At 51.5% G+C, this 57,671-nt stretch carries 55 protein-coding genes (1 of these 55 running past the window's edge); 13 read left to right on the plus strand and 42 right to left on the minus strand.

Annotated features, from left to right (window positions below; genetic code table 11):
• Positions 1-112 precede the first annotated feature (112 nt).
• From L1I42_RS14925 to L1I42_RS14940, 4 genes are all read right to left on the minus strand, one after another.
• The gene (locus tag L1I42_RS14925; RefSeq protein ID WP_236115529.1) at positions 113-595 is read right to left on the minus strand and encodes a hypothetical protein; all 483 of its coding nucleotides are present in this window, start codon (positions 593-595) and stop codon (positions 113-115) included.
• A complete protein-coding gene (locus L1I42_RS14930; RefSeq protein WP_236115531.1) occupies positions 595-2,970 on the minus strand; it encodes a phage nozzle protein in 2,376 nt (791 codons plus the stop codon). Before L1I42_RS14930 ends, L1I42_RS14925 begins: the two co-directional genes overlap by 1 nt.
• 15 nt (positions 2,971-2,985) lie before the next feature.
• Positions 2,986-3,561 (minus strand): phage tail tubular protein A, encoded by a 576-nt coding sequence (locus L1I42_RS14935; protein ID WP_236115532.1) that lies wholly within the window; start codon positions 3,559-3,561, stop codon positions 2,986-2,988.
• A gap of 89 nt (positions 3,562-3,650) precedes the next feature.
• Entirely contained in the window at positions 3,651-4,613 is a 963-nt protein-coding gene (locus tag L1I42_RS14940) for a major capsid protein (protein WP_236115534.1), read from the minus strand.
• Positions 4,614-4,843: 230 nt separating this feature from the next.
• On the opposite strand from L1I42_RS14940, the gene L1I42_RS14945 reads away from it, so the two are divergent.
• Both L1I42_RS14945 and L1I42_RS14950 read left to right on the plus strand, forming a co-directional pair.
• Positions 4,844-5,170, plus strand: a complete 327-nt coding sequence (locus tag L1I42_RS14945; protein WP_236115536.1) for a hypothetical protein — start codon at positions 4,844-4,846, stop codon at positions 5,168-5,170.
• A 73-nt stretch (positions 5,171-5,243) separates the two neighbouring features.
• Positions 5,244-5,504, plus strand: a complete 261-nt coding sequence (locus tag L1I42_RS14950) for a hypothetical protein (RefSeq protein ID WP_236115537.1) — start codon at positions 5,244-5,246, stop codon at positions 5,502-5,504.
• A gap of 2 nt (positions 5,505-5,506) precedes the next feature.
• Here the strand turns inward: L1I42_RS14950 and L1I42_RS14955 are convergent, their stop codons facing one another.
• The 22 genes from L1I42_RS14955 to L1I42_RS15060 all read right to left on the minus strand — a co-directional run bounded on the left by L1I42_RS14955 (position 5,507) and on the right by L1I42_RS15060 (position 22,688).
• Complete coding sequence (locus tag L1I42_RS14955; protein WP_236115538.1) at positions 5,507-5,737, minus strand: HNH endonuclease; 231 nt, start codon at positions 5,735-5,737, stop codon at positions 5,507-5,509.
• A 7-nt stretch (positions 5,738-5,744) separates the two neighbouring features.
• Positions 5,745-6,647 (minus strand): capsid assembly protein, encoded by a 903-nt coding sequence (locus L1I42_RS14960; RefSeq protein WP_236115539.1) that lies wholly within the window; start codon positions 6,645-6,647, stop codon positions 5,745-5,747.
• Between the two features lie 90 nt (positions 6,648-6,737).
• Positions 6,738-8,390: a portal protein gene (locus tag L1I42_RS14965; protein ID WP_236115540.1), complete on the minus strand. Its 1,653-nt coding sequence runs from the start codon at positions 8,388-8,390 to the stop codon at positions 6,738-6,740.
• An 8-nt stretch (positions 8,391-8,398) separates the two neighbouring features.
• Positions 8,399-8,698 (minus strand): hypothetical protein, encoded by a 300-nt coding sequence (locus tag L1I42_RS14970; protein WP_236115541.1) that lies wholly within the window; start codon positions 8,696-8,698, stop codon positions 8,399-8,401.
• 273 nt (positions 8,699-8,971) lie between these two features.
• Positions 8,972-11,011 (minus strand): ribonucleoside-triphosphate reductase, adenosylcobalamin-dependent, encoded by a 2,040-nt coding sequence (gene nrdJ / locus L1I42_RS14975; protein WP_236115542.1) that lies wholly within the window; start codon positions 11,009-11,011, stop codon positions 8,972-8,974.
• Positions 11,011-11,319, minus strand: coding sequence for a hypothetical protein (locus L1I42_RS14980; RefSeq protein ID WP_236115543.1), 309 nt, complete (start codon positions 11,317-11,319; stop codon positions 11,011-11,013). The genes nrdJ and L1I42_RS14980 overlap by 1 nt, the downstream gene beginning before the upstream one ends.
• Complete coding sequence (gene thyX, locus L1I42_RS14985; RefSeq protein ID WP_236115544.1) at positions 11,316-12,014, minus strand: FAD-dependent thymidylate synthase; 699 nt, start codon at positions 12,012-12,014, stop codon at positions 11,316-11,318. Before thyX ends, L1I42_RS14980 begins: the two co-directional genes overlap by 4 nt.
• A 135-nt stretch (positions 12,015-12,149) precedes the next feature.
• Positions 12,150-12,338 (minus strand): hypothetical protein, encoded by a 189-nt coding sequence (locus L1I42_RS14990; RefSeq protein WP_236115545.1) that lies wholly within the window; start codon positions 12,336-12,338, stop codon positions 12,150-12,152.
• On the minus strand, positions 12,335-12,574 hold the full coding sequence (locus L1I42_RS14995; protein WP_236115546.1) for a DUF3310 domain-containing protein: 240 nt from the start codon (positions 12,572-12,574) through the stop codon (positions 12,335-12,337). The genes L1I42_RS14990 and L1I42_RS14995 overlap by 4 nt, the downstream gene beginning before the upstream one ends.
• Positions 12,564-13,031 (minus strand): nucleoside triphosphate pyrophosphohydrolase family protein, encoded by a 468-nt coding sequence (locus tag L1I42_RS15000; protein WP_236115547.1) that lies wholly within the window; start codon positions 13,029-13,031, stop codon positions 12,564-12,566. The genes L1I42_RS14995 and L1I42_RS15000 overlap by 11 nt, the downstream gene beginning before the upstream one ends.
• Entirely contained in the window at positions 13,007-13,819 is an 813-nt protein-coding gene (locus L1I42_RS15005; RefSeq protein ID WP_236115548.1) for a hypothetical protein, read from the minus strand. Before L1I42_RS15005 ends, L1I42_RS15000 begins: the two co-directional genes overlap by 25 nt.
• A gap of 234 nt (positions 13,820-14,053) precedes the next feature.
• Entirely contained in the window at positions 14,054-15,829 is a 1,776-nt protein-coding gene (locus L1I42_RS15010) for a DNA polymerase (RefSeq protein WP_255769619.1), read from the minus strand.
• The gene (locus L1I42_RS15015; RefSeq protein ID WP_236115550.1) at positions 15,820-16,140 is read right to left on the minus strand and encodes a helix-turn-helix domain-containing protein; all 321 of its coding nucleotides are present in this window, start codon (positions 16,138-16,140) and stop codon (positions 15,820-15,822) included. Before L1I42_RS15015 ends, L1I42_RS15010 begins: the two co-directional genes overlap by 10 nt.
• A gap of 31 nt (positions 16,141-16,171) precedes the next feature.
• On the minus strand, positions 16,172-17,854 hold the full coding sequence (locus tag L1I42_RS15020) for a DnaB-like helicase C-terminal domain-containing protein (protein WP_236115551.1): 1,683 nt from the start codon (positions 17,852-17,854) through the stop codon (positions 16,172-16,174).
• The gene (locus L1I42_RS15025) at positions 17,847-18,104 is read right to left on the minus strand and encodes a hypothetical protein (RefSeq protein WP_236115552.1); all 258 of its coding nucleotides are present in this window, start codon (positions 18,102-18,104) and stop codon (positions 17,847-17,849) included. The genes L1I42_RS15020 and L1I42_RS15025 overlap by 8 nt, the downstream gene beginning before the upstream one ends.
• 34 nt (positions 18,105-18,138) lie before the next feature.
• Positions 18,139-18,537: a PDDEXK family nuclease gene (locus L1I42_RS15030; protein WP_236115553.1), complete on the minus strand. Its 399-nt coding sequence runs from the start codon at positions 18,535-18,537 to the stop codon at positions 18,139-18,141.
• On the minus strand, positions 18,524-19,108 hold the full coding sequence (locus L1I42_RS15035; protein ID WP_236115554.1) for a hypothetical protein: 585 nt from the start codon (positions 19,106-19,108) through the stop codon (positions 18,524-18,526). The genes L1I42_RS15030 and L1I42_RS15035 overlap by 14 nt, the downstream gene beginning before the upstream one ends.
• A gap of 23 nt (positions 19,109-19,131) precedes the next feature.
• Positions 19,132-19,329 (minus strand): hypothetical protein, encoded by a 198-nt coding sequence (locus L1I42_RS15040; RefSeq protein WP_236115555.1) that lies wholly within the window; start codon positions 19,327-19,329, stop codon positions 19,132-19,134.
• A complete protein-coding gene (locus tag L1I42_RS15045) occupies positions 19,330-19,593 on the minus strand; it encodes a hypothetical protein (protein WP_236115556.1) in 264 nt (87 codons plus the stop codon). It abuts the gene before it with no gap.
• On the minus strand, positions 19,593-19,829 hold the full coding sequence (locus tag L1I42_RS15050) for a hypothetical protein (protein WP_236115557.1): 237 nt from the start codon (positions 19,827-19,829) through the stop codon (positions 19,593-19,595). Before L1I42_RS15050 ends, L1I42_RS15045 begins: the two co-directional genes overlap by 1 nt.
• A gap of 155 nt (positions 19,830-19,984) precedes the next feature.
• Positions 19,985-20,167, minus strand: coding sequence for a hypothetical protein (locus L1I42_RS15055; RefSeq protein WP_236115558.1), 183 nt, complete (start codon positions 20,165-20,167; stop codon positions 19,985-19,987).
• A 22-nt stretch (positions 20,168-20,189) separates the two neighbouring features.
• Positions 20,190-22,688 carry a DNA-directed RNA polymerase gene (locus L1I42_RS15060; RefSeq protein WP_236115559.1) on the minus strand — a complete coding sequence of 833 codons (2,499 nt, stop codon included), beginning with the start codon at positions 22,686-22,688 and terminating at the stop codon, positions 20,190-20,192.
• A 604-nt stretch (positions 22,689-23,292) separates the two neighbouring features.
• Between L1I42_RS15060 and L1I42_RS15065 the strand changes: the two genes are divergently transcribed.
• Both L1I42_RS15065 and glnA read left to right on the plus strand, forming a co-directional pair.
• The gene (locus L1I42_RS15065; RefSeq protein ID WP_133571100.1) at positions 23,293-23,631 is read left to right on the plus strand and encodes a P-II family nitrogen regulator; all 339 of its coding nucleotides are present in this window, start codon (positions 23,293-23,295) and stop codon (positions 23,629-23,631) included.
• Between the two features lie 65 nt (positions 23,632-23,696).
• Positions 23,697-25,106: a type I glutamate--ammonia ligase gene (glnA, locus tag L1I42_RS15070; protein ID WP_236115560.1), complete on the plus strand. Its 1,410-nt coding sequence runs from the start codon at positions 23,697-23,699 to the stop codon at positions 25,104-25,106.
• Between the two features lie 98 nt (positions 25,107-25,204).
• Here glnA and L1I42_RS15075 read toward each other — a convergent pair whose 3' ends face one another.
• Genes L1I42_RS15075 through L1I42_RS15085 form a run of 3 tightly spaced genes read right to left on the minus strand, consistent with a single transcriptional unit; the run spans position 25,205 to position 29,534 of the window.
• Complete coding sequence (locus L1I42_RS15075; protein ID WP_236115561.1) at positions 25,205-26,440, minus strand: efflux RND transporter periplasmic adaptor subunit; 1,236 nt, start codon at positions 26,438-26,440, stop codon at positions 25,205-25,207.
• A gap of 5 nt (positions 26,441-26,445) precedes the next feature.
• Positions 26,446-28,809 carry an ABC transporter permease gene (locus L1I42_RS15080; RefSeq protein WP_236115562.1) on the minus strand — a complete coding sequence of 788 codons (2,364 nt, stop codon included), beginning with the start codon at positions 28,807-28,809 and terminating at the stop codon, positions 26,446-26,448.
• Entirely contained in the window at positions 28,806-29,534 is a 729-nt protein-coding gene (locus tag L1I42_RS15085; RefSeq protein WP_439651512.1) for an ABC transporter ATP-binding protein, read from the minus strand. Before L1I42_RS15085 ends, L1I42_RS15080 begins: the two co-directional genes overlap by 4 nt.
• A 180-nt stretch (positions 29,535-29,714) precedes the next feature.
• Here L1I42_RS15085 and L1I42_RS15090 point away from each other — a divergent pair, with 180 nt between their 5' ends.
• On the plus strand, positions 29,715-30,914 hold the full coding sequence (locus L1I42_RS15090; protein ID WP_236115563.1) for a PQQ-dependent sugar dehydrogenase: 1,200 nt from the start codon (positions 29,715-29,717) through the stop codon (positions 30,912-30,914).
• Positions 30,915-31,257: 343 nt separating this feature from the next.
• Here the strand turns inward: L1I42_RS15090 and L1I42_RS15095 are convergent, their stop codons facing one another.
• On the minus strand, positions 31,258-32,160 hold the full coding sequence (locus L1I42_RS15095; protein WP_236115564.1) for a sulfotransferase domain-containing protein: 903 nt from the start codon (positions 32,158-32,160) through the stop codon (positions 31,258-31,260).
• A 94-nt stretch (positions 32,161-32,254) separates the two neighbouring features.
• The gene (locus L1I42_RS15100; protein WP_236115565.1) at positions 32,255-33,793 is read right to left on the minus strand and encodes an ATP-binding cassette domain-containing protein; all 1,539 of its coding nucleotides are present in this window, start codon (positions 33,791-33,793) and stop codon (positions 32,255-32,257) included.
• A gap of 770 nt (positions 33,794-34,563) precedes the next feature.
• On the opposite strand from L1I42_RS15100, the gene parE reads away from it, so the two are divergent.
• The 3 genes from parE (at position 34,564) to L1I42_RS15115 (ending at position 39,356) form a co-directional block, all read left to right on the plus strand.
• Positions 34,564-36,621 carry a DNA topoisomerase IV subunit B gene (parE, locus tag L1I42_RS15105; RefSeq protein ID WP_236115566.1) on the plus strand — a complete coding sequence of 686 codons (2,058 nt, stop codon included), beginning with the start codon at positions 34,564-34,566 and terminating at the stop codon, positions 36,619-36,621.
• A 164-nt stretch (positions 36,622-36,785) separates the two neighbouring features.
• Entirely contained in the window at positions 36,786-38,177 is a 1,392-nt protein-coding gene (locus tag L1I42_RS15110) for a DEAD/DEAH box helicase (protein ID WP_236115567.1), read from the plus strand.
• A gap of 117 nt (positions 38,178-38,294) precedes the next feature.
• Positions 38,295-39,356, plus strand: a complete 1,062-nt coding sequence (locus tag L1I42_RS15115) for a GGDEF domain-containing protein (protein ID WP_236115568.1) — start codon at positions 38,295-38,297, stop codon at positions 39,354-39,356.
• 15 nt (positions 39,357-39,371) lie between these two features.
• Here the strand turns inward: L1I42_RS15115 and L1I42_RS15120 are convergent, their stop codons facing one another.
• From L1I42_RS15120 to L1I42_RS15155, 8 genes are all read right to left on the minus strand, one after another.
• On the minus strand, positions 39,372-39,758 hold the full coding sequence (locus tag L1I42_RS15120) for a HesB/IscA family protein (RefSeq protein WP_236115569.1): 387 nt from the start codon (positions 39,756-39,758) through the stop codon (positions 39,372-39,374).
• A 1-nt stretch (position 39,759) separates the two neighbouring features.
• A complete protein-coding gene (locus L1I42_RS15125) occupies positions 39,760-40,155 on the minus strand; it encodes an SUF system Fe-S cluster assembly protein (RefSeq protein ID WP_236115570.1) in 396 nt (131 codons plus the stop codon).
• 9 nt (positions 40,156-40,164) lie between these two features.
• Entirely contained in the window at positions 40,165-41,382 is a 1,218-nt protein-coding gene (locus L1I42_RS15130; protein WP_236115571.1) for a cysteine desulfurase, read from the minus strand.
• A gap of 2 nt (positions 41,383-41,384) precedes the next feature.
• On the minus strand, positions 41,385-42,587 hold the full coding sequence (gene sufD, locus L1I42_RS15135; RefSeq protein ID WP_236115572.1) for a Fe-S cluster assembly protein SufD: 1,203 nt from the start codon (positions 42,585-42,587) through the stop codon (positions 41,385-41,387).
• A 21-nt stretch (positions 42,588-42,608) separates the two neighbouring features.
• Positions 42,609-43,364 carry a Fe-S cluster assembly ATPase SufC gene (gene sufC, locus L1I42_RS15140; RefSeq protein WP_236115669.1) on the minus strand — a complete coding sequence of 252 codons (756 nt, stop codon included), beginning with the start codon at positions 43,362-43,364 and terminating at the stop codon, positions 42,609-42,611.
• Between the two features lie 72 nt (positions 43,365-43,436).
• Positions 43,437-43,598, minus strand: a complete 162-nt coding sequence (locus L1I42_RS15145; protein ID WP_236115573.1) for a hypothetical protein — start codon at positions 43,596-43,598, stop codon at positions 43,437-43,439.
• Between the two features lie 10 nt (positions 43,599-43,608).
• Positions 43,609-45,078 (minus strand): Fe-S cluster assembly protein SufB, encoded by a 1,470-nt coding sequence (gene sufB, locus L1I42_RS15150; protein WP_236115574.1) that lies wholly within the window; start codon positions 45,076-45,078, stop codon positions 43,609-43,611.
• Positions 45,079-45,113: 35 nt separating this feature from the next.
• Entirely contained in the window at positions 45,114-46,268 is a 1,155-nt protein-coding gene (locus L1I42_RS15155) for a cysteine desulfurase family protein (protein ID WP_236115575.1), read from the minus strand.
• 250 nt (positions 46,269-46,518) lie between these two features.
• Here L1I42_RS15155 and L1I42_RS15160 point away from each other — a divergent pair, with 250 nt between their 5' ends.
• Together L1I42_RS15160 and tyrS are read left to right on the plus strand one after the other, a co-directional pair.
• Complete coding sequence (locus tag L1I42_RS15160) at positions 46,519-47,181, plus strand: alpha/beta hydrolase (RefSeq protein WP_236115576.1); 663 nt, start codon at positions 46,519-46,521, stop codon at positions 47,179-47,181.
• Between the two features lie 45 nt (positions 47,182-47,226).
• Positions 47,227-48,480, plus strand: a complete 1,254-nt coding sequence (tyrS, locus tag L1I42_RS15165; RefSeq protein WP_236115577.1) for a tyrosine--tRNA ligase — start codon at positions 47,227-47,229, stop codon at positions 48,478-48,480.
• A gap of 47 nt (positions 48,481-48,527) precedes the next feature.
• On the opposite strand, the gene L1I42_RS15170 is transcribed toward tyrS, so the two are convergent.
• On the minus strand, positions 48,528-51,995 hold the full coding sequence (locus L1I42_RS15170) for an AsmA-like C-terminal domain-containing protein (protein WP_236115578.1): 3,468 nt from the start codon (positions 51,993-51,995) through the stop codon (positions 48,528-48,530).
• Positions 51,996-52,132: 137 nt separating this feature from the next.
• Here L1I42_RS15170 and bcp point away from each other — a divergent pair, with 137 nt between their 5' ends.
• The 3 genes from bcp to L1I42_RS16405 all read left to right on the plus strand — a co-directional run bounded on the left by bcp (position 52,133) and on the right by L1I42_RS16405 (position 54,609).
• Positions 52,133-52,606 (plus strand): thioredoxin-dependent thiol peroxidase, encoded by a 474-nt coding sequence (gene bcp, locus L1I42_RS15175; protein WP_236115580.1) that lies wholly within the window; start codon positions 52,133-52,135, stop codon positions 52,604-52,606.
• Positions 52,599-53,408, plus strand: a complete 810-nt coding sequence (locus L1I42_RS15180; RefSeq protein ID WP_236115581.1) for a ferritin-like domain-containing protein — start codon at positions 52,599-52,601, stop codon at positions 53,406-53,408. Before bcp ends, L1I42_RS15180 begins: the two co-directional genes overlap by 8 nt.
• A 61-nt stretch (positions 53,409-53,469) precedes the next feature.
• Positions 53,470-54,609, plus strand: coding sequence for a peptidoglycan DD-metalloendopeptidase family protein (locus L1I42_RS16405; protein ID WP_236115582.1), 1,140 nt, complete (start codon positions 53,470-53,472; stop codon positions 54,607-54,609).
• A 34-nt stretch (positions 54,610-54,643) separates the two neighbouring features.
• Here L1I42_RS16405 and prfB read toward each other — a convergent pair.
• Together prfB and L1I42_RS15195 are read right to left on the minus strand one after the other, a co-directional pair.
• Positions 54,644-55,760, minus strand: a protein-coding gene (prfB, locus tag L1I42_RS15190; protein WP_236115584.1) for a peptide chain release factor 2 whose coding sequence is annotated in 2 segments (ribosomal slippage) — positions 54,644-55,690 and positions 55,692-55,760 — 1,116 coding nt in all. Because the reading frame shifts where the segments join, the coding sequence is not laid out codon by codon here.
• Positions 55,761-55,839: 79 nt separating this feature from the next.
• Positions 55,840-57,671, minus strand: the 3' portion of a protein-coding gene (locus L1I42_RS15195; protein WP_236115585.1) for a penicillin-binding protein 1A. The gene runs 586 nt beyond the window's last position; 1,832 of the gene's 2,418 nt are visible here — the last part of the coding sequence; its start codon lies off the right edge, out of view — the gene reads right to left on this strand; its stop codon occupies positions 55,840-55,842.

The raw sequence follows: 57,671 nt of genomic DNA on the forward strand, positions 1-57,671 counted from the left end.
TTGTGGGCCATAAATTCCTCCAATCAGTATTCCTAATTCTGTTGAAGGTCGTGTCCACTTTTTTAAGACAAGTCCAAGGCCAGCCGAAGCAAAACCAAGCATCATGGATAGATCACACATCGTAGTCTGTTCTCTTGATTACAAAGGGGATGAAACGCTCCCCTCTAGGTCCTGATGAAATAGGCGGCAGGAGTTCTGCACCGCACCATTTAAGCCAACGATGATGGAGAGTGTTTTCAGCGTATGTGAAGTTCCACATGTATTGAACTTCGGGGTTCAATTGGAACCATGTTTTGAGGAGTTCGCGGCTCATTGAAATGAACTCGCGGGAATAATCAGTGATGAAAGGAGTTCCAACGGCCCAGATCACCATTGAGGTATCTGAGCGTTTTGCAGAACCAAACATCAGCAAGGGGGATTTTTCGCCATAGGCCACAAAGACGTGATCAGAATGCCTGATGGTTAGCCCCAGGCTTTTCTTTATATCTACAGACCCTGTAGCAGCAACGATCTCCCTGATGTCTGCTGCACGAAGATTGTCAACAAACACAGGGAGATCATGAGATTTCACCCCACGGATATCAAAGGGTTTCATTAAGTTGTTCGTCTTCGTAATGGACGATACGAACCATCCCATTCGACTGAGGAGAACCGCACTCGCCATGGTGTTTTGGCCTTGATGTAGACCCCAACCTTCTCTCCCTGACCGTAGGCGGGAACTTTGAACTCGCCCGAGTTTAGAGAGAAACGGTTCAACAAATCATCACCAGAACCAAGAACGAAGCCTGTGAAACGTTTGTGGGTCACAGGACGAGACGGAAGTGCAGTATAGGAAGTGAATGGACCACTGTCGTTAAACAGCAGAGACAATCGCCTCAGTTGGAGCCGACCATCATGGATCGCAACGAGGTTTTGATCTCGCATATAGATTGGGTTGAGATACCAATAGAACTCATAGCGGAAGCCAACATAGAAGTTTTCGGTGGTCAGATTGACCCCTTTGAAAACAACCGTGTTGCCAGATCGCGAGACAGCGGTTTTGATCTGTCCTGCTTCCATTGAAACTGGATTGTCCAACGAGATAACCGCAATGAAGTCTTCAAGATCATCATCTGTGGCCACCTCAAACGGCAATGTCACCGTACTATCTTGACCATCGAACGAGACGGAAACCATGCTCTGGTCCATCTTGTAATCAAGCAGGATGGTGTCATCGTCGATCACTGCGTCGATACCTTCGACGAAATGGAAACGGTTTACCATCAGATCACCACTATAACTTAGCGTCACTACGAGTTCGTCTTGAATGAACTCAGCGTTGTAAACCTGTCCGTGGAACTTCCATTTCTGCCAAGCAGATTGTACCCGACCCTGTTGGTTCTCATAATAGTTGTAGACCCACATGGAAGACCGATCTCCAGAACTCATAACCATCACGGTTTTATTCGAAGGAGACTCGATGATCTTGTAGACGCCTGAATTGATGTATTCAGGGATCGCATCTGTAATTGGCAAAGCTACCTGACGACCAAACAAACGCTCAATCTGGTACTCCATAACTTGGGCATAGCGACCATTTGAGAAGTCATCCACAAACACAACGTTTGGTCCCAAAGATACAGGGTTCACTTTTGGGGCGTTGGAATATGAGTTCACCTTTCGGATTGAAACCGTATTAGGTGACAATAGACCTTCGTTGTCCCCCTCGATACGAAACTGATCACCGTCAGAGAAAGCCAGAAGTGCATTATCAAACCACATCAATGAGTTTAAGGTCGCACCCCGAGATTTAGGATCGGCAATGTCGATGGGATCATCATCCAAAAGCTGCGTACAGGTAGACCGATAGAAAGCCTCAAAGTTACCTACGCGAGAAGCGATGAAGTTCTCGTCAGACAGGATTACCATCCGTCCTTTAACAAGACCCATCCAATTAATTGTGTTGCCCACGAATGTTGGCGTTGGGTTACTGTCTTCGTCCCCTACTTCACGACCAATCCAAGTATGGTAACGCAATGTCCAAGTCCCATCACCATTATCCAATAGGATCACTGGCATGGTTTCTGCGTCTAAGGTCTCATACGATCCCCAGCCATAGGTCTCTTGCCAGCGGCCAGCGTGATACCAAACCCAATAATCATCCTGTGCATCACTCTTGGATTGCTCAACGAGAACCAAGCGTCCTGCACGGTCAAAGTTTGGTAGATCAGTGAACTCAGTAATCTTGTCGTTATACGAGCGAATTGCCTGATTGGCGTAGTCATCACTGGTGCTGATGAAATCAGTCTCGCTGGAGAACTCAACATACCCTACAGTGTCCGAAACGGTGTCTGAGGTATATCCTGCACCTACCAAGCCTGTTTTGAGGTTTGTGGCGATTTCTGAAGGTTTCAGGCTATCTGTCGCAACCGTGGCTTGCAGGGCGTTGTTCATATACACGCTATAGTTGGCCATGTACCCTGCCCGTTGCATCACCCAGTATGTACCATGCAAGTTCGGGTTATAGCGATCCTGACCGTCATCGTTTCGACCAGTTAAGCCACTCTCGGTATATCGGCTTACCGTGACTGTCTTGGATTTGTTATAAATGAAGGTGACGTCAGCCACTGTGACAAACCCAAGGTTTTCTGCTGCATTTTCGACGTTGATATATGCATCAGCACCACCTTCAACCGTGACCGGCTGGAGACCACCTGAAACTAGGTCCATGACATAGACCTGCCCACCATGGATTGTGATCTGGTATTGACCCTCGGGTTTGTTGATTGTGTGGATAGCGACAGTGTCGTTACCTGTGGGTGATGCTCCAATACGCCCCACGTAGTTTCCGCAAGGACGTGTAAAAAGACCCGTAGCAGCACTCGAACAGGTGTTTAGGAGTTCTTTGGCGGTGTTAATCGCACGGATTTCTGGAGGCTGTTGCGATACACCCCCGATCAAATTCGGGATAGCACCAGAAACAGAGGCCATTTATTTTCTCGGGTTTCAATTAGAGCCAGTCGGATAAACAACCGAGGCAACTGAGGGAGACTGAGCCAAAGACACAGGTTGATGGCGAAGTTGCTCCGCATGGAGTTCGGCATAAGCCCGTGTTTCGTCGTCTAAGTCTTCTTTATAGGTGAGTTGATCCCCCAGTTCGCGAACCGCAGTTACACGAGCTGCACGATGGGCAATATAGCTACGAGCGGAAGGTGGAAGATCATCAAATTCAAGGCCCAGTGTAAGTTTGAGTTCCACGGGTGTTTCGAACCGGAACCCCGATTGAAAGGGCGTCATATTATACAACTTACCCTGCCGCATCTGAACAGGCGTACCTTTTGAGGAACCTGTCGTGGTAACTGAAAGTGTACTCGCAGGGAGAGGAATTTCTTTGTTCACATTGGGAGCAAGCCGGAAATACTCAGTGTTGAAATACCAGCCACGCTTCTGGACCTCATGAGAAATCTCAGTGAGTGTCACCAATGCTTGTGAGGCATCCAGAGGAAGTTCGCCAGACAGAGTGTTCACAGGCGCTTCCTGCAAGTTCTTGAGAATGAGGTTTACAGCGTCAAGCTCACTCATGGGTAGGATGGCGACCATAAGATACCTTTGTAATTTCGAAAAAATAAGGAGACCCCAGTTAAGAGGTCTCCTCGGAGAATTGAGATGGCTTACGCGGAAGCGCGAACCAAGCGTAGACATTCAGGACGCAATACGCCGTGACCTACAGCCAACTTAGAAACAACCAAGGTACCTTGACGGTTCACTTGGTATTCTTTCTCAGTCGCGAGGTTCATCAGCTTCACGGTACCCAAAGCTTGCTTTTGCTGGAACAAGATCAACGCATTGGACGCATCAACAGTGTAGTCAGCCACGTTTGCGCCAGCACGTTTGCCAGCGATGGTGTCCACACCGAAGTTCATTGCCAAGTTTGCTGTTGGTACAATGGAGAAACCAGCAACTTTGTAGATACGACCATCGGCTTGGTTACCGTTGTCGTTACCAAAGTCGCGATCCAACAATGAACCGTCTTTGATCAAGTCCCAGTAGACCGAATAATCAACGAAAGCATAGCGTTCGTTCTTAGGCACCCGAGTTGCGTCGAAGTGCTTTGCAGCATCGTAGAATGACTGCACGATGTCACTCAGAGTTGGAGCAGCACCGATGTTGTCTACAGTTGCCGGACCCATTTCTGTAACCGCACCAGTCGTGCCGTTGATACAGGCCTTGGCAGCAATAGCGAACAAATGCTGGTCGTTGGCATCGGCGAGAGCCTTACCCACTTCGAAGGTGAAGTCTTTCCGCACCTCATAGTGGTTCATCGCTTCTTCGATATTCGAAATGAAGACAGATGAGGTCAGCAAATCATCGATTGCGATGACTTTCTCACCGTGTTCGATGTTCTGACCCAAGATGACGTGACCCGGAGTGTGGTACTCGGCCACTGCGCCGCCGATTGCAGGGAATTGCGCTGATTTACCGTGTTTAATGGTACGTTCGCGGTGACGACCTTTTTGCACAGTGTTTTCGTGGAAGATTTTTAGCGTTTCGCCAGAAAATGTTTTAAGGAAAAGATTGTCCGCATGAGACGGACCCGCTGGAACACCAGCGTTGGTTGCTGAAAATTGAGACATTAGGTTTCCGAAAAGAAAGCAAATGAGCGTCAGCAAGACGCTTCAAAGAGATTTCGGTCAGGAAACTTGGTGTTCTTCTGAGGTTATCCCCGAAGGGGCCTGAAAATACTTGCTCAAGTGTTCACATGTGTTGAAATCAAAAGGGAGTTCGCTAACCTCCTAAAGAGGAGCGTTAGTCACCTCGTCAGCTTTTTGGTCGGACCAATTGACGGGTCGAAAAAGAGGAATTAGTGTCCTCAAAAAGAACAATAAAAACCCCTCGAATGAATATGCAAAAATATAAGCTTTTACTTGGTCAAATTAGATGGGCAGCAGAGTTCACATTTGCACTTGCGTTTGCCGCAGGGTTATCCGCATTCATTGGTCTTGTATTGTATTTTGGCGTCATGAGCGCCGTTTCGGTAATCCTTGCTCTGGTTTCAACGCCCTTCATTGGATTCCAATGGTCAGAGGCCATAGATGCTCTCTATGAGGTAGCTCCCTTAGAAGTTCATATGCTTCTGGCTGGAGCAGCAGGAGGATTCATGTTAGCGCGAGGGGGTTCAGAAAAGGATTAACCCAGAGGTTTAATGCCTTAGTATGAAGACCCTCTGGGTTAGAATAATTCTTTAATTAAGACTGGAGTTATTGATGGACGAATGGATTGTTTGGCCTGTCGCTTTTCTAGCAGGAATGATGCTGGCTATGTTCATCGGCTTAGGCTTGCTGTTAACGGTTGCTGTGGGCGTCTTCGTTTACTCAGTCGTTTTAATCCCGTTTCAGGGCTTTGATTGGACGGGAAACTTCGAGGCCATGTACTACGCTGTACCACATAGTATCGTCTACATAGGTTTGGGAGTTGCTGGTGGACTGGCAAGCGCCCAATACTTTAACTCCCAGAGTAGAGGTTAAACTTACTTTTTCCGTTTGGGCTGTTTCTTCCGATTGGCCCTAATAGTAAGAATTTGCAAGTTTTTACCGCCTTGAGAGGTGTTGTGGTTCTTATGATCCACCTCTTTACCCCTCAACGCTGCTGCACCATATTTTTTGATCATCAAACGTCGATGACGCTTTCGCATGATGTTGGCTCTACGCCGATCTGGGCGGCGAGAGGCCGCATATTCTTTTTTGTAGTCTCTCGCCATGGATTTCCTACATAATATCTGAACGAGCGAGTTTCTCGGCTACCTTTTGCCGGAAAGTCTCGCTTTGGTCATACTGAGGGTTGCTGAGGTCTGCGATGTAATCATCGAGTGATTGATATGCGTTGCCTTTCACAGCCCCGCTGGCCTCGACAGTTTCCTCAGGCTCCTGAGTATCATCATTTGAAACCGCAGCTTGCCAATCAGCCTTCAACGCTTTGATCGCCATCAGGACAGTGTTTTTGTCCTTCGAGGTAACAGCTTTGTCGAAAGCTTGTTGTTCTTCATCAGACAAATTCTGAGAAGCCCACTCGATCATCTCGCCGTAAGCCTCTTGACCACCAGCAGCTTCGAAGCCGGACATGACAACATCACCAGTACGAGCCACCAAACCATCGATATAGGTGTCGACCATATCGCGCGGATAACCAGCCTTCTCGAGAGCCTCGTAGGTTTCATCCTTGAGACCGCCCTCGTCATACCATTCTTGCTGAATGACATTGAGATCGAGACCAGCTTTATCTGTGGCGTCTTTGACAGCCTTAACTTCTTCCTCTGAGACTTTGGTCTCTGTCTCGGAGTTATCGTCGCTATCATCTGTTTGTTCGTCGTCCGAACTTTCTTGCTTGCCTTCTGAGAGTTTACGCTGCAACTCCTCATAGGCCTTTGAGAGTTCTTCTGGGGTTTTGAATTTCGAAGGGAGCCAATCAGGACGGTCTTCGTTCGAGTCCTGACCAGCATCACCTTCTTCGGCTCCCCCTTGAGCGCCCTCATTAGGTTCAGAGGCAACACCCTCACCTTCATCGGTGACGATGCCCTCTTTTTTCAGGGCCTCATAAGATTCTTCTAGGGATGGACCGGGTTCATACTCCTCGCCGGAGATTACTACTGAATTTTCGTTTGAATTTGACATGTATATTCTTGCTCTTTCGGGGGAAAACGCAAAAACCCCCTACGAGATTTTCAGGCCTCATAGGGGGTAAGGTAAAGTTTCTAGGGAGAATTATTCGGGTGGTTGTCCGTTCGCTACCATACCCTCTACCATTGCTTTGGCAGCAGGAGGTGCAGCGCCTTTGACAGCCGATTGAAGCATTTCTTGCATTGCAGCTTGTTGTTGACTTTCCGCATTCTGTTCGTTCTCCGAACTTTTCTGTTGTGCGGATTTCAAGAGACCATCAGGATCAATTGAAAGTGAAACAAAGGCTCGTTTAATGAAGTCACTCACGTTGATCTCGCCCAAGGCCTGTTCACCCAACGGTACGATCACTTCACGCAACGCAGTCATGTACTTATTGAAATCATGGCCGCGACCAAGAGCTTCCACGCCCGTGACAACCTTCGGAGTTGTGACAGGCTTACCATCTGCCCCTTTGATCGAAGACAGTTTCGGGATCATCTTCTTGCGTTCCATGCGATCAATCACACGGACGACAAGAGGATATTGAAGCTCGATAGCCAGCAGCGAATAGATACCGCCAAGAACGTCATCAATATCCGAGATCATCGCTCGGATTTCTTCAGCAGTCACACGCTCACCATCACGTTGAACAGAGCGGTTCATCATGAAGGCGTGAGAAAGTCGTTGAATAAGGTCTTGGAGAACCGCTTGAGCTACTTGCATGTCTGCATGTTTGTTCAACTGCAGCATCGTCACGTCTTCTGCGCGACCACTGATGACCTCAAGGTCTCCAGCTTCGGCCACGTCATTTGCACGAGTAAGACCCGTTGGGTTTACCATTGGGTTCACTTTGGCAGCAGCCGCAGCGGCAGCACGAAGGGACTTTGAGAGACTGTCGGCAGCCGCAAGGTCACCGTAATATTCATCAATATATGATCGACCATAGTCTTCGCCGTGGATGATGTTCCACCGCAGAGGCATCACAGGGGACTTCTTGATGGGCCAACGACCCTTAGACCGCGGAAGTACGATGTTTTTGATGGTCTGATAAGACACAATGCTATCACCGTCTCTTTTGAAGACAGTGTAGACATCTACCTCGCTTTCCTTGGCTTGGTCCTGAGCTTCATCCGAAGGTAACTCAATAGGCGCCTCAATCAACGCCCGAACACTGGGCGACAAGGTTTCTTTCGCCACAGTTTCTTTAATGATCACTCTCAGAAGGTTGCCCTCAAAGTCACGCTGAACCACATATCGATCCAAGCGGTACATTTTGAGATTACCATCTTTGGGGAGGTATAGGAGGACGTTACCGCCAACAATTAGATGCTTCAAGGCCTCAGCGAGACCAGCACGAATACCGATGCTTTCGATTTCTTCTTGAACTGTCCGTTCAACCTGATTGAGTTGTTCTTCAACCCGCGCCCGTTGCTCTGGATCGTTCGCCAAATCTTCTACTGCTTCATCTGAGACAGAATAGCGGAAGACTGGAGCGTCCACTGGTAGGACAGTCATGAGCAACTTAGAGGTCAGAGTGTTGACCCCGTGCGCCCCAATAGATTGATAAGGCTTATGACGCACAGAAGCTGACGTGCTTCCCTCAGGTGGAAACAGTGATGGAATGGTCAGCTTTGCGTTTTCACGCGCTCGATCAAGGAAATCATTTCGTTGTTGTTCCAGCCGTTCATATTCGCTGGCAACATCTTCAATCTCAACGGGACTCGCACCGGATTTTTTCTTCCGGTTTCGTTTCGCCATTTGTTCCTTTAGTTAATCGTGAGACCGTTCGGGAAGACGTTGTTTCCATAGGTGTTATTCAAGTCGTTCTGATACTTCTTGCTACCTAGTGCTGCCGTGTTTGTCGGCATCTTCTTTTTCGTCTGTCCCGTAATGGTTGGCTTGTTCTTGTGAATCGTCAGCGCGTCTGCTGGGTTATCTTTTTTAGGTTCGTCGAAAACCGCTGGGTTAGAAGGCTTCTTTTTGTCAGGAGCTTCTTGATCCAAAGTCTCAGCAGGAGGAGCTGGTTTCGGAGCGGAATCGCTTTGGCCACCGCCAAGTACGCACATGGGTTATTCTCTTTGCTGTTGTTCGTGCAAAGACCGAAGATGGTCGATGACGAGTTGGGTACCTTGAAAACGATCCAAGGCTTTTTCCGAACTCAATGTTTTGGATTCCGTCAGCGGAAAGATGTTCTCAAGATACGTAATGAGAGCCTGAGTAATCTCAGGATAATCTTTTTGGGAATTTAGAATTTTCATGATGTGTATGTTCCCTCTGGAGGGTACCCTAATTCAAAACGCAAAAAAGGGACCTCGAAAGGCCCCTTCTCTGACGTTGTTTTAGCGAATAGGACAAGCACCTGTGGAGCAATCTGCATCAACGAGGTCTTCACCTTCGTCACTGTCCAGATCGACAGACTTCAAGTTCTTGACGTAAGCATAGAAGGTTTCTTGATCGACAACCTCCTGCGGTAGATACTGGTAACCGAGATCTTCGGCTGTCTTTGTGGGATCGTTGCGGAACAACCACGACACACCAACAAAGCTATCCCAGTTCTCATAAAGCCAATCAACAATCTCAGGGACCTCCGAGGGATCATATGAGACAGTGATTGAGCAGTTGTGATCTACATAATTGTCCATCAGACGTTTATACCGTTGAAGCTGCTCAACTGCGGTCTCTTGGTTCACATGGACAATCCGACCATCATCAAGTTCGACTTCGTCAAACTCTACGTCCTCATAACTCACGGGAATTGTCACGATGACACCGGAAGGGTCAGCCGGATTATCGAAGACCCGATAGTCTGCTTTCCGAAGTTTTTCGACAAGGGGATCAGATTTAGAGAAGTTCACATTGTTAAACACATACCGACCAAGAGGTTTATGGACCCCTTCCGTGGTATCCATGATCTTTGACAGTGTCCCCGAAGGTTTAACCGTGGTAACTGCCTTTGGCCGAGGGAGATTGAGTTCGTCAGCCATTGAGTAGCCACCAGCGCGAGCTTTCTCGCCCAAACGCTGATAATCATATTCGATCTTTTCCTCAGCATCCAAGAAATACAACTCTGGGTACTTAGCTTCCCACTTAACAATGCCTGTAATCCCTGCCCCCATAAGCCGCAAGAACTCATTCAATTCGTGCCAGCTATCTGACAGGACGCCATCTTTGAGGTTCACGCAGGTTTGGCGATAGTTCGCCCGAGCAACCAGATAGATATCATCTCCCAGTTCTTTAAGGTCCAATGGAGAGTATTTCCCAAGGTCAACTTCAATCAGGTTACAGAAGCTTTTGTTACCCAACAGAATTTCTGCGCAGGGGTTGAGACCTTTAAACCAAGGCGCACGGCGTAGAGCTTCTTCACCGTTACCGAACCCCGGCTCACTGCCCCCGGCATCAATCATACGTTGGAAGACACCATATAATTCCATCTTGGAAGGTTTCTTCCAGTACAGCAGGGTATTGTTGGATTGATATCGTTGCACATTGTCTGGAAAACAATCTTTCTTCGCCATGATGAACATTTCGGCCTCTGGGTCTTCCATGTCCATCAAACAAATTTCTGCAGACCGTCGAGAAGACAGAGTTGTTCCAAGGTGGTTCATAATGTCCAAGATATCGATCTTGGTGAGAAGTCGACCATGGCGCTTATTGAGGATCGCACAAATACTCTGCATGGCCTTCGCGAAGGTTTCATCACCAGATGAAATCCAGCCATATCCTCTAAGGCGAATACCTGCCGCTCGAATTTGAGAGAAATCCAAAACAATACGATCAACAGGTTCTTTGAGAGCAAGGAGCTTACCTACCGATTTTGCCCAAGCTTCGGCACTATCCCCTATTGTGAGGTGATAGATACGTTCACCGTCCCGATCAAACAGACTTTCTTGGTTTGTTTCGACACCTCGATCTCCAGCTTCCCATTGTTCGATAGTCCGCTTTGATCGAATGACCTCAATTTTTGTCCATTTAGTGAAGCCGTTCAGGATACCAACGATGGGTTTGAAACCAACCCCGCAGCCTTGCAGAAGCAACCAGAACATGTCGACGATATCGTACACGGTTTCTGCGAAAGAGAAGGAGCAATTAAACTGGGAAGCCTCACGAGTCTTAGCGATATCGGTACCGCCTAACCAAAGGGTACGTCCTGATGTGACCGCTTTTCGGTCCATCATTAGCTGCTTTAATTTGAGAAGTTCTTTAACCTCACCGTGGTCCAGCGCACTTCCCTTAGCGCGTTCCCACAGCCACTGCTGGTGACCAATGACACGCTCAACGGTTTGCTGCCAAGTTTCGAAAGTACCATCTTCAAGCGGACGGTTGTAAGTGCGGCGCGTCAAAAGATCAGCGCGGAAAGACGGTTGATGGTTTGTCTTCATTAGGCCTCGATTGGTTCGTAAATTGTCTTGGAGATAACTTTGGGAGCGACTTCGAAGCACTCGACTTCGGCATCCGCATACTCAAAGGGCTGTTCGTCTTGCATTTCAGTGGCACCCACGGAATATGAAGTGCGATAGAAAGAGCCTTGCCACTCAAAAACAAGGTCATAGATGTTGGACCAACGGCTGGTGTCTACAATTTCGTTGACGACCACCTTGAAGACCCCTTCGTCGAAAGTGACTGTTTCATTTTCAGAGGTCCAAGCGAGTTCTTTTAAGATATCTGTAGCGAAGTTCTTCTTGTTCATGCAGTTAATGCCTTCCAACTGACTGGGAAAAGAGGTTCAATGATCGCCCCGACTTCCTCAGCGAGGTATTGAATTTCTTTTTGAGCGTGAGGGTCTGTGCGTTGATTGAAGAAACGCGCATATGAAGCCAAGTTGCCTGTCCAGACCCAGTTCACTTCGACCCCTTGAGGAAGAATGAAACGGGCCTGTTCTGGACAGATGCCAGCGTCGATCATCATTTGATAATACGCAATGGCTTCCTTCCCTACTCTTTGGTAGAGGTCTAACCATTGCTTGCTGAAATAATGGGCTTCCCCACTTCCCTGCTTTACATTCCCCATCGGAGCTTCACGGAAACTGTCAGGAATGAATAGTTCTGGGGTCGTAGTGATATACCTTCTGCTTTCTTCGTTCTCAACCAGACCCGACTTATGTTTGAAGCATTGGGTCCGTATAGGAACAGGTGCAGAAACCCTCAATTTGATTGCTGTGTGAGCAAATGGCGTCCAATGATTGTGCCGAGCTAAATATTGGATCAGCTTGTGATCGCCCTGTTTGAGATTTACGGGGTTCCCATCGATGTTTTGATAGACAACATCGGGATAATCACTTGTAGAACCACTGGGGAGCCATTCACTGGTCTTTGAGAAGGAAACCCTCGCAGCGTTTACCACCGCGAGGTCATTTCCCATGTGATCTAGATATTCAACGTCCATATTTAGATGCTGGTGGAGATGAAAATCAGATAGAAAAGAAGGAATACTAAAAGGAATGTCATTTCAGATTTACCACTTGCCATAGAAGGTAGATAGAGGTCGCAAGGAGAACTGCGGCAATTAGGTAGGAGAGCATTAGACCCAACCGATGATCGCGCCGAGAAGCATTACTGGGATGCCAATAATGCGACCAACCAGTTCGAGGGTGTAAGCCTCGTTCATAAACAATAGAACGATTTCATAGATGTTCTTGAACCAGCCGATAACGCCCAAGGCAGCTACGATCAAGAAAACGATGTGCAAGATAATACCTACTGCAATCATAGAGTTGTTTCACCTTTCAGTTGATTGATGCGCATATCGAGGTAGCGTTTAGCCTTTTCGAGGTCAGTGATTTCACTCTCAACCTCGTCCATTCCGTCATAGAGTTTGCCCCCGGCACGGGTTGCATATTTGATGACATTGCCGCGCCAAAACTCCATGCCGTTGCGCATGATGAATGTGATTGGTTCAATGAGCCACTTTGTGTAATGGGAGGGTTTAAAAACCTTATCGCTCACCCACATATCCTTTCGTTACAATTGAGAGAATGTCAGGGGCCTTGTAGTTTGGGCCTTTGAGGATTTTCCCGTCTTCACGCCGGATCGGCTTACCGTCATCACCCAGCTTCGACATGTTTGACTTGTGCGTGGCTGCGAAAGCTTCTTGAAGCACTGGTTCGAAGTTTGGGTATTCATCAAGACTTTGCATGATGACCATTGCGCCGTAGATGGCATCAACGGGAGTAATATCCAGCATATCTACTTCTGCTTCGTCACATGCAATTGAGAGACCGGAAAGAACATAACCAAGATCACAGAGTTCCTTGATCAGATGGGCGAAAGCCTCCATGACTTCGTTGGCTTCTTCATTCACGAGCTTCTTCCAAAACTCTGGGTCCTTTGGCGGCTCGAATTTCTCAAAGAACTCGTCGAGAGCTTCTTTAGCGTCGATTACTGGGTGCTTGTTGGCGTCCATCGTTTAATTTCTCCGTTAACGTAGTCATTTGCGCGAAGAATTTTTGCCATCTGGGCATTCATCAGCGCATCTTGTTCTGTTTGACCTGCCTTTTCGAAGACAGAAGTTACGGTTTCCCAAGGTGTCTCAGCGTCCACCTCTTTCCACCGAATTTCCGTTTGTCCCTTTCGAGGACCACGGGTCAGTTCATGTTCATAAGAGGCATATTTCAGTTTATTCCGAAGCAATCGCTCGGCTGAGGTCATGCCAAACCCTTCCGCGCCCTTGTAACCATCGGTGACATCACCTGCGATTGTTTGAGCGTAGAAGAACAAATCACCTTCCTCCTCACTGATTTCGACAATTTCATCATCAAAAAGGTGCAGGGCTGGGATTTGCTTTAGGTCCTTGTCGAGGGACCAAATGATATCGCCGGGATTACTGGTAGCGAGTATCCCGAGGAGATCATCGGCTTCCAACAGAGGACGTTCGTCCGTGGGGAAGCTTTCCTCGATCCGCTTCTTCACGTCCCAGTATGCCAGAGGCTTTCGCATGGCTTTGCGATTGTCTTTATAAAGTTCTGGGAACCATTGTTTGCGGAAGGTTGTGTTTGGGTCTGAGAAGCAAAACAAGACATCGTCGGTATAGGCGAGGTCTGTCAGGTCCGCTAAGGTATTCTCAAAGACGTACCAAGCATCTTCTTCATCAGACATAAGAATGTGATAGCGGTCTTCAAAGCGCGTGTCTTTTTCGACAGCCACACATGAGCGGTAGACGATCATATCACCGTCTATCAGCAGTCTACTCATTCACTTCTCCGGTTGTGAATGCAGAGATCAAATCCTCGGGACAGTCTCTGAGAATGTGAGGCAAAGCACTCGGGCTTTTACCTTCTTCGAGCCAACGATCTAACGCGCTGGCTTCCCATGGCGACACAGGGTAGAAATAGAAGTCCTCACCTCCTGCCCATACGATGGCGTTAATGGAGTGCGAGGACTTGGAGCTACCAATGTAGCCATATTCAAGTTCAGTCTTCTGGAGCATTAATGTGTGTCCTTCCAGCTTGCGCCGATGGCAAACTCACCTGTAAGCGGGACGCGGACGCCCAGCTTTTCACCCGCCACAACAATGGCTTCAACACAGGTGTTACCTACGATTTCGGCGTATTCTTCATCGACTTCCATTTGGAGTTCGTCGTGTACCCAAGCGACTTGTGTCACTTTGCTGTCCAGATCGCGCTCCCGAAGTAGTCTCCAGAACTCAACGATCCATTTTTTACAAACAATCGCCCCTGCAGATTGCAGAAGGGTATTCAATGCAGCATGGGCTGAACGAACATGTAATTGACCACCATCGATGGCCTTGAGGGTGCCTGTTGATTGGGCCTTCTTTGAAACCCCGTCAATCAACTTACCTAGTTTAGGCAGGTTTTTGAGGAAGCGTTTCTTGATTTCGGACCCAGCTTTTCGTCCCTTGCCAATGATCTCACCAATCTTTTGATCCCCGGCCCCGTATAGGAGCGCGTAAATAAAAGTCTTGGCGGCATCTCGGGTAGGCAACCCAGCGGCCTCTTGGTTTACGGTGTGAATGTCACCCTCCAAGAGAACCTTGGTATAGTCGTCGTCCTTCATGTAGTGGGCCAGCATCCTCAACTCGAGACCGCTGACGTCACAACCAACCATGACGCGACCATGTGATGCCTCAAACAACTCACGGCACTCAGGACCATATTCTGATTTAGCACTAGGTACCTGGGCGATGTTTGGGCGACTGTGTGTGGCACGGCGAGTAACCGCCCCGACAGTATCAACAGAGTGAAATATCCGTCCCTGTTGAACAAGCTTCAACCAAGCGTTGTCTCCCTCGGCCAACTGTCCGATACGCTTTTGAAGCATCATGTATCGGGCAATCTTTTTGGCCTCTGGATAAGGCAGTTTATCGAGAATTTTCTCGTCTACCTTGGGCTGTCCTTTCGGGGTGAAGTCTTTAGGTTTCCAACCATAAATTGCTTTCAAGCGATCAGCGATATGATGCCGACTGTTTGGGTTGAAAACCTTGGTTTTATACTTTGTTACCGGAACCCCTTTGACGTAGCCTAAACGCTTGTTGTTTGCCTTTGGTGTGAAGACTTTGTCCACGACTTCCCAAGGTGGAAAGACCTCGCGAAGTTCGTCTTCCATCTTGGCACGATCTTGCGCAAGCTGGCGGTATAGGGCCTCTGCCTTGTCCACGTTGAAGCCAATACCGTTGCGCTCTTGCTGCGCGATGATGAACGCAAGGGCATGTTCAAGAGCAACCGCGTCAGGGTGATATCCTCGCTCCTCAATAAATTTGAAAAGCTTGACGTTGAGGTGGACGTCCTGTTCGCAGTAATACTGCATGTCTGGAGACCATTCCTCAAAGCCACCCTCATATTGGATTTTATGATCATCCAAGCGGTGTCCCCAAGCTTCAAGGCTGTGAGACCCTGCAAGCTTCGGGGGCATCTTGAGGTGCCCTTTGCGGATTTTATCCATGTCGGTGGTAGCCACGTTGGGCCAGATTAAGCGTGAAAGGATCAGCGTATCGCTGACTTTCCCTTCATCAAATTTGAACCAAGGATAGACCTTCTGAATGGCCGGAATATCAAACTTAATGATGTTGTGGCCAATAAGCTGGTCAGCCTTCTCCAAAACATCTCCGATAACCTCCAACACCTGTCCATTGTCGCTGGACGCAGACCAGAATTGACCTGTGTCTACGTCCTCTGCGACCAAGCTGAAAACGGTGTCTAGTTCATGAAGGAACCCGTTGGTTTCAATGTCGAATACTATACGCAATCTGCTGGTGGGTTCAGATAGTAGCGAGTGTATTCTTGACCAGTGGTTGGGTGCTTTTTGCTCTGAGGGTAGAGCTTGATACCCCGCTCACGGATATCAGACAATCGGCGGTGAAAACTCTGAACACCATAATCCAACATGGCTTCCCGCTGACTGATTGAGCCAGCAGTTTTGATATGGTTTAGGATTTTTTCGACTTGTGTCATTTTTCCAGATTTTCCTTTCCAGCCTCGAGCGCCTTCAAGCGCCTCAGCTTGTTGGGTAAGAAGTTTGTATTGAGGGATTTGTGAGGGGTCTTTGACTGCTGCCAAAGCTGCCTCCTCGGCTTTCTCAAAGATGTCGTCAGTAATCGCTTACTGTTGGGGCTTCACTCTGGTCGAAATCGTCGAGCGAGGCAGGATCGACACCTTTTTCAATGCGACCAGTTTCATCCGAAAACGTTATGAAATCGGCTGTTCCTGTTCGCCCTGTTTTTCGAGATTTGAGAACCGTGATGGTTGAAGTATTGCGTACAAGTCCATTCTCGGCCTGCTGATTGCGGGATAGTGCAAACACAGCATTACTAAGCTGTTTAATCCCACCAGAACCGCGCAGATCATCCAAGGAGGGAACCCCGCCTTCTTCAAAAGGTTTACCATTTCCGGTTGGTTTCCTAAGATGTGATATGAGTTCAATGTGAATATCCAACTCAATGGTGAGTGCCTTTAGCTTGTGCATGATGGAGTCGATGCGCTTTCGCTCGTCCTCCCCGGCTTCTTCCGAAACCAGAATGCTCAAATGGTCTAGCCAAATGAATTTGCAGCCTTGGGCAACGGCAAGGTAACGAATGATATCGTAAAGACTGTCATCTTCGAGAGACCCGAAAGCATCGTAAAGTTGGAACCTGAAATTACCTTCTGTATCCTTCGCAGCGAACAACTCTTTTGCCGCTTCGAGATACTCGGCTGTGTCCCTGAAATCTTCACCGTCTGCCTCAACCGTAAACCGACGACCAATATGGTAGGCGATCAAGTCATCACCAGTATCCTCGAGAGGTTCTTCGAGGTGGATCAGAGCTTGGTTGAAGTTTGTGGTTTTGAAGAAGTGATGCTGCAGGGCCTTGATGACGGTGGTCTTACCCATACCAGTGCCGGACGTCCAAACAACCAGTTCAGATAGTCTGGCACCACCTGCTGTCATCCAATTGAGGCGTTCCATAAACTCGGGATATGGGTAGGAAACCCGCTTCACCCGATTGGTTAGCCTTTCGATCACATCATTACCTGAGACGATACCGTCAGGACGATAAAGCTTGGCATCCCAAAGACACTTTTGGATCAAGTGCGATTTACCTGCTTTCAACAGGTCGTTTGGGTCTTTGTATCCTTCCGGTGTGAACGCAATGTAGCATTTCCCCGCAGGAAGCAAACGCTTCACTTTATCAACGGCTTCGCGTCCGGCTTCATCATTATCGAAGAATAAGATGATCTTGTCATATTTTTGAAGCCAGTCGAGACTTTCCTTGATGGCTTTCACCGCGCTTCCCGCACCGTCTGGTAGAGAAACGACTGGCCATTTTAGGTTTCTGGCCTGTGAAACTGTAAGAGCATCAATTTCGCCTTCCGTGATGACGATTTCTCTGCCTGATTTTGGCCATAACCATTGTCCGTAAAGACCCTTAAAGGCTTTCCGGTTTTTCCATGGAAATGTTTTATCAGGGAGTCTCAGTTTTTGAGCGACAACTTTGCGATTGTCGTCGAGGTATTGAGCGACATGAACCATGCGGCCATCTCGCGGCGTCCGACCATAACTCCAGAACTTCGCAGTTTCTTCCGTGATCCCGCGTTTACCAAACGCTGAATACGACACTGGGTATAGGTCAGTCGAATTGTTCGCGCTTTGCGCTTCGCTTATGTCAACCTCCTCTCCTTCTCTCACTTGTTCGCAACTGAAACAATAGGTGTGGCCATCGCTGTAAATTGATAAAGCATCCGACGACCCACAATCAGCGCAAGGTTGATGGGCGAGAACGAGTTCGCTATCCATTCACCTTTGACTTGGGAACCAGTGGGGCGAAATTAGACGCCAGATTTAGAGCTTCTTCCGCTTCCTCAGTGGAGCGCCGAGCTTCAACCTCAAGGGCCATCGCGGCCTGAGTTTTCTTTAAGGCTTCGCCCTGCTTTTCCTCTGCAAACTCCAATAGGTCCGAGTGGACCTTGCTGACTGCTTGCGTGATACTCGCGAGGTCTTTCTTGAACCCTAGAAGCTTTTTAACAATTTGTAGGATTACATTCATTTTTCGATATATCTCCGTTATCGTTGATAATTAGCTATTCTTCGAGCCATTCCTTGGGAATGATCCCTTTGTCAGAATACTTAAATCCATATTTCTCGCACCACTTGGCATACGTTGTGTTGGACGTTTTACTGATCCGTTGCCGCGCGTTTTGGAAAACAAAGCGAATATCAAGATCAGGGTGCTGCTCACGGATTAGACGGTGTTTCTGACGATCAGAAGTGAGGAACCGTCCCTTCCCTTCCAAATACATCTTCGAGCCATCTTTCTTTTTGATGACGTGGAAGTCTGGATTGTATTTGGCTTTCTTCGCTGGTTTGATGTAGTCGATTTTGTCTTCTTCAAACCAGAAATCACGACCCGACAGCCGAAGCTGCCGAGCCATTTCTCGTTCTAAACCAGAACGGTAGCGATGACCCTTAGTAGTCGTCATCGTCTCCGTATTGGTTATCGTCGTAATCGCCTGACTGGTCTTCACCGTAATCGTCATCGATTTCATCGAAGGCGTCCAAGTCACCTTTCTGCCATGTCTTCAAGTCCACGACCTGAACAATGAGAGGACGGAGAGATACGCCGCGCTTATTTGCAGCTTCCCATGCGTCAATCTCGGCCTGAACTTTAAGCTTGGAGCCACCACCAACTGCAACGTCAGTGGAGATTGGATTTTTCTGACCGTCGATAACCATTGGACGACGATCCCAAAGCTTACCAGTCTTGCGTGACATTTTGTTTTTCACGCGGACCTTAAACATAATCTCCCCGGTTTCCTCACCATCATCATCGATGACAGCTTCCCAGCAGGAGTTTTTGGATTTCGCCAATGGCTTGCCCGTATGTTCCTTTGCAACCTCTTGCAGTTTCTTCATGATGGGCTTTGCTTTTTCAGCAGGAACAACCACGTCTGCTTTATATTCACCGAACTCAACAAACTTGGTATCGGGCATATGTAGTGCTGGGTAACGTGCAACACCCATTGGGAGCATGATATGTGGTTTCTCGCTCAAATTATTCTCCATTTACGTTTATTCTACGCTATCGTAGACAAATAGGTACAGTCTTCCTCCGACAGGGGAAATTCCTCGAGGTCCAACTGAGTTGTGATTTGATCAATAAGGGAATTTACTGAAATCACTTTGGAGGGTCCCTCACCCTCTGCAGCCGCCAGATTAGCCTTTTTACGGCCAAGATAGCGACCATCCGCATCAAACAGATCAAAATGTGTCATTTATTCCTTAGAGGTAGACTTCGATTTTGATTTGGTCTGCTTAGTTGCGGGTGTCTTCGGCGCAGCTTGCCCTGTGCGCGGATCGACAGCTTGCGGTTCGGCAGTATTCGGATTTTTCAAGATGGATTTCCGAGCTTCGCGATCACTTGCCTCTTGCTTGGAGCGATCATAATCACCTTTACAATTCTGGCAGATGTCACGAGCTTCTGCGGCATAGAAACTGGAACCGCATTTTTTACATTTAAGTGTGCGTAAGTTTGACATTAAACCTCCTGTTGGTAGCGGAAGAAACGGACAGACGCCAAAGCAGTTGTCCGGTTGGGTTGGACGTCCAGCACAATCTCACCACCAATTGAGAGATCAAGATCATCAATCGACTTATCACTCAGACGCCCAACGACTTCGTATTGTTTGTCGTAGGCTCGACGTTTGAAGTGAACCGACTGATGAATGTAATCTGTATTGGCGCGGATTGTGTGCATACGTTTTGTGATGTGCATATTTTACTCTCTATTTAGTTACGTTATCGTAGGTAATTTCTTATTCAGTGATGATGATTACTGTGATCTCGACTGGAGGCTCTGGCTCCACTTCCTCGACCAAACCAAGGGCGATCAAAAGATCAATTTCATTTTGGATATTCAGCATTTTCACCTCATACAATTCTGAATGTGTTTCTGACTTCACGGGCTAATTCATCCATGAAGCGTTTCTTTTTTTGAACCATTACTGCACCCCGATAGGTGCGGCCTTTCTCTGTTTTCAGGTTTCTCCGAGAAGCTGCGAGTGCATCACAGGCTTCCCTCACCTGAATTGGAGAGGCTTGATTTTCCTTCATTTTATCTCCGTTACCGTAGGTATTATGAGAAGAAAAATTCGTTTTCTAAGATGCCCTGTAGGTCAAGCTGTCCTTTGGGCGGTATAGGAGGAATGTCCTTGTGAAATTCTGGTGAGATCAGCCTTTTGGCGTCCTCTAAGAACTCTTGAAGAACGTCATGCTCCGTATACATTTCGACAAACGTCTCACGAATAATGCGCGAGAACTTGTCAACATCGGACGGGTGAACTCCGAAGCTGTCATGGACAGCAGCAAAGTCCGTGATCCCCTCCTCTACGGCTCTTGCCACGGTCATTTGTAGGTGACATGCGTCCAACGAGTGTACGAAGGACGGGGCCACCGATGAAGCCATTTGTCTCGGGTCCAACTTATCAGTTTCATCCAACAGGCGCGGACGAATGACGCTTCCATCAAAGAAGGTCTTCAAGCGTCTAACCTTATGATTGAATTTGTACTGATGAACTGGAAGACCAGCAGGTGTACGCCACTCTATTCGACGACAATCTGGTTGGCTTTTTCCGACTAGACGGGCGATTGATGACAGCCAGCGCATAGCACCGTCTGCTGCCACAACCACTTTTGGAATGGCTTCCCAGACCTTATTGGCTCCGTATAACTGGAAGGTGAACAAGTCATCTTCCGGCCACGGTATAGGTTCCCCGGCTTTCAACCGATCTGTTACCGCATCCGAGACATAGGTGATACATGACTGCCGAGTTCCTGCATATGGTTTCACCATCACAGGACGCTTGGTGATCTTTCGGTCCACGCCAAATTTCAACCAAGCTTTCGCCAAAGCATCGTTATCTCCACCCAAGTCTTTCTCGATTAACTCAACGGCTGCCGAGGCAACTGCCCCATAAACATCTTGACGTTCGTCGTTAGGCGTCATGTTCACATGATACCCACCGACTTCGTCGCGAAGCATGGCGCTAAAGTGTTGAAGCCCAGAACAAGTCGCGTCGACGTCCACATGGAGACGACAAATGTATTCCTCAGGCTTCCCTTCGTGAGCCTCAGCCCACGCTAGACACCAAGCGAGGAATTGGGCAGGATTGTCACAGTTTCCCCATTCTGCAAACGTTCCGATTGGGTCTCGGGCCACAGATCGAGCGAGTTCGTAATGAGCGTGACCCCATCTTTCACGTTCGTGCAGAGGTAACTTGTCCTCTCCCCAACAGTTAGCACCGTGGATCGCCAACCATCGGACACCGTTTTCTCCGAGAACCTTGCCCTCCGCAAATTGAAGTAAGGCTTTGACATAATCAGGTCCCTGTGGGTTTAGACCGCTAGGTACCGGATATGCTCTCCCACGACTGTCCAGATCGTGCGGAAAATAGATTGCAGGATAGCTCGCCATCTTCCGCGCCAAACTGAAAGCCCGTTGGGCAACAACCCGCTTTCCTATCATGCGGCGGTTTTGTTCGTGAATTATGAACCGCTCCGATTTGGCCTTGATGAACTCCTCCTGTTCGTCTGGCGAACAATCTTCAAAGTTCGGTAGGTGAGATGGCCATTCAGGAAGCGGTATAGGATCAGCTTTTGGGAGCTTCCCGCACTCCAAATTCAGTCGATAAACTTGCTCCATTACGTCTAACACTGGAACATTCACAGCCCATCGCGTCTTCTGCAGCGCATTTACACCGTGGAGGACATGGTCAAGAACTCCATTCTCGGCTTCAAGCTTTAGCTGATTGAGATAACCCCTCTTAGCACCCTTCACGAACTTATAGGGTGAAATATGGTGACTAACGTAGCCGCCCGTTTCAAGGTTATCTGGCCCCCAATCAATCGGAGAGACAATCATGGGGAATGCGGAAGTGAACAGGTCAGCGTGGTTCTCTGTCATATCGTTGATGATTTTGACAAGAGCATCGGAAGGTGTCACAGCGTAGTGAGTTTTCTTTCCGCGCCTGACAGAGACAACCTGCAGGTCACCTGTCACTTCCTTAAATCGGTCGATCAGAGCAAAGCCAATTAGGGCCATCTCATTTTTGGTCCAGATAGACCAATCAAGATCAACCTTTGAGAACATCTTTCGCATGTACTCCTCGCGCTTATAACGAGGAAGTTCGCGCTGATTGAAGTCCTCATGGATACGTTTGGACAACTTCCCATATTCCTGATCGAAGTGACGCAAACGCAATTCAGTGTGAATAAGTCCGGCACCGTGAAGTGCAAGACGCATAATTGAGCAAGGCTGGTCTCCGAAGTTCGAGGGGACCAAGTTGATGATAGACTTCAACATCAAATATGAAATCATCATGGGGTCGATATCAGCGAGGAGCTGCGCGGCCCTCATACGTCGACCAACACCCCCTTGGTTAGCCTGATGTATCCAGTCTTCAATCGCCCTGCTGTAAGGGATCAAATAGTTTTTCAACAATTTAGTCCCTACGAATGTCTCCGCATAAGTGTCTCCATCGAGACCTTTTAGGTGGTCTTTAAGAAACCGCTGGGCCGACAAAGACCGAGCTTCTTCTTCAAGACGTAATTCCATTTCGTAGAGGTTTTCGTTCATCTACTCCTCTGGCTGTTTATTGATGTACTGGAGGGTACCTTAACTCCATTAACGTATGTCACCCTACAATCGTAGTCTCTACGTTAACGTAAGATTATTGGCACAATAAAAGGCCTTAGGAAGCCTAAGACCTTGAAAAATAAACTCCATTAGCGGAGTTAAAATATATCAGAACCTAAATCTGGCGTGTCTACCAATTTCACCACACCCGCTAAAAACTTCCCTCAGCGATGAAGTCGGCGCTGGGTCTAACCCAATTGCCCACAACAGTCAAAGCACTTTCGTGATTTTTTTGCCCAAAATATGGAAAAATTGACATTTTTATATCGCAAAGGCGCATGTGCGCCCGTCTCACGCCCAAAATCTTGCCAAACAGAGACCCAATTAGCTGGCAAAAAAGTAACACCTCCCTCGTCTCCGATATTGCTCAAAAAAGCAGCAGGATGCCTAATTAATAGGCAAAGCTCACATGCGACGACCGCCAATAAATTACGCATCAATCAGTAACCTGTTGTTTTTAAATATTTATTGACTGCGCACTAAAACTGGCACGCGCCATGCATATGTTGTGTCAAACGAACCAGCCTTATGGAGAATAGGTCTCGTGAAAAAAATCGAAGCTATTGTAAAGCCGTTTAAACTGGATGAGGTCAAAGAAGCCCTCCAGGATGCTGGCTTTCAGGGGATAACAGTTACTGAAGTGAAGGGGTTTGGCCGTCAGAAGGGCCATACCGAGCTTTATCGCGGCGCAGAATATGTCGTGGATTTTCTGCCCAAAGTGAAAATTGAAATCGTTGTGGCCGACCATATGGCGGAAGAGGCTGTGGAGGCCATCCGCAATGCCGCGCAAACCGGCCGCATTGGCGATGGCAAAATCTTTGTCTCCACCATCGATCAAGCCATTCGAATTCGTACCGGCGAAACCGGCGACGACGCCATTTAAATCCGGGTTTCGACCCAACAACCTGTCAAACAAGAACCCAGTCAAGGGAAATTAGGATAGATCAAATGACATCTGCTAACGACATTTTGAAAAAAATCAAAGACGAAGACGTACAATTTGTTGATTTGCGCTTCACAGACCCACGCGGCAAGCTGCAACACGTCACCATGGACGTCGCCGCAGTGGACGAAGACATGTTTGAAGATGGCGTGATGTTTGACGGCTCCTCCATCGGTGGCTGGAAAGCCATTAACGAGTCAGACATGGTGTTGATGCCCGACAATGAAACCGCCCATATGGACCCTTTCTTTGGTCAGGCCACCTTGGCGATCAATTGCGATATTCTTGAGCCTTCAACTTTCGAATCCTACAACCGTGACCCGCGCACAACCGCGAAAAAAGCCGAAGCCTATGTGAAGTCTTCTGGTATTGGTGACACAGTTGTTGTGGGCCCAGAACCTGAATTCTTCATCTTTGACGATGTGCGTTTTAAGGCTGATCCGTACAACACCGGATTCCAGCTCGACAACGTAGAGCTGCCAACCAACACAGATACGCGCTATGAGGCTGGCAATATGGGCCACCACATCGCTCAAAAAGCGGGCTACTTCCCTGTTCCGCCTTTGGATAGCGCTCAGGACATGCGTTCTGAAATGCTGACCGTGCTGAAAGAAATGGGCGTTTCCGTTGAAAAGCACCACCACGAAGTGGCGTCTGCCCAGCACGAACTTGGCATCAAGTTTGACACACTGACTCGCATCGCTGACCAGGTGCAAATCTACAAATACGGCGTGCACCAAGTTGCCCAAGCCTATGGCAAAACTGCAACCTTTATGCCCAAGCCTGTTTATGGCGATAACGGCACAGGCATGCACTGTCACCTGTCAATCTGGAAAGATGGCAAGCCTAACTTTGCTGGCGACGGTTATGCAGGCCTGTCCGAGCAGTGCTTGCACTTCATCGGCGGCATCATCAAGCACGCCAAAGCCACCAACGCCTTCACAAACCCATCAACCAACTCTTACAAGCGTTTGGTTCCAGGCTTTGAAGCGCCCGTTTTGCTGGCTTACTCAGCACGTAACCGCTCTGCATCTTGCCGTATTCCATTCGGCTCCTCACCAAAATCTAAGCGTGTGGAAGTGCGTTACCCCGATCCAATGGCCAACCCATATCTGGCGTTCTCCGCCCTGTTGATGGCTGGCCTTGATGGCATCAAAAACAAGATCAATCCTGGTGATCCAATGGATAAAGACTTGTATGAATTGCCAGCGGAAGAATTGAAAGAAATCCCAACTGTGGCGGCCTCTTTGCGCGAAGCGCTGGAAGCTCTGGACGCAGACCGCGACTTCCTGAAAGCCGGTGGCGTGTTCGATGACGACCAGATCGACGCCTACATTGCGCTGAAGATGGAAGAAGTGATCCGTTTCGAGCACACACCTCACCCAGTTGAGTTTGATATGTATTATTCCTCATAAGGAATTCCCACCTATCCCCTAGGTAGCAATACCTAAAACTTAGGGCGCCATTTCGGCGCCCTCTTTTTTTGCCTATTCAAATGATGTTAGATGCAAGATCAATTCACCACACGCGGCGTAACCTGCGTGCCATCCTCAATCGCGGCAGAGGGATAAAGAACCACTTCCGCACCTTCCGCCAAGCCACCGATCACTTGGGTCAACACGCCATCGCTCTCGCCAATTTCGATCTGAGTGAGACGTGCCACGCCCTCCTCAGCAACAAAAACCGACCATTGTCCGTTTTCGCGGAACAAGGCGCTGGCCGGCACAAGCAGAATGTCGTTCGCCTGCCAAACGATGATACCAACTTCCAGCCGATAGCCATGGCCGAGGGCCGCGCGTTCCTCTGGCGGACTCAGCAAGTCAATCTCAACCCGCACGCGCTGCTCCTCCACGCCAAGCGCTGAATATTTGGTCTCGCCAAACGGATGCACGCGACTCACCTCACCGCGCAAATCTTCCTCTCCGCCCCAATCACGCAAAATAACCGGATCGCCCTCGCGCACCTGCACAGCGTCGGATGAGATCAACTCGGCTACGACCTCAAGATCCGAGGCCACGTCACCAATCTCCATAATCGGTGCACCAACCGGCAAAGTGGTCTCACTTTCTTGCATAACGCGCAATATCCGCCCATCAATCGGCGAATAAAGTGGAATATCCTGGCTATGGTCCAGGCCGCCAATCTCCCCCGCCCCATCATCATATTGCCCGTTTAGATTGGCACGCGCATTGGCCAATTCCGCTTCACGCATGGCAATTGCCGCCTCTGCGGTTTCTCGGTTCGCACGGCTGGCCCGCAAAGCCCCCTCCGCCCGTTCCAGCGAGGCTTCGCTTTCCACACCGCGTTGGGAGAGCGAGCGGGTCCGGCGATAAGCCGCCTCTGCCAATTCTTCGCTGGCAATCGCTGCATTGAGAATTGCCTGTGCCACGCGCACCGCAGCCTGCGCCACATCCACGGTTGCCATGGCCTGTTCACGCGTCCGGCTGTCCAACATGGCTGGGGTGGTGGGGCGCATTTTCGCCACCACTGTCTTTCCTTGTGTCACCTCATCACCGGCATGCAGCTCAACCCGCAACAAGCGCCCTGCCACCGGCGTGGAGACAATATAGGTTTCGCGCACCCGCGTGCGTCCTTCCTCATCGATGGTCACCGCCAAGTCGCCGCGACTGACCTGTCCCAGATCAACCTCAGCCGGTTTGGGCATCATCGTCAGGGCAATCGTGGCTGCCACGGCGCCCACCGCTGCAACAATGAACAGATTTCGAGATATTTTTGCTCGTTTTGGCATAGGAATTACTCTCTAGTCTTAAGGGCCAGCGTGATGTCAGATCGGCCAAGGTCGCGCCATACCAGCCAGCCGGATGCCATGGCAGCGCCAACAACCACGGCGACCGCAATGCCATATGCTTTGGGGGCATAAACGACAGGTATTTGGTAAAGATCGGTGGAAAAGCCAGCAGCGATCAGATTGGTCAGCCCGCTGCCGAGAAAAACGCCCAAGGGCAGCGCCACCAGCGTCACCACACCGAGTTCGCCCAGCAGCACAAAGGCGGTCTCACCGCGGAAAAAACCCATCACCCGCAAGCTGGCCAGATCGCGGGCCCGCTCATCCTGCGCCACCCGCGCCACATTATAGATGATCCCGAAAGTGATGGCGAAAGCCATAAAGCCCATAACAAAGCGGGAAAAGCCAGCCCCCTGATTCATCACCTCTTCAAAGGCCTGAACGGCCTCACGGCGCAAGCTCACCCCCGCCACAATCGGCATATCCTTGAGCGCGGCATAGACTTGGGCTTCTGCCCCGTCCTTGATGGCAATATAGGCGCCGGACACACGTTGCGGCTCGGTCATAAGTCTATTCAGCGCCGCCAAGTCCATATAGGCCGGTGACCCGATCAAGCTTTCGGCGATGCCCGCAACCCGCGTGGTCACAGCCAACTGGCTGCCTTCTCGAATGTCCACCAGCACCGGATCACCAATTCCGACCTGCAATAGGTTGGCCAGCGGCTTGGACAAAACGATCCCTTTGTCCGGCAGTCGAATGGGTGCCACATTCGTATCGAGTGCCCGATACAATTCGGCATCTGGTGACAGGCCTGTCACCGCACCTGCATGGCTGCGACGACCATTGCGCAACACAACGGCCACATTGCGCACGGGCTCAGCTTGGGTCACTCCCGGCAGGCGCTCCAGCTCCAACAAGGTTTTAATCGGCGCGCTATGGGTGAAACTGACCGCGGCATCCGATCGGTCAATCACATTAAAGGTGCGGTCCAACACCGTATCGAACCCCTCATAAATGATCAGCATGGACAGGCTGAGTGCCATCCCGGCACCTATTCCGGCCACGGCCCCCAACATGCGCCAGGGCTGCCTAAACAACCGGCGCACCACCATGCGTGATGGCTGATCCAATAGGCGCATCATATTTGAGCCCACATTGCCCGCTTTGGAAAAATCCGGCGGCGCAGCCGGGCGCATAGCTTCCGCCGGCATCAGTTTAAATACCCGGCGCAATGCGAATGCGCCACCCAGCGTGGCAACGAACACGCTGGTCAATATGCCCGAGGTAAAGGACGACAATTCAAGCCGAAATAACAGGAAGGGTAGCTTATAATAGGTGGTATAAACCGGCACGGTAATCCGCCCCAGAACAACACCGAGCAAACAGCCAAACAGCGCCCCGGCCAAAGCGATGATTACCACCAATTGCACATAATGGCCACTCACCTCGCGATCAGTATAGCCGAAGGCCTTCATCAGCCCGATTTCCTCGCGCTCCGACTGGATGGTCCGGCTGGTGACGATGTAGAGCAGAAAGGCGGCCACCAGCATAAAGACAGGCGGCACATTGGTGGCCGAAATCTCCAGCCCGGCGATTTCTTCTGATAAAAAGCGATCGGACGGATGATCGTCCAAACCATAGGCACCGGGCGCGCCATATGGCGCCAACACCCGATCCACTTCCTCCAGCACCGCCTCTTCCACTGCGCCGCGCAGCAGCGTCAACAGCGCTTCATTAAACGCCCCTTCTAGGTCAAGTGCAGCGGCCAGCGCCGGACGCCCAATCCAGATCACGCCAAACCGCGCATCGTCGGGGATCATTTCGCCCGGCGCGGCATAATAGATGAATTCTGGCGATTGGGCCGTGCCCACCACATCAAATGTGCGCCGGGCACCGTTTAGCGTCACCTTAATCTGATCGCCGGGCACGATATTGTGCGCCGTGGCAAAACTGTCCAGCAACACAATTTCAGCAGATTTCCCCGCCTCTGGCTTACGGCCTGCGGTCAATCGAATCTCATTGAGATGCCGCATGCCATGCGTGGGCAGCGACAGGATTTGTGCCGAAACCGGAATATCCCGCGTGGGAATATCGATCAGCGCCATCCCCGAAATCCGCGATTGCACCGCGCCCACCCCCGGTATTTCACGCAATTGGTTCACCACATATTCGGGCGCCCGCGCCACGGGCGCAAAAATTTGGGCAAATTGATGCCGCTCATAATAGGCGTCGCGGGTCTGGCTGAGCGACGCCACAAACCCGGTCATCATTACCTGCAGCGCCACACCAATGCCAATCACCAGCATAATCGCCAGTGCCTGGCCTTTAATGCGCCACAGATCGCGGGCTAGTTTCGCGTGCAGCGGGCTCACCACTCAATCTCCTCGGCGGCCAGACGTTTCTCATTTATCACCACCTCGCGAATGGCCCCATCCGCAAAATGAATCACCCGGTCGGCCATAGCCGCTGTTGCCGCCGCATGGGTGATGATCAAAACCGTGGTGCCCAACCGTTCATTCACATCCTGCAACACGCGCAATACCGCGCGACCGGTGGTGCTATCCAACGCCCCGGTTGGTTCATCACAGAACAGAACATCCGGCTGTTTGGCCACCGCGCGGGCAATCGCCACCCGCTGCTGCTCCCCGCCGGAAAGCTGCGCTGGAAAATGGTCCAGCCGTTTGCCCAACCCCACCAGATGCAGCGCTTCATCCGCCTCCATCGGGCTTTCAGCAATTTCTGTCACCAGTTCCACATTTTCGCGTGCCGTCAGGCTGGGCATCAAATTATAAAACTGAAACACAAAGCCCACATGGTTGCGGCGATAGAGCGTCAGCTGCCGGTCATTCATTTCGGTCAAGCATTGATCACCAAACCAGGCTTCACCGCTGGTCGCCGTGTCCAAACCGCCCAGAATATTCAAAAAGGTGGATTTGCCACTGCCCGATGGTCCGAGCAGCACATCGATTTCCCCGCGCCCGATTTCAAGGTCAACCCCGCGCAAGGCATGCACGGCCGTGCGGCCCTCACCATATGTCTTGGTGAGTCCCCTCATCACAAAGGCTTTATCCAACGTGCGTTCCCCTAAATCTGCCATATATCAAGCATAGAGGCTTTTTGGCCGCGTGAATTGACCGATATCAATTCAGAAAACATCATGTTTTTTCAAAAACAAAACCGAGGATCACAATCCTGTCATCATCGCCAACCGGTTGAAACCATATTGTTCCCAACTTCGTTTCAAGCATATTCGATACTATTTAAAGGAGCTTGCCCGATGAAAAACGCTTATACTTTAGCCCTTCTCGCCAGCGTCATTTCGGCGCCAGCCTTTGCCCAAAACGATGCGGCCTATGGCGGGCCGAAGAATGTGCCCGAATTTCAACCGGCGTTTGAAAACCAAACCCGCGCGCCGCTCTTGCAAAGTGATGTGGCGCTCAATGTGGAAGATGTGGCCACCGGCCTCGATCATCCTTGGGGCATCGCCGTCCTGCCCGATGGCGGCTATTTGGTTACAGAGCGCACCGGCCAGCTCCGCCACATCACGGCTGAGGGCCAGCTGGTCAACACGCCCATTGAGGGTGTGCCGCAAGTGCATAATGTGCGCCAAGGGGGCTTGCTTGATGTGGCGCTGGCGGAAGATTTCAGCGAAAGCCGGGTGATTTTCCTCACCTATTCAAAGCCCATGCAGGGCAATACATCGGTCACCGCCGCGGCCCGCGCTGTCTTGTCGGAAGACATAAGCAGCCTTTCGGAGGTGCAAGACATCTTCGTGCAACAGCCGCCGTCCCCAACGCCCATGCATTATGGCAGCCGCATCATCCCGCATAATGGCTATACCTATATCACCACGGGTGAACACTCTTCCCGGCAAGAGCGCGAATATGCGCAGGATTTAGACAAAACCTACGGCAAAATCATCCGCGTTACCCCAACAGGTGAAACGCCTGATGATAATCCCTTTGTTGGCCAGCAAGGTGCCATCGACACCATCTACGCCCTCGGCGTGCGCAACGTGCAGGGCGCTGATATCCAGCCCGCAACGGGCGATATCTGGCTGCTGGGCCACGGTCCACGCGGCGGTGATGAACTGAACAAACTGCAAGCTGGTGCCAATTATGGCTGGCCAGTCGTTAGCTATGGCGAAACCTATGGCGGCCGCCCCATTGGCAGCGGCCACCCCCGCGCCGAAGGCTTTGAGGAACCGCGCTATTATTGGGACCCCGTGATCGCCCCCGGCGGCTTCGCCTTTAAAACCGGCGACGAACTGTCTCAATGGAACGGCAACATCATCGCCTCTTCCCTCAACCCCGGCGGTATCGTCCGCCTCACGCTTGAAGGCGACACCATCACCGGTGAAGAACGCCTCCTGCCCAACCTCGGCCGCGTCCGCGACATCGAAATTGACCAGGACGGCTCAATCCTCGCCCTCACCGACGCCAGCGGCAAAGTGGTGCGGATCACGGCAAAGGACTAAGATTGCAACTCTAGAAGAAAGCAAAGGCCGATCTCCCTCCCTCTTGTGGGGATGGATCAAGGGTGGCGCCGCGTCTACAAAGAAAGTGCCGGGGCAACTCCGAACTCCAACGCACTTTTGCCCACCTTCCCGGCCGGAAGCCGGGTTCAACAAAAGCAATCTGGAATGTTGCCCACAACGCTTTTTTACTCCAAGAGGTATTTAGGGCTCGTTTAAAATCACAAAAACCTTTGTATCGAAGGCGAGTTGTGCAGACCAATCGCGTTCGCCGCTTTTAAGATGCACAAACAAAAAGGGCCGAGGTTTTCCCCGGCCTTTATCAACTTATCACTGATGCAATCGTCTAGTGCGCCACATTCATATTGGCCGCTTCAAGTTGCCGTAGCGCTGCGGACGAGCGAAGCACCGTCTCGCGGTCCACTTCGGCAAAATTCAGGGCCTCATTGGTCAAATAACCAAACCGCACCATTTGCTGCGCATGCACCTCCAAAACAGCACGCGCTTCAGCTGGGCTCAGCCCTTCTTTCCAAGGTGCACTGGAGGGCTTTTTGCCGGCAAACCCGACCGCTTTCACCGCCTTATCAGATGCCGTGCGCAACTCGTCCGCGCTGAGACCCAACCGCATATGGTCAGCCAGCCGCTTAAATTGACCGTGCGGATCTGTCAGCAAATCTTCAAACCGCACCACCAGATCATGCGGTGAAGACGGCTCGGTCCAACTTTGGACATTTTCAGACCACGAGCCCCAAGGCTCCAATGCATTTTGTGCAGTTGTGGGCTGGCGATATTCGCTGGTGGCCAGCAGTTTAATCGCATCAATAGGTTTTTTCTTACCCGCATGGGCAAAAGCCATAACCAGATTAAGCGGGTTCCGGATCATATAGATCCCGCCGCCTGAAACCTTGGTGTTGATGGAAAGTACATCATGAAACTCCGCGCGCACCGCATGGGTTTTGATGAAAGGCAAACCCGGATATTTTTTCGACAGATAGTCGTGAATTTTCGGTCGTGCCGCCGCGATCTCCGGCTCGCTCAACTCAGACGGGTCTTTGCCGATCACTTCGCGATAGAACCACACGTCTGTGTCCCAAGGCACATCACGATTTATCAGTTCAAGACTTGCCGGATCGTTTGGGCGATAGCCCTTGATTTTTGCAGCTTGCTGCAAGAATGAACGCACCGCCAAGTCACCGCTATGGGGATAGGAGGCGATCCAGAATAGGGGCCGGGCCTTTTTTTCGCTCATAATCACTCACTCTTATTATCTGTTGCCGGGCGTTTTACGCGCCTTTGTCCCTCCGGACAACCCTGTCGGCATCGCGCACGCCTTTTTTGTGATCCTAACCGGCCATCTCGGCCAAATCTTTTTGCCGCAACCGGTCGAAAAATGGTTCAGGGCTTTCCACTTCGAACAACCGCTGCCGCGCATCGATTTCGAAAAAACGGGTACCAATCGCCCGCACAAAATGCCGGTCGTGGGAAATCACCAGCGCGCTTGGCTCCCGCTCCACCAACTCACGCTCCAATTGCTCACGACCATGAATATCCAAATGGTTCGTTGGTTCGTCTAACAAATAAAAATTCGGCTCGGTTAATCGCAGTGCCAGCAGCAACAAACGCGTGCGCTGGCCAAACGAAAGCTGCCCGATCGGCTGGCTTTGCTGCTCATATATATAGCCAATATTGGCGAGCAATCCTTTGGCCCGCTGGTCGCCCACATCAAAATGCTCTGTGATGAAGCTCAGCGGCGATTGCTTTGCCGGCAGCATGTCCAAATTCTGGTCCGCATAGGCCACCACATTGGACGGTGTGGTCCAAATTCCCCGCACCTCTTCCCCATCAAGCGCCCGCTTCACCGCATTGATCAGTTGGGTTTTCCCGCGGCCATTTTCCGCCAGAACTACAATCCGGTCGCCCTGATAATGAAACAGCTTTTCAATCGAAAACAATTTACGCTCGTCAGGCGTGCGAACCTCAAAACTCTCAAAGCTCATCGCCACCTTGGCATGTGACCCGCGATTGGCCAGCGTCACATCCCCGTGTCGATCCTTATGCAGATCGGCAATATTGTCCTCAATCTTCGCCGCACGCGCCTTGAGTTGCTTGGCTTTGGTCTGCAGCAGATCAGACCCGCTATTGGTGCCCACATTGAACAGCTTGGCCGCATTGGTGCGCAGACGGTTGATCTCTTTCATATCCCGCTCCGCCTTGTCCCGTGCGGCCAGATCCATTTCTTCAAGCGCAATCCGCGCGTGAGAATATGCCACATCAAATTGCTGGCATTCGCCTGGACGCAAAAACAAGGTCTTGTTGGTCACGCTGTCCAAAAACGCCCGGTCATGGCTGGTGAGCACAGTCACCACCTTGCCCTGCTTGTTTTTCAGCACCCGCTCAACCAAATAGATTTTTTCCAAATCCAGATGGTTGGTCGGCTCATCCAGAACCAGAATATCCGGCTCCGCCGCAAACAGCCGTGCCAGCATCACCAGCCGCCGCCAGCCCCCGGAAAGCGCTGCCAACAGCATCTCGCCATATTCATAAGGCACGCCCATATCATTCAGCGCCACATCGGCCCGCCAGGCTTCAAAATCGCGCTCCTCCGGCGCAATTGCACCCAAAACATAGTCGCGGCCCATCATGTTGAGACAGTCTTCGGGCAATTCTTGCGGCATATAGCCGATTTTAGCGCCACGCGAAGTGATGATCTGTCCGCTGTGTGGGTCAGTCTCCCCCACAATCTGGCGCAGCAGCGTGGTTTTCCCCTGCCCGTTCCCCGCCACAAGGCCCAAACAATCGCCCTTATTGAGGGTTAAATCTAAGTTTTGAAAAAGCGTTTCGCGCGCAACCGCACTGATGGATTGAAACTGGAGTACCGTCATTGTCTTTGTCACTCATATCGTCTTGGCCAATCGGCCATATCAATTCTGCGCCACTGGCGTGGCACCTTAAAGCGAGTCACAAAGTTGTTTCGACCATTGCGCCCGCCCTACCTCAAATTTTGAAGCAGGGCCCAACCCGGTCCGAATGTTAAACGATAATGGCGTGCCAAGCAGACGTCCTCCAAAAAGCATAAAAGCTGTATGGAGCCTAATTTGAAGCCACCAGTTTGGCAAGATCAGACAAAAAAGAAAACAAGCGCCAACGCGACAGATACAAAATGGCGTGGCATTTGGATATGGGCAAGTCGGTACGCAAAACTATTAAATCCGACTTGCACCATCCAATTGGATATTGTCGCGGCAAAAGTTCCGGATACGCTGGTTTTTGCTTTGACAATCATACGGGTACTCCAAACTCATCGACCGTATGCCTAAGAATTAGCAGCACCTTGTTAAAAAAGTGCTGACGCGACAGAAAGATTTCGTCAATTATTTCCGGGATTTAGCGACAACAAAGTTAAGTAATCCTTTATTTCCACACCCCGAGCTAATAGCTTCAATCACTTATCAGTTTCATTCTGAAACGCAGCGTCTTTTAAACCGACAAATTCGTCCAAAAGTTTTTCAATAATAATTTTGATCGCCATTTGTTTGAAAACGGTCGATAAGTACACGCAAACCCGTGATTTTCCGGGCGAAGCGATTGACCACCCCCTATGTCCCACAAATATGGTAAGCAAGGCATAAGAGATGATTCGAGGCGGTAGAGCATGAACAATAGCGACGATCTGTTTTCAGCATTTGGCGGCGACGAGGCGGTAGATAAGCCAGAAATCGCCAGAAAAACTGAAAGCACATCTGCGCCCAAAAACAGCGCGCCCCTGCCCAGCGCGTCAAAGGATGACAAATCCTACGGCGCAAGCGACATTGAGGTGCTTGAAGGGCTGGAACCGGTCCGCCGGCGCCCGGGCATGTATATTGGCGGCACAGACATTAATGCGCTGCACCATTTGTTTGCCGAAATCATTGATAACTCTATGGACGAAGCCATTGCGGGCCATGCGTCCCGCATTGAGGTGCATCTGGATACAGAAGGCTATCTGGCCATCACCGATAATGGTCGCGGCATTCCTGTGGAGGAACACCCGAAATTCCCCGGCCGCTCCACCTTAGAAATCATCATGACCACCCTGCACGCAGGCGGTAAATTTGATTCCAAGGCCTATGAGACATCCGGCGGTTTGCATGGTGTGGGCGTTTCCGTGGTGAATGCCTTGTCTGATGATCTGATCGTGGAAGTCGCGCGCGACAAGACATTATATGAGCAAAAATTCTCCCGCGGCCTTGCCGTCACCGGCATTGAAAGCAAGGGCGAAGTGCGCAATCGGCGCGGCACCACCATCAAATTCCACCCCGACCCGCAGATCTTTGGCGAGAAAGCCAAGTTTTCGCCCAAGCGCATCTTCGATATGTCGCAGGCCAAAGCCTATTTGTTCGCGGGCGTGGAAATTCGTTGGTCCTGCGATCCGGAACTGGTCGAAGGCACCGATGTTCCGAGCAAAAAAACGCTCCACTTCCCCAACGGGCTGAAAGATTATGTGGAACACCGGGTCGAAGGCCGCACCCGCATTGTCGACGAGACTTTTGCAGGTCGTGCAGGCCAGCCCGGTAAGCATGGGGCCGTTGAATGGGCCATCGCTTTCACCATCGGCGACAATTTTGTCTCGTCTTATTGTAACACCGTGCCCACCCAAGATGGTGGCACCCACGAAGCAGGATTGCGCGCGGCACTGTTGCGCGGCATGAAAGCCTATGCCGAATTGACCGGCAATAAGCGCGCCTCGATCCTCACAGCAGAGGATGTGCTGTCAAACTGCTGCGCTGTTCTGTCAGCCTTTATCCGCGAGCCAGAATTTGTTGGCCAGACCAAAGACAAACTCTCCACCACGGAAGCCACCAAGATTGTAGAAAATGCGGTCCGGGATTCGTTCGACCATTGGCTGGCCGCCTCGCCCAACCAGTCGAGCAAGCTGCTGGATTGGAGCATTGAGCGCGCAGAAGAGCGTTTGCGCCGCCGCAAAGAAAAAGAGATCGACCGCAAAAGCGCCACCCGCCGTTTGCGCTTGCCCGGCAAATTGGCCGATTGCTCGCAGGGCGCAGCTCAGGGTGCCGAAATCTTTATCGTTGAGGGCGACTCTGCGGGGGGCAGCGCCAAACAAGCGCGAAATCGCGCCAGTCAAGCTGTGTTGCCTTTGCGGGGTAAAATCCTCAACGTTGCCGGTGCGACGCGCGACAAGGTCACCGCGAACCAGCAGATTGCCGATATTGTGCAGGCGCTTGGCTGTGGCACACGCGAAAAATATCGCGGCGACGATTTGCGCTACGACAAAATCATCATCATGACTGACGCGGACGTGGACGGCGCCCACATCGCCGCCTTGTTGATGACCTTCTTCTTTCAGGAAATGCCCGATTTGATCCGCGAAGGCCATCTTTATCTGGCCGTGCCGCCGCTTTATCGCATCACCCAAGGCGCCAAAACACTCTATGCCAAAGATGATGCCCACAAGGATAAATTGATGGCCGACGAGTTTACCGGTCGCGGTAAAGTTGAGGTAACCCGCTTTAAAGGTCTGGGGGAAATGCCCTACCAGCACCTGAAAGAAACCACCATGAAACCGGGCTCTCGCACGCTTTTGCGCATTGATATTGCAGGTGAATTTGACGACACCAAAGGCAGCATTGACCGGCTTATGGGCAACAAACCAGAATTGCGCTTCCAGTTTATTCAGGAAAATGCAGCCTTTGTTGATGACATCGACATCTAGTCCCTTGTCTGCGCAACGCATAAATTGATCACGAGTTGATCTGGCTTCCGTTAAGAAAGATTCCCAATAACCCATTGACTTAGCGGTTATTGTCGTTATGGTCACGTGCGCGGGGCCACTAAACAAATCATGACCATCACAACTGTCAAAGTGGACGTAATTACTTGAGCGAGCAATTTTCAAAACTTGGTTTGAGCCAATCCGTAATCAATGCTGTGGCCGATGCAGGCTATAGTGACCCAACGGATATTCAACAAAAAGCAATTCCGCATATCCTTGAAAAAAGAGATATTGTTGGCATTGCGCAAACCGGCACTGGCAAAACGGCATCTTTTGTGCTGCCCATGTTGACCTTGCTGGAAAAGGGCCGTGCCCGTGCCCGCATGCCGCGTACCTTGATCTTGGAACCAACGCGCGAACTAGCCGCCCAAGTGCATGAAAATTTCGAAAAATATGGCAAAAACCACAAGCTGACTGTCGCCCTTCTGATTGGTGGCGTGTCCTTTGAAGAGCAAAATAAAAAGCTTGATCGTGGCGCTGACGTTTTGATCGCGACACCAGGGCGTTTGCTTGACCATTTTGAGCGTGGGCGCCTGTTGATGACCGGCGTCGATATCTTCGTGATCGACGAAGCCGACCGCATGCTGGATATGGGCTTTGTGCCTGATATTGAGCGGGTCAGCGCGCTGTTGCCAAAACGTCGTCAAACGCTGCTATTCTCGGCAACCATGCCCGATGAGATCGCAAAACTGACAAACAAATTCTTGACCAATCCGGAACGTGTGGAAGTCGCTCGGCAGAATTCAACGGCCGAGACCATCACACAAAAGGCCGTCAAGGTGGGCACTAAACCCTTTGAAAAACGCGCAGCGCTGCGGGCCGAAATCCATGCTGCTGCGGATTTGAACAACGCCATCGTCTTCTGCAATCGCAAGCGCGATATCGCTACCCTAACCCGCTCGCTCGAACGTCATGGCTTTAATGCGGGCGCACTTCATGGCGATATGGACCAGAAAAGCCGCATGGCAACGCTGGACGGGTTTAAAAAAGGCGAGATCAAAATTTTGGTGGCCAGCGATGTGGCTGCCCGTGGCCTGGATATTCCCGAAGTCAGCCACGTTTACAACTTCGACGTTCCCACCCATGCCGAAGACTATGTTCATAGAATCGGGCGCACCGGGCGTGCGGGACGGTCAGGCGTGGCGGTGAGCCTTGTCACCAAGGCCGACGAAAAATACTTAACGGCCATTGAAAAATTGATCGAAAAGACAATTCCCATCGAAGAAGCAGACAAAACTGCCTCCGCTGAGGCGAAGTCGAATAAGCCGAAGAGCGAAAAACCTGTCGAAGACAAGCCGAAACGTGGACGTGGGAAAAAACAGCAAGTGCCTGATAACGCCGAAAAAAATCAGACAAGTCACTCGACAGAATCACAAAAATCATCAAAGAATAACCGCAAAAAACGTTCAGGAAATGAGAATCAGGATCGCGTACCTTTTGGTCAATCAGATCAGGTCCCGGCCTTTTTGTTACGTCCTGTACGGCGCGCCAGCTAAGGTTGTTTTTTAACGCAATCTTTATAGGTCGCGCAGTAAAAACGTGATGTGGGTAAATAAGCTTTGAGGCAATTGCATAAACTTGCAATTACCGAAAAGTCTGGTTCGGAAGTTGATATGCTTGTATCTGAACATGATTATCAGCGTACTTTGGAGTACTCTTTTGCGGCCTTGGGCATGCTCAAGCGCGCGAAAATTCCGCCTTACCCTCACTTTTACGAACTCTGTTACACATACGCATCCGGCATTAACGAGCAGCTGAACGAGCGGCTCAACATGCTATTGGGAGAGGACAACACCCTCTCCATGGAAAACGTGTTGCAGGTCTATCGCGAGTTCTTTGACAACCCGTCGGACCTCGAATCGCGTTTGACCAGTGTTTCTCAGGAAATGTCATCCAAAATTGACGCGGTTAATCGCGCCATGGACGATGCCATCGATACGGCCGAAGGCTATTCTGGCTCCTTGGGCTTGGCCGAGAAGAAACTGCTGGGCGATGTGGACCAAGATGCTTTGCGGATTTTGGCCAAACAACTTCTGACCGAAACCCACAAGATGCAGGAAGCCAACACCAATCTCGAAGAAAAGTTGAAAGCTTCAAAGCAAGACATTTCCAGCTTGAAACGGGATTTGGACACGGCTCGCCGTGAAACGATGTTGGATCCGCTGACCAAAATCGCCAACCGCAAAAGTTTCGATCAACGCCTTAAACAGGTGCTCGAACTCAGCAAACGTTCTGGCACCAGCTTCTGCCTGTTGATGATGGATATCGACCATTTTAAAGCCTTCAACGACAATTATGGCCACCAAACTGGTGACCAGGTATTGCGGCTTGTGGCAATGACCTTGAAGTCAAACCTAAAGGGACGCGACCACGCGTCACGTTATGGTGGCGAAGAGTTTGCGGCGATTTTGCCAGATACCGACATTCGCGGCGCGCGCATCATTGCGGAGAAAATCCGCAAAGCGGTGCACGCCAAAGAATTGCTGAAACGCTCCACCAATGAAAAATTGGGACGGATCACAGTGTCCATAGGCGCTGCAGTGTACCGGCACGAAGAATCTATACCTGAATTGATTGAGCGGGCCGATGCGTGTCTGTATACCGCAAAACGTTGCGGTCGCAATCGGGTGGTCTGCGAAACTGATGAAGAGTTCCGCAAACCAAAGGTCGCCTAATTTTTCTAGAACATTCTATTTGGCCAAGGCGCGTGCTTCGGCGAGCTGCTTCAAGTCAGCAGGTTCTAGCATAACACTTTCGCCACAGCCACAAGACCCGGTCTGGTTTGGGTTGTTGAAGGTGAACTCTGAGCCCAAAAGCTCTTCTTTGAAATCCATCTCCGTGCCCAGCAGAAACATGGTGGCTTTCGGGTCGACATAAACGTCCACCCCATGCTCGCTCACATGATCGTCGCCAGGCGTCACTTCCTTCACATAATCCAGCGTGTAAGCCATGCCGGCACAGCCCGCATTTTTCACGCCCACGCGCACACCGATCACGTCATCATCGCCAGATTGCGCGATAATGCTCTTCACCTCGTCGGCGGCTCGTTCGGTTATGCTCATGATTTTCAAAGCCATTTTACCACCAATTCAGGGCGACCATCGCCTCTTCTGACATGCGGCTTTGATCCCATGGTGGATCAAACACCATATTCACTTTCACATCCTGGACCCCTTCCACAGAGGCCACAGCATTTTCAACCCATACTGGCATTTCGCCCGCAACAGGACATCCTGGGGCGGTCAACGTCATATCAATCGTAATGTTCCGATTGTCATCCAGATCAACCTTGTAGATGAGGCCAAGCTCATAGATGTCGACCGGGATTTCCGGGTCATAAACAGTCTTCAGCGCGCCCACAATATCGTCGGTCAGGCGTTCAATCTCTTCGGCAGAGAGGTTCGAGCTCTCAGCAGAAATCGTCGCCGCATTGGGGCTATGCTGTTCTGCCTGTGCCGTTTCTGTTTCGCTCATATTGCTCTCCTAACCAAAGAATGTTTGCGCCTTGCCGATGGCATTCACCAGCGCATCTACATCATCTTTCCCATTGTATAGGGCGAATGAGGCACGACATGTAGAGGTCACGCCAAATCTTTTTAACAAGGGCTGCGCACAATGGCTGCCCGCGCGCACTGCCACGCCATAGCGATCCAAAATGGTCGACAGGTCATGAGCGTGCACATTCTCAATCGCAAAGGAAAAAATTGCCCCTTTGCCCGGCGCATCGCCGATCAGCCGCAACGCATTGATTTTTAAAAGCTCTTGCCGCGCATAGTCGCCGATTTCATCTTCATGCGCCTTGATCTTATCGCGGCCTATACTCTCAATATAGTCGATTGCGGCGCCTAATCCAATGGCTTGTACAATGGGCGGGGTTCCCGCTTCAAATCGATGTGGCGGATCAGCATAAGTGACGCTGTCTTCAAACACATCGGCGATCATCTCGCCACCACCGTTAAAAGGCCGTGTATCCAGCAAGCGATCATACTTGCCATAAAGAATACCTATGCCTGTTGGCCCATAAAGCTTGTGCCCGGTCGCAACGTAAAAATCGACATCCAGATCCTGCACATCAACCGGCAAATGAACTGCGCCCTGCGAGCCATCCACCATCACCGGAATGTCCCGCGCATGGGCAATTTCCGCCACCTGTTTGATGGGCACAATTGTGCCCATCACATTGGACATTTGGGTCAGCGCCACCATTTTTGTGCGGTCGGTGATAGCCGCTTCAAAGGCGTCCAGATCGAAGCTGCCGTCTTCGTTCACGTCCAGCCATTTGATCACCGCGCCTTGCCGTTCGCGCAAAAAGTGCCACGGCACAATGTTGGAGTGATGCTCCATTTTGGTGATGATGATCTCGTCACCCTCACCAATCTTGGGGCCCAAAAAGCTCTGAGCCACCAGATTGATCGCCTCGGTGGCCGAACGGGTGAACACAATTTCATCCGTCCGTTCGGCATTGAGGAATTTCTGCACCTTGCCCCGCGCCGCCTCAAAGGCTTCTGTCGCGCGGTTAGACAGCGTGTGCAGCCCGCGGTGCACATTGGCATATTCGTGGGCATAGGCGTGCTGTATGCGCTCAAGCACCTGCGTGGGCTTTTGCGCCGACGCGCCGCTGTCGAGATAAACAAGCTTATGCCCGTTCACCTCTTCCGAAAGGATCGGAAAGTCACCACGAATTTTGCCAAGATCAAGCATATCTACTCCGCTGCCGCCAACCAGGCATCCACACGGTCGCCCAGTTTGTCACGCACTTGCTCATTTTCCATTTCGTCGAACAATTCTGCCAGAAATGCGCGGATCAACATCGATTCGGCCTCTGCTCGTTTGATGCCGCGGCTCATCAGATAGAACAAGGCGTCCTCATCCAGCTCGCCACAGGTGGCCCCGTGAGCACACAGCACGTCATCCGCAAAAATCTCCAGTTCCGGCTTCACCAAAACTTCTGCCCGTTCTGAGAGCAACAAGCCCTGGCTCATCATTTGCGCATCGGTCTTTTGTGCATCCGGCGCCACAATGATTTTACCTTGGAAAATCGCCTTGGCGCGATCCCGCACAATCGATTTAAAGGTTTCCGTGCTGGTGGTATTGGGCACGCCATGGTTCACATTCAGCGTGAAATCGCCGTGCTGCTGATCCATCAGCAAGGTCAGCCCGGCAAAGTCCGCATGGGCACCCTCGCCCTTAAAGTCTGCCTTGATGTCAGTCCGACCAAGCTTGAAATTGGCGTGGCTGGCCAATGTGCGCAGATTGGCATTTTCATGCAGATCATATGTGTTTTGCACGAATTGGCGTGCACCTTCAGCATTCTGATCCAACTGCACATGCAACATTTCGGCATCTGCCGCCACGTCCAACGCGAAATTGGCGAAACGCAATCCGCGCGCGTTTGCCCCCTCAAAGGTCTCAACAATCGTCGCGTGCACACCTTCAGCCGTTGTCACGCGCACCTTGTCGGCCACCACACTGTCGGGCCCGTCATGCACATGGGCAATATGGATTGGCTTATCCAAAGATGTGTTGATGGTGATTTCGATCTGGTTTTGCGCCAACCCGTCCATCAGATTGATGATTTGATCGTTGCCCACCGATTTCGCAGCAGCGTCGGCGGATTTGATCTCCACACCACCAATCTCATCTGCATGCACCAGCTTGCCATTCACGATCACAATCCGGCCATAGCCCTCAAATTGAACGTCTGGCAAACGATCATTGGCCTGAGCCAAATCAGACGGAACGTCGCGCAGCAAGGTGCGCAAGTCCGTATAGTGATATTCTTCGATCCGACGATGCGGCAAACCATGGGCGCTCAGGGCGTTGCTGGCGTCGTTCGCGCCCGCTGCCTTTAGCAAATCCGCCAGCTGGTTTTCGGCATCTGTCAGTTTCACAACTTGTTGTTCCATGAAAATCGCTCCAGCGTTGGATTAAGCAGCCGTACCGTCAAATTCGGCATAGCCTTTTTTCTCAAGCTCAAGCGCCAATTCGCGATCGCCGCTTTCCACCACACGGCCATCGGAGAACACATGTACACGATCGGGCACAATATAGTTCAACAGGCGCTGATAGTGAGTAATCACCAGCATTGAGCGATTGGCATCACGCAAATGGTTGACGCCATCAGAAACGATCTTGAGCGCATCAATATCCAAGCCGGAATCCGTTTCGTCCAAAACGCAAAGCGAAGGCTGCATCAATGCCATTTGCAGGATTTCTGCGCGCTTTTTCTCACCGCCGGAAAAGCCCACATTCAGGGGCCGCTTCAACATGTCCTGTTTGATTTCCAGCTGGTTAGCAGCGTCCTTCACCAGCTTCATGAACTCAGGCACCTTCAACTCTTCTTCGCCGCGTGTCTTGCGCTGCGCATTCAAGGCCGCTTTCAAAAATGTCATCGTTGCAACACCCGGAATTTCAATCGGATATTGGAACGCCAAAAACAAGCCAGCCGCCGCACGTTCGTCAGCTTCCATCTCCAGCAAGTCTTTGCCCATAAACAAGATTTCGCCTTCGGTGACTTCATAGCCCTCTTTGCCGGCCAACACATAGGAAAGCGTCGATTTGCCGGAGCCGTTCCGGCCCATAATCGCGTGCACTTCGCCTGCTGGTAGGGTCAAATCCACACCTTTGAGGATTTTCTTGTCTTCTTCTTCCACTTTCACGTGAAGATTTTTGATTTCCAAAATCGGCGTTGTCATTTCAGTTCCTTAGTTCTCGCCCCGCAAGTTGGGCGTTTGTTCTGTTCAAAACAGGCGGGATCACCACATATAGGTAATCACCAGCCAAACACTTAGAGCGGCAAATACACCGGCAATGCCGCCAATAATCTTGTATCCTTTGGGCTCTTCCGCCTTCACGCGACCGGCCACCACAAAGCCCATGCCAAGTCCCGCAATAATGGCCACAATGATCGCGCTCATCTGCTCGTTCCTAACCCACGCTGCCTTCAAGGCTGATGCCGATCAGCTTTTGGCTTTCCGCCATAAACTCCATCGGTAGATGCTGCAGCACGTCGCGTACAAAGCCGTTCACGATCAGCGCCACCGCTTCTTCTTCATTCAGGCCGCGTTGCTGGCAATAAAACATCTGGTCGTCCGAAATTTTTGAAGTCGTCGCCTCATGTTCAAATACGGCACTTGAGTTGCGACTTTCAATGTATGGCACCGTATGCGCCCCGCATTTATCGCCAATCAGCAAGCTGTCACACTGGGTAAAGTTTCGCGCACCGGTCGCCTTCGCATGGGCCGAAACCTGACCGCGATAGGTGTTTTGCGAATAACCGGCAGAGATCCCCTTGGAAATGATCCGGGACGAGGTGTTCTTGCCCAAGTGAATCATCTTGGTGCCGCTATCCACCTGCTGGTGGCCATTTGAAATCGCAATCGAATAGAATTCGCCAACCGAGTTATCACCCCGCAAAATGCAGCTTGGATATTTCCAGGTGATTGCAGAGCCTGTTTCCACTTGCGTCCAAGAAATTTTGGAATTCTTCCCGCGACAATCGCCCCGCTTGGTCACAAAGTTATAAATGCCGCCCTTGCCATCTTTATCGCCCGGATACCAGTTCTGAACGGTCGAATATTTGATCTCCGCATCATCCAGAGCCACCAGTTCAACCACAGCGGCGTGCAGCTGGTTTTCATCGCGCATTGGCGCCGTGCAGCCTTCAAGATAGCTCACATAAGAGCCCTCTTCCGCAATAATCAATGTGCGTTCAAACTGACCGGTCTTTTCCTCATTGATACGGAAATAGGTGGACAATTCCATCGGGCAGCGCACACCTTTGGGGATATATACAAAGGACCCGTCAGAGAACACGGCCGCATTCAAGGTCGCGTAGAAATTGTCAGAGGTGGGCACAACGGAGCCAAGATATTTCTTCACCAGCTCAGGGTGTTCTTTGACTGCTTCTGAGATCGAGCAGAAGATCACACCGGCTTTGGCCAACTCTTTTTTAAACGTGGTCACAACCGACACACTGTCAAAAACCGCGTCCACGGCAACCCGTGCGCCTTCGACGCCGGCCAACACAGCCTGTTCAGAAAGCGGAATGCCGAGCTTTTCATAGGTCGCCAGCAATTCAGGATCCACCTCATCAAGGCTTTTCGGCCCCGGCGTGGATTTTGGCGCGGCATAGTAATAGAGGTCTTGGAAATCGATCTCCGGATAATCGACCCGTGCCCATGTCGGCAGCTCCATTTGCTGCCAACGGCGGAATGCTTCCAGACGCCACTCGAGCATCCATTCTGGCTCGTCCTTTTTGGCCGAAATAAAGCGCACAATATCTTCGTTCAGGCCCTTTGGGGCCATATCCATCTCGATATCGGTCTTAAAGCCATATTTATATTTATCAACGTCAATTTCCTTGACCTGATCAATGGTTTCTTTCACCGCAGCCATTTCAAGACCTCTCTTTCATCATCCCATCAAGCGATTCAGGCACTGGCCTGATCTTCGCCTCTAAACTTTTCGACAATCTGCTTCGTCGCAGACAAAAACTGTTCAATATCGGCCATCGTACTGTTCCATCCCACGCTGAGACGTAACGCGCAATCAGCCAGTTCCGGATCAACCTGCATTGCCGCCAAAACATGTGAACGCGACACTTTGCCCGAAGAGCAGGCAGACCCGGCGGAAAGCGCAATATGCGCCAGATCATACTGGATCATCGATATATTGTTCTTGATGCCCGGCAATGCAAATGCGCTGGCAAAGCCAGAGCGCGGGGCATCAGCCCCAAAAAATTCAACCTGCGGATAAAGCTTTTTCAGCCCTGCTTCCGCTGCCGCCACCAAATCTTTGGGCATGTTGGCAAAATCTTCTACCGCTTGCGCCGCCGCCACGCCAAATCCGGAAAGTAAAGCTGCCGACTCAGTGCCGCCACGACGCCCCTGTTCCTGACCGCCACCGGGGATCAGGCGCACATCATCTACTCGGGGCTTCAATATCAGCGCGCCAACCCCTGCCGGGCCACCGATTTTGTGCGCCGAAACGCTATAGAAGTCCGCCCGTGACGGATCAAAATAAAACTCAACCTTGCCAGCGCCTTGCGCGCCATCCACCAACAAATAGTGCTCGCTCTCGAACATCAGATTGCCGATTTCATCAATCGGCTGCACCACGCTGGTCTCATTATTTACCTGCTGCACCGCCACCAGCACGCGCTCATCGGCCTCGGCTGCTGCCTCCAATTGACGCTCAAGCGCGACCAGGTCCAACAAGCCTTTGGATTGCAAGGGAATAAGGTCAAACGGCACGCCCGCGGTTTCTACGGCGCGGATCACGGCCATATGCTCGCCCGCGCCCACCAGAATCCGATTGATCTTGCCGCTGCGCGCCAGGCCCCAGATCGCATGGGTCAGACTTTCGGTCGCCGACCCGGTAAAGACCACCCGGCCCCGCGCCGTGCCGCACAAAAGCGCCACGTGATCACGGGCCTCTTCAATGATCGCGCGTAATTTCCGGCCATTCTCATGCACAGAGGATGGATTGCCCGGAATCGCCAGCGTGTCATTCATAGCCGCCAGCGCGTCCGGCAATAAAGGTGCCGATGCGCTATGGTCCAGATATGTCACCGCGTGCTGCGTCATTGAAAAATTCACTCTTTTTCAGGGCCATAGGCCGATTCATCCAATCAGTTCTTGAATTTTGCGCACGACCATAGGTAAAAGAAGCGCACAATATTGACTGTTGGGCGAAAACTAGTTTTGAATAATTCTAAACTGGTTTTTCGCACTCACGTTTTAGGTAGCGTGCCGACATTCGTCAACCCTTTTCGCCGAACAATCCCTGCATTCGGCAAAAGCATTTGGTTTTGAGTGGGGAAAGAAGGTTTCGTGTATGCCTGAAGTATTCTTTAATGGTCCCGCCGGTCGTCTTGAAGGACGTTACCAACAAGCCAAAGACCCCAATGCGCCCATCGCGGTGGTGCTGCATCCGCACCCGGAATTTGGCGGCACCATGAACAACCAAATTGTTTATAATCTATTCTACATGTTTGCCCAACGCGGCTTTTCCGTCCTGCGCTTCAATTCTCGTGGCGTTGGCCGCTCGCAAGGCACGTTTGACCATGGCGTGGGCGAACTGTCAGACGCAGCCGCTGCGCTCGACTGGCTGCAGACGTTGAACAAAGAAAGCCCCGGCGTCTGGATTGCCGGCTTTTCCTTCGGCGCCTGGATCGGCATGCAGCTTTTGATGCGCCGCCCGGAAGTGGAAGGCTTTATCTCTGTGGCACCGCCGGAAAATCTTTATGATTTCTCTTTCCTCGCCCCCTGCCCGTCATCTGGCCTGATCATTCATGGCGAAAAAGACCGCGTTGCGCCGCCCGAGGCTGTTCAAAAGCTTGTAGACAAGCTGCAGCAGCAAAAGGGCATCACGATTGAACAAAAAATCGTGGAAGGTGCCAATCACTTCTTCGAGGATCGCATTGAACCACTCATTGATGATTGCTCGGAATATCTTGACCGTCGGCGCGAAGAAATTGCGCAAGGCGGTGGCCGTTAGCCTTTGTGCTCTCGGCAAACAATAAGAAAAATAAAGGAAAAGCTTATGACCTACAAATCCGACTTTTTGCGCACGCTAGAAGAGCGCGGTTTTTTGTATCAGCTTTCTGATGCAGAAGGCCTCGACAAAAAACTGTGTGAAGGGCCGGTCACAGGTTATATTGGCTTTGACGCCACAGCAAAAAGTCTGCACGTGGGCAACCTTGTGCAGATCATGCTGCTCTATTGGCTGCAGAAAACCGGCAACAAGCCGCTCGTTTTGATGGGCGGCGGCACCTCCATGGTGGGCGACCCGTCCGGCAAGGACGAGATGCGCCAAATGATGACGCCCGAAATCATTGAGGATAATAAAGCCAATATTCGTGAGATCTTCAATGGCTTGCTGCACTTTGGCGATGGCGATACCGACGCGCAAATGCTGGACAATGCCGAATGGCTGATGAAACTCAATTATGTTGAGTTTCTGCGCGAGGTCGGCAGCAAAATCTCCATCAACCAGATGCTCACCCGCGAAAGCGTCAAGCAACGTTTGGATCGCGAACAATCGCTGAGCTTCCTTGAGTTCAACTATATGATTTTGCAAGGCTATGACTTTGCCGAGCTCAATAAGCGCTATGGCTGCACCCTGCAAATGGGCGGCTCCGACCAATGGGGCAACATTATTTCTGGGGTTGATCTGGCCCGCCGCCTGAATGGCGCCGAGTGTTTCGCCGTCACCACGCCGCTGATCACCAAATCCGACGGCTCCAAAATGGGCAAGTCGGTCGATGGAGCCATCTGGCTGCGCAAGGAAATGCTCCCGGTTTATGATTACTGGCAGTTCTGGCGCAACACAGGCGACGCCGACGTCACCAAGTTCGCAAAATTGTTCACCACCCTGCCGGTAGAAGAGATCGACCGCTGGGCCGGGCTGGACGGCACGGAAATGAACGAGGCGAAAAAGCAATTGGCCACGGCTGCAACTGCCATGATCCATGGTCAAGAGGCCGCAGAAGAAGCCGCAGAAACCGCCCGCCGCACCTTTGAAGAAGGCGCAATCGACTTGACTTTGCCGACCGTCGAAGTCACCAAGGCTGACCTTAATGAAGGCCTGGGCATTCTCAATGCCTTCGTGACCGCAGGTCTGGCTGGCTCAAATGGCGAAGCTCGCCGCCTGATCAAATCTGGTGCCTTGAAAGTGAATGACGAAAAGGTGGATGATGAACGCGCTACACTCGGCGAAGGTCAGCTTTTGCCCGAAGGGGTCATCAAGCTTTCCGCGGGCAAAAAACGGCATATCCTGCTGAAACCGGCTGAGTAGCTGACATCGAACAAACACAATAAAGCCCGGCATCGCGCCGGGCTTTTTTATTGGTTTTCCACCTGCTCTAACGCCCGCCGCGCTTCCGGATCGCCTTGTGCCCGGAATTCAAAAATCTGGCGGAACACACCGGGCGCCAGAATCGAGGCCGGATTGATGGAGAACTGCGGATCATCCAGCGGTCCACGCACCGCGAAGGTCACCCCGATCAAACCTTCGCCATCTCGGCCACCCAAGATGCGCCCGAGAAGTGGCAGCTTTTGGAAGATATTGTTGAGGCCGAACAAGGGAATATAGGTGCCAACCAAATCATATTGGCGCTCAGCAGTATAGATATTGCCCCGCAAGGTGCCGCCAATCGTGCCGCCGTCTAAAGCCCCCTTGGTCACGGTAATAACACCACCACCCCCAGTGAACTCAATCTGCGCCTCACGGAAACGCAATTGATTTTGCCGCTCGATCAGTTTGCGGCTGTCTCGGTGATTGCCCAACACGAGCGCCACCTTTTCTTCATCAGCAATAGCAAAATCTGCCAATGTAAAGCCGCCCGACACCCTTTGCGTCTTGTCATTGATGTTCAACACTAGGCTGCCGACGCCATTCAACAAGCGCGGATAAATACCGATAAAACGCAGCAGAGTGCCCAAATCATTTGAGGCTGCAACCATCGAACGCCCCGATTGCACGGGGTTAGTGGTGATGGAAACCGATTTGTCATTGCCAAACGAGCTTTGCAAATTCACCGTGCGGAAGTCCGCGCCGCGGAACACAAAGCGCCCCCTCGTGTTGTAGGCTGTCGTTTTATAAAAGCCCAGCGCACGATCAAGTGCGATATCAATGTCAATTACCTGATCTTCGGCGTTCGACGTCGCTGCAGAGGTCCCTTGATCTAGCCCTAAAAAGCGCCGCAACATGGGCTTCAGATCAAGCTGTTCACCCGTCAACTTCACCTTAAACCCACCCTCGATCGGCGACAAGTTCACCTGTGCCTTGTCACCCGGATTAAGGCGAAATGTCGACATCTCGGCGTCAGTCAGCCCGTCCTTGAAATTATAATTGAGCGCCCCGGCGATGCGCACATTGCCAAACCGCAGATCAATTTGCGGCACATCGACATTTTCCTCGCCAATACGCAACGCTGCATTCAGCTGCCCGTTCACGCCCTTTTTCTTGGATACGCCCAACTCAGAAAATTTCAGCGCCGCTTCTGTCAGATCCACCGCCACCTGCACGTCTTCACCTACGGGGCGACCAACCACACGGATCGGCCCGGTGACGAACTGCGACAAGTCAAAGCCAAGTTTCTTTCGGTCCGCTGCCGTCAGTGTTGCTGAAGCTGTAATTACCGGCTCTGAATCATCTTCTGCTTCAATGCGCAGGTCGGCCAACACATCATCCACCCGCATGCGGCCAGTGGCCTGATAGCCCGCTTGAGAGGCCGTGAATTGCAGATCGCCTTCTTTAATCTCATGGCCCTCAATGGGCACCGCGCTGGCAAAGTCGTCCACGCTGCCATTCAGCGTATAGTCCAGCCCCTCTGGTTTCCCATCACCAAATTGAGAAATGGTGGCGATCACATTCACGTCCGCCGCACCTTGCAAATCCTCGGGCTGATATTCCAGGTCAAAATCTTCCAGCAAATTCAGCGGCTCGCGTGAAGCAATGGCAATCAGTGTGCTCACATCGCCCTTTAAATCGCCGGAGATTTCAAACACTTGGTCTTTGGGGAATGTGTTCCGGTTCAAATATGCCGCATTGGTGATTTCCACCTGCCCTGCTGCATCGCTCACCATTCCTTTGTCAAAGCCCATTTCAATGAAATGGTCCTTCACCTTAATGGTGGTGGTGCCGCCAATATCGATCACAGGAAAGCCAGGCAGCGGCAGCAGCGAAACACTCTGGGCCGTGCCTAAAATGGTCAGTCCATCTTTGGGAATAGGTTTATCTTCCCCCTGCTCGCCGATCGTGCCGACAGGGAAGTCAAATCGCATTTTGGCCGTATTGAGACGACCATCGGTGACATTTTCAACAAACCATTCCCGCGCTTCGCGAGCCAGAAAATAAGGCCAAAGCCGCTTCAAACTATCCGCATCCATACCGCGGGCAACCATGGCGAGATCAAGCCCGATCCCCGCCTGTAGCACATCCACGCGTCCATCCGCCTGCAAACTATATTCGCCCGTATCAATCGTTACCTTATCGATGCCAATCGCGCCATAAACGGGGGCTGACCAGCCATTAAACACGATATTGGGAATCGTTTTGTCCGGCGCCTCCATGTCGTTGGGGTGCAGATAAACATTGGCCAATTGCATGCCAATGCCTACGGTGGGGCCGTAAAGCTCGTCCAACCCCAGAGCAAACTCACCCGATATATCTGCCCGGCTCTGGCCGATCTCAATTTGTGTGGGCGAAAGGAAATATCGGCCCGCACGGGGCTTCCATTCTATTTCCGCCACCTCTGACCGTACCGGGAAATAATCACCTTCAATCGCCGCGCGTGTGCCGGTAACATCAACATTAAACTGCCCCAGATAGACGCCTTTTGCGTCAAAATTGACGTCAAAATCCAGCTTTGACCCACCCTTGAGCGCAAAAACACCATCCTGATCATCCATGAAGGGCATGAGCAAAGCGAGGTCGAGATTTTCAAATCCACCGGTAATACGCCGTTCCTGCCCTTCGCCCAGGGTCCAGAAAAAATTGCCTGATGTGCGGCGGCCCGCTGCTGTGAACCGGGCAAACATGGATACACCATTGTCGTAAGCCAACAGTTCTAACTCCACATCCTCCAGCGAGCGATAGAGCTGGTAGATACGGTCCAACACATCAATCCGCCCTCCCGAAACGGTCAGTTTGCGGTAGGCCCCATCAGCCGTGTTTTCCGCAAAAAGGGCCAGCAAACCTTCCAATCCATTCACGGCCTCAATGGCCCAGGCATTGTCCGATTTGATCTTGAGTGCTTCCTCACCGGTGCGCAACTGAACACCTTCATCGCCGACGGTGATGTCCAATTCGGATTGCGATCCCACCTGCAACCGCACGGTGGGTGTGTCGCCGCCACTGTCTTCGTCAAATTCAAGATTGGCCAGATTGACGCCATTAAAATCTTGCACGAGTTCCACATGCGGTTGCCGCACATCCACCTCGATCGCCGGTCGTCCGGCTATCCACGCCGGCAAAAACCACCGCAAATCAAGCTCTTCCGCCACAAACTGCGCGCCGGACTGCTCGTGCCAAACCTTGAGTTGGCTCAAATTGAGGGCCGGAATCCAGCCCTCGCGCAGCGTCAGACCGGCCCGCTCAAAATCAGCTGCATACCCTTCGGGCAATTGCTCTTCGATTTTTTGCGCCACCAAGCCGTGCACGCCGGGGAAAGACACCACATTCAACGCCAGCACAATGACCAACACCGCCATCAAGCCGATAAATGCGCCGGAAAAATGCACCCGCTTCCGCTTGTGTAATGGACGCGGATCCCTGGGTCGTTTGGCGCTTAATTTCTTTTCTGTCATCAATGGCTTTTATGCTGCGGGTTGAATTATAACGGCTTCAATGGCAATGGATTGCCTCAGCTGTTTTTGCTCTTAAGTGTCAAAATGGGCTGATCTGTGACCAAATTGTAACTTTGTCCTTTCAAAGGAATTGTCTAATGGCTGACCTTCAAATTGGCGATACCGCCCCCAATTTCACAAATGTCACCGAATCGCAAGATTTTACCCTGTCTGACCATAAGGGTAAAAACATAGTGCTGTTTTTCTACCCAAAAGACGATACGCCGGGCTGCACCGTGGAAAACATTGATTTCACAGCGCTCCTGCCTGAATTTGAAAAGCACAATACCCTGCTTGTCGGTTGCTCAGCCGACCCGGTCACCAAGCATGCAAAATTCCGCGACAAACATGACCTCAAGGTGATCCTTTTGTCCGATGAAGAGCACCAAACCATGGAATCCTATGGCGCCTGGGGCGAGAAAAAAATGTATGGCAAAACCTCTATGGGCATCAAGCGCACCACTTTTTTGATCGATGAAGAAGGCAAGATCGCACACATCTGGCGCAATGTGCGGGCCAAAGGCCACGCGCAAAAAGTACTGGACAAGGTGATTGAGCTGAAAAATGGCTAAACAGCTTTTTGAATGCGCCATTGACGTGGTGAACGAGCCGGACCTGGTCAAGAAAACTGATCTAGCCATGGACACCGCCCGCAAATGGCTCAAACGGCAAATGGGCAAGGGGCGCTATGACGAGCAATCCTTGCCCGAGAAGCCCGGTCGGCCAGAAAAACCGGAATTGCTGCCGCCGGGACAAATGCCCAAGCGCAATTTGCGGTCCGTTGAAGGGCGCAAGGCGCATATTCATGCCCTCGCCCATATCGAACTTGGCGCGGTAGATCTCACTTGGGATTTGGTGGCCCGCGGCTGCGGCCACAATCTGCCACGCTCTTTTCTGGATAATTGGGTGCAAGTAGGGTTGGAAGAAGCCAAGCATTTCCGCCTCTTGGCCACCCGGCTGGAAGAGCTCGACACCTTTTATGGCGCCTACCCGGCCCATGATGGCCTATGGCAAAGTTGCGCGGAAACCGCCCATGATCTTTTGGCGCGTTTGGCGATCATCCCGCTGGTGCTCGAAGCGCGCGGACTGGATATCACACCCGTCATGATCGAACGCACTGAGGCGGTTGGAGACCTCGCAACGGCCAAAATCCTGCATACGATTTACAACGATGAAAAGCGCCACGTGGCCTTTGGCGCCAAATGGTTTCGCTATCAGTGTGATGTGGAACATAAGCAACCCGTTCCCACATTTCAGGCCCTAGTGCGCCAGCATTTCCGCGGCGCACTCAAGCCGCCGTTTAACGACAAAGCCCGCGCCGCTGCCGGCTTAACGCCAAGCTTCTACAAGCCAATCGCATCCATTATCGGATAGTTAACCATAATCGCCCATTGTAAATCTTGAAGAGATTCGAGCAGATAGAATGGGCGAAATAGTGAGTGTAACGCGTACCTATTCAGAACAAATGGCGGGCCGCGGCGCCCCCTACAAGGCGCGGTCAGATTTTGATCGATGGTGGGTGTATGGCCTGATCGGCATATTGTTTTCCGGCAATATAGCCTTTGCCATCACGCTCTACCTTTCCCCCGATCTGGCAGCCACCCGCGAGGCGCAAACCGCACAGACCATTTCTGCCTACGAGACGCGCATCGCCACCCTGCGCGCCGAGTTGGATCGGTTGCATTCGCGTCAATATGCCAAAGCCGGTGACATCAACCTGCAACTGCAGGACTTGTTGGCACAACAACAACAAATTCTCGAGCAGCATGATTTTGTCCGCTCTATCGCGAAGAAAGCCAAGGCTGCGGGCATCGACGTGCCAACCCGGCCGAATGCAACCAAAACAAGCGCACTGGGATATGCCCCCTCCAGCAGCAACAATGCAGACATTCATGCCATCATCGAAGATTTGGAGATGATGCAGGAGGACACGATCTCTGCGCTAACGGCGTTGGGGACCGAGGCTGAAAAGTCGACCACCAAGATTGTGTCTGAACTGTCTCGTGTCGGTTTGAACCCCCGCTTTGAAGACACGGCCCTCGGAGGGCCACTCCTGCCACCAGCCATGGGCGATGAATTTGCCGACCAGATGCAAGCCGCCAATTATGCGCTGGATGCCCTGTCCAGATATGAACAGGCCAAACAACACATCCAAGCGGTGCCGATCTTTCGGCCCCTGCCGGTCTCATATGGTTTGAGCTCGCGTTTTGGCAATCGCCGTGACCCGTTTACAGGCAGGTCTGCCTTTCACTCAGGTTTGGATTTCCGTGCCCCCACTGGCGCCAAAGTCACGGCAATGGGGGTCGGCAAGGTCACCTTTGCCGGGCGTAAGGGCGGCTATGGCAACGCGGTTGAGATCACCCATTTAAACGGGTTGGTCACTCGATATGCGCACCTCTCCAAAATCAAAGTGAAACGCGGTCAAAAAGTCGACCGCACCACCATTATTGGGCTGGTGGGCAGCACAGGCCGCAGCACGGGCCCTCACTTACATCTTGAGGTGCGTAAAAACGACAAGCCGACAGATCCGGCACGTTATATAAATGTCGGCAATAAGCTTAAAAGCCTGATTTAAGAAAGGGCCGCCAATGGCGACCCTTTAATCGGTACTAGTCTTCGTCGTCGGCCTTGCCGACACGTTGCGCAAGCGCTGCTTCCATAAATTTGTCGAGATTGCCATCAAGCACATCACTTGGCGCGGTGCTTTCGATACCGGTGCGCAAATCCTTGACCATTTGATAAGGCTGCAACACATAGGACCGAATTTGGTGCCCCCAGCCAATATCCGACTTCTGCGCGGTCTCCGCATTGGCCTCTTCTTCGCGACGCTGCAACTCGGCTTCATAAAGTCGCGCACGCAACATATCCCAAGCCGTGGCCCGGTTCTTATGCTGCGACCGGTCATTCTGACACTGCACCACAATGCCCGTTTCAATATGGGTGATCCGCACCGCACTATCGGTGGTGTTCACATGCTGCCCCCCGGCACCTGAGGCGCGATATGTATCAATCCGCACATCCGATTCCGACACCTCAATGTCGATTGAATCATCAATCACCGGGTAAACCCAGATTGACGAGAAGCTTGTGTGGCGGCGGGCTTGGCTATCAAAAGGCGAAATTCGCACCAGCCGGTGCACGCCGCTTTCTGTTTTCAGCCAACCATAGGCATTATGCCCCTTCACTAGGATAGTTGCTGATTTGATGCCGGCCTCTTCGCCGTCATGCACTTCCATGACCTCAACCTTGTGGCCCTGACGTTCCGCCCAGCGCGTATACATGCGTAGCAGCATGTTGGCCCAGTCCTGGCTCTCGGTACCCCCGGCCCCCGCATGCACTTCCAAATAGCAATCATTGGAATCGGCTTCGCCCGAAAGGAGCGTCTCAACCTGCATGCGGTCGGTACGGATTTTCATCTCAATGAGGGCTTTTTCGGCCTCGGCGACAACTTCATTATCGTCTTCCATCTCGCCCAATTCGATCAAATCAATATTGTCGGTCAGGGTCGATTGAAGATCCGTAATGGCGTTAATCTGCCCCTCAAGATATTGGCGCTCCCGCATCACTTCTTGTGCTTTGGCCGGGTCATTCCAAAGGTCAGGGTCTTCTGCTTTTTGGTTCAGCTCATCTAACCGGGATTGTGCACTATCCCAGTCAAAGATGCCTCCTCAGCAAGCCCATAGCTTGCTCAATCTCGTCGACAACCGTCTGTATTTCTGCGCGCATAATCACTCACACTCATTGATCTGGGCTTGTGATCTAGCTGATCCGCCCGCCATCATCAAGTCTCAAGAAGCTCAATAGGTTAGAACAGGCCGCCACGCCCTTCGTTAAAGTTTTGCGATCCACCTTCAAGATCGACAAATACATCAGAATCCACACCGATCACAGATGTGATCAGATTCGGGCCCGTGCCGGGTTTGAATGCTTCCACAATCGCGCCCTCGCCGCCGCCGGCAACTTTCACGCCAGTTTTAGGATCAATCCAGATAGGTGACATCCCAGCCGGAATGTTGAACGGGGTCGGCGGTTTGCCCTTTAGCGCTTCGGCCATGAAATCACGGAAAATCGGTGCCGCCAGCTCACCGCCTGTGGCATCGCGGCCCATGCTGCGCGGTGTGTCGTACCCGACATAAACGCCAACGGCCATTTCCGGCGTAAAGCCAACAAACCAGGCATCCTTATAATCATCTGTCGTCCCGGTCTTCCCCGCCACCGGTCGACCCAGCGAACGGATACGCGTGCCGGTGCCGCGCTGCACAACGCCTTCCATCATCGACGTGATCTGATAGGCAGTCATGGGGTCAAGAATCTGGTCGCGATTGTCAATCACCAGCGGCTCTGCTTGGTTGTTCCACTCTTCGACTTCGCAACCGTCGCAAATACGTTCATCATGCTTGAAAACGGTGTTGCCGTAGCGGTCCTGCACCCGGTCAATCAAGGTTGGATTGATCTTCCGGCCACCATTGGCAATCGTGGCATAAGCCGCTGTCATGCGCAGTACAGTGGTTTCCCCCGCGCCCAGCGCCATCGCCAAATAAGGCGGCAGATTGTCATGAATGCCAAATAGCCGCGAATATTCGGAAACCAATGGCATCCCGATATCTTGTGCCAAGCGCACGGTCATCACGTTTCGCGACCGTTCAATGCCACGCCGCAATGTCTGCGGTCCATAAAATTCGCGCGAATAGTTGTCGGGTTGATAAGTTGTCCCGTCGGCATTCTTGATCGAAAGAGGCGCATCCAGCACCACCGACGCCGGGGTATATCCGTTATCAAGCGCCGCCGCATAAACAATAGGTTTAAAAGATGAGCCGGGCTGACGCTCAGCCTGCGTGGCACGGTTAAACTCACTATCCGCAAAGGAGAAGCCACCCACCATGGCCAGCACACGACCGGTCCGCGGATCCATCGCCACCAAACCGCCCTGCACCTCTGGCGGCTGACGCATTTGATAAACGCCTTCTTTATCCGGCACTTGCTCGACGTAGATTACATCGCCGATATTGAGCACCTGTGAAAGTGGTTTAGCGATCCATTTTTGCTCTGGCCCGGGCAATTGCCCGATTTCGCGTGTATCCACCACATTGCCCTGCAGGTCACGTTCGGGCTGCAAGCCGACCACGGCCGAATTCTGCTCCAATTCAATCACCACGCCCAAACGCCATTCCGGCACATCGCGCAGTGCATCAATTTCGGCCAGATCATCGCCCCAATCGTCGTCAATCTCGATGGTGGCCACCGGCCCACGATAGCCCTTTTTCTGGTCGAAATTCACCAAGCCGTCCATGAGCGCCTTGCGGGCATATGCCTGCAATTTGGGGTCCATGGTGGTACGCACGGAAAGACCACCGCCATAAAGCTGATCTTCGCCATAAATGCTGGCGAGCCGCCGCCGCACTTCCTCGGCAAAATATTCGGCTGAATAGACCTGCGAACCGGACGAACGCGGGAACACGTTAAGCGGCTCCTGTTTGGCTGCTTCGGCCTGCTCGGCGGTGATATAGCCTTCCGCCTCCATACGACCAATCACGTAATTGCGCCGCTCAATGGCCGCTTGCGGATAGCGGATCGGATGGTAATTGGCGGGCCCCTTGGGCAGTGCCGCAATGTAGGCTGCTTCGGCAATCGTCAGCT

The sequence above is a fragment of the Maritalea mediterranea genome, from assembly GCF_021568695.1.
Taxonomy (GTDB): Bacteria; Pseudomonadota; Alphaproteobacteria; order Rhizobiales; family Devosiaceae; genus Maritalea; species Maritalea mediterranea.

Excerpts from the sequence above, each read along its gene's own strand:
- L1I42_RS15005 (WP_236115548.1), bottom strand. The coding sequence starts at position 13,819 with ATGAGTAGACTGCTGATAGACGGTGATATGATCGTCTACCGCTCATGT.
- L1I42_RS14940 (WP_236115534.1), bottom strand. The coding sequence starts at position 4,613 with ATGTCTCAATTTTCAGCAACCAACGCTGGTGTTCCAGCGGGTCCGTCT.
- L1I42_RS15000 (WP_236115547.1), bottom strand. The coding sequence starts at position 13,031 with ATGGACGCCAACAAGCACCCAGTAATCGACGCTAAAGAAGCTCTCGAC.
- L1I42_RS14980 (WP_236115543.1), bottom strand. The coding sequence starts at position 11,319 with ATGAACAAGAAGAACTTCGCTACAGATATCTTAAAAGAACTCGCTTGG.
- L1I42_RS15120 (WP_236115569.1), bottom strand. The coding sequence starts at position 39,758 with ATGGCTTTGAAAATCATGAGCATAACCGAACGAGCCGCCGACGAGGTG.
- L1I42_RS14935 (WP_236115532.1), bottom strand. The coding sequence starts at position 3,561 with ATGAGTGAGCTTGACGCTGTAAACCTCATTCTCAAGAACTTGCAGGAA.
- L1I42_RS15085 (WP_439651512.1), bottom strand. The coding sequence starts at position 29,534 with ATGGCAGATTTAGGGGAACGCACGTTGGATAAAGCCTTTGTGATGAGG.
- L1I42_RS14930 (WP_236115531.1), bottom strand. The coding sequence starts at position 2,970 with ATGGCCTCTGTTTCTGGTGCTATCCCGAATTTGATCGGGGGTGTATCG.
- sufD (WP_236115572.1), bottom strand. The coding sequence starts at position 42,587 with ATGGAACAACAAGTTGTGAAACTGACAGATGCCGAAAACCAGCTGGCG.
- L1I42_RS15075 (WP_236115561.1), bottom strand. The coding sequence starts at position 26,440 with ATGCCAAAACGAGCAAAAATATCTCGAAATCTGTTCATTGTTGCAGCG.
- glnA (WP_236115560.1), top strand. The coding sequence starts at position 23,697 with ATGACATCTGCTAACGACATTTTGAAAAAAATCAAAGACGAAGACGTA.
- L1I42_RS15170 (WP_236115578.1), bottom strand. The coding sequence starts at position 51,995 with ATGACAGAAAAGAAATTAAGCGCCAAACGACCCAGGGATCCGCGTCCA.
- L1I42_RS15130 (WP_236115571.1), bottom strand. The coding sequence starts at position 41,382 with ATGCTTGATCTTGGCAAAATTCGTGGTGACTTTCCGATCCTTTCGGAA.
- L1I42_RS15050 (WP_236115557.1), bottom strand. The coding sequence starts at position 19,829 with ATGCACATCACAAAACGTATGCACACAATCCGCGCCAATACAGATTAC.
- bcp (WP_236115580.1), top strand. The coding sequence starts at position 52,133 with ATGGCTGACCTTCAAATTGGCGATACCGCCCCCAATTTCACAAATGTC.
- L1I42_RS15145 (WP_236115573.1), bottom strand. The coding sequence starts at position 43,598 with ATGAGCGCGATCATTGTGGCCATTATTGCGGGACTTGGCATGGGCTTT.
- L1I42_RS15180 (WP_236115581.1), top strand. The coding sequence starts at position 52,599 with ATGGCTAAACAGCTTTTTGAATGCGCCATTGACGTGGTGAACGAGCCG.
- nrdJ (WP_236115542.1), bottom strand. The coding sequence starts at position 11,011 with ATGAAGACAAACCATCAACCGTCTTTCCGCGCTGATCTTTTGACGCGC.
- L1I42_RS15090 (WP_236115563.1), top strand. The coding sequence starts at position 29,715 with ATGAAAAACGCTTATACTTTAGCCCTTCTCGCCAGCGTCATTTCGGCG.
- L1I42_RS15060 (WP_236115559.1), bottom strand. The coding sequence starts at position 22,688 with ATGAACGAAAACCTCTACGAAATGGAATTACGTCTTGAAGAAGAAGCT.
- L1I42_RS15030 (WP_236115553.1), bottom strand. The coding sequence starts at position 18,537 with ATGACGACTACTAAGGGTCATCGCTACCGTTCTGGTTTAGAACGAGAA.
- L1I42_RS15160 (WP_236115576.1), top strand. The coding sequence starts at position 46,519 with ATGCCTGAAGTATTCTTTAATGGTCCCGCCGGTCGTCTTGAAGGACGT.
- L1I42_RS14950 (WP_236115537.1), top strand. The coding sequence starts at position 5,244 with ATGGACGAATGGATTGTTTGGCCTGTCGCTTTTCTAGCAGGAATGATG.
- L1I42_RS15045 (WP_236115556.1), bottom strand. The coding sequence starts at position 19,593 with ATGTCAAACTTACGCACACTTAAATGTAAAAAATGCGGTTCCAGTTTC.
- parE (WP_236115566.1), top strand. The coding sequence starts at position 34,564 with ATGAACAATAGCGACGATCTGTTTTCAGCATTTGGCGGCGACGAGGCG.
- L1I42_RS15115 (WP_236115568.1), top strand. The coding sequence starts at position 38,295 with ATGCTTGTATCTGAACATGATTATCAGCGTACTTTGGAGTACTCTTTT.
- L1I42_RS15125 (WP_236115570.1), bottom strand. The coding sequence starts at position 40,155 with ATGAGCGAAACAGAAACGGCACAGGCAGAACAGCATAGCCCCAATGCG.
- sufB (WP_236115574.1), bottom strand. The coding sequence starts at position 45,078 with ATGGCTGCGGTGAAAGAAACCATTGATCAGGTCAAGGAAATTGACGTT.
- L1I42_RS14955 (WP_236115538.1), bottom strand. The coding sequence starts at position 5,737 with ATGGCGAGAGACTACAAAAAAGAATATGCGGCCTCTCGCCGCCCAGAT.
- L1I42_RS15040 (WP_236115555.1), bottom strand. The coding sequence starts at position 19,329 with ATGACACATTTTGATCTGTTTGATGCGGATGGTCGCTATCTTGGCCGT.
- L1I42_RS15155 (WP_236115575.1), bottom strand. The coding sequence starts at position 46,268 with ATGACGCAGCACGCGGTGACATATCTGGACCATAGCGCATCGGCACCT.
- L1I42_RS15020 (WP_236115551.1), bottom strand. The coding sequence starts at position 17,854 with ATGGATAGCGAACTCGTTCTCGCCCATCAACCTTGCGCTGATTGTGGG.
- L1I42_RS14970 (WP_236115541.1), bottom strand. The coding sequence starts at position 8,698 with ATGTGCGTACTTGGCGGTGGCCAAAGCGATTCCGCTCCGAAACCAGCT.
- L1I42_RS14925 (WP_236115529.1), bottom strand. The coding sequence starts at position 595 with ATGAAACCCTTTGATATCCGTGGGGTGAAATCTCATGATCTCCCTGTG.
- L1I42_RS14990 (WP_236115545.1), bottom strand. The coding sequence starts at position 12,338 with ATGATTGCAGTAGGTATTATCTTGCACATCGTTTTCTTGATCGTAGCT.
- L1I42_RS14960 (WP_236115539.1), bottom strand. The coding sequence starts at position 6,647 with ATGTCAAATTCAAACGAAAATTCAGTAGTAATCTCCGGCGAGGAGTAT.
- L1I42_RS15055 (WP_236115558.1), bottom strand. The coding sequence starts at position 20,167 with ATGAAGGAAAATCAAGCCTCTCCAATTCAGGTGAGGGAAGCCTGTGAT.
- L1I42_RS15095 (WP_236115564.1), bottom strand. The coding sequence starts at position 32,160 with ATGAGCGAAAAAAAGGCCCGGCCCCTATTCTGGATCGCCTCCTATCCC.
- thyX (WP_236115544.1), bottom strand. The coding sequence starts at position 12,014 with ATGGACGTTGAATATCTAGATCACATGGGAAATGACCTCGCGGTGGTA.
- L1I42_RS15100 (WP_236115565.1), bottom strand. The coding sequence starts at position 33,793 with ATGACGGTACTCCAGTTTCAATCCATCAGTGCGGTTGCGCGCGAAACG.
- tyrS (WP_236115577.1), top strand. The coding sequence starts at position 47,227 with ATGACCTACAAATCCGACTTTTTGCGCACGCTAGAAGAGCGCGGTTTT.
- L1I42_RS15025 (WP_236115552.1), bottom strand. The coding sequence starts at position 18,104 with ATGAATGTAATCCTACAAATTGTTAAAAAGCTTCTAGGGTTCAAGAAA.
- L1I42_RS14965 (WP_236115540.1), bottom strand. The coding sequence starts at position 8,390 with ATGGCGAAACGAAACCGGAAGAAAAAATCCGGTGCGAGTCCCGTTGAG.